49 protein-coding genes and 1 pseudogene (1 of these 50 running past the window's edge) are annotated in these 57,671 nt (G+C 46.2%); 11 read left to right on the top strand and 39 right to left on the bottom strand.

Going from position 1 to position 57,671, the window contains the following annotated elements; all coding sequences use genetic code 11:
• Positions 1-272: 272 nt before the first annotated feature.
• The gene (locus MKX59_RS07985) at positions 273-425 is read left to right on the top strand and encodes a DUF1540 domain-containing protein (RefSeq protein ID WP_023989813.1); all 153 of its coding nucleotides are present in this window, start codon (positions 273-275) and stop codon (positions 423-425) included.
• Between the two features lie 153 nt (positions 426-578).
• On the opposite strand, the gene MKX59_RS07980 is transcribed toward MKX59_RS07985, so the two are convergent.
• Both MKX59_RS07980 and MKX59_RS07975 read right to left on the bottom strand, forming a co-directional pair.
• Positions 579-818 (bottom strand): hypothetical protein, encoded by a 240-nt coding sequence (locus MKX59_RS07980; protein WP_076265306.1) that lies wholly within the window; start codon positions 816-818, stop codon positions 579-581.
• Positions 819-911: 93 nt separating this feature from the next.
• On the bottom strand, positions 912-1,283 hold the full coding sequence (locus MKX59_RS07975) for a DUF4190 domain-containing protein (RefSeq protein ID WP_025720792.1): 372 nt from the start codon (positions 1,281-1,283) through the stop codon (positions 912-914).
• 223 nt (positions 1,284-1,506) lie between these two features.
• Between MKX59_RS07975 and MKX59_RS07970 the strand changes: the two genes are divergently transcribed.
• Positions 1,507-2,094, top strand: a complete 588-nt coding sequence (locus tag MKX59_RS07970) for a hypothetical protein (protein WP_076265307.1) — start codon at positions 1,507-1,509, stop codon at positions 2,092-2,094.
• Positions 2,095-2,106: 12 nt separating this feature from the next.
• On the opposite strand, the gene lpdD is transcribed toward MKX59_RS07970, so the two are convergent.
• The 5 genes from lpdD to MKX59_RS07945 form a co-directional block, all read right to left on the bottom strand.
• A complete protein-coding gene (gene lpdD, locus MKX59_RS07965; RefSeq protein ID WP_023989817.1) occupies positions 2,107-2,454 on the bottom strand; it encodes a prenylated flavin chaperone LpdD in 348 nt (115 codons plus the stop codon).
• A gap of 305 nt (positions 2,455-2,759) precedes the next feature.
• Positions 2,760-8,258, bottom strand: a complete 5,499-nt coding sequence (locus tag MKX59_RS07960; protein WP_340858075.1) for a S8 family serine peptidase — start codon at positions 8,256-8,258, stop codon at positions 2,760-2,762.
• Between the two features lie 565 nt (positions 8,259-8,823).
• Positions 8,824-10,449 carry a S8 family serine peptidase gene (locus MKX59_RS07955; protein WP_076295847.1) on the bottom strand — a complete coding sequence of 542 codons (1,626 nt, stop codon included), beginning with the start codon at positions 10,447-10,449 and terminating at the stop codon, positions 8,824-8,826.
• 518 nt (positions 10,450-10,967) lie between these two features.
• A complete protein-coding gene (locus tag MKX59_RS07950) occupies positions 10,968-12,749 on the bottom strand; it encodes a SulP family inorganic anion transporter (protein WP_023989820.1) in 1,782 nt (593 codons plus the stop codon).
• Positions 12,750-12,778: 29 nt separating this feature from the next.
• A complete protein-coding gene (locus MKX59_RS07945; protein WP_013311437.1) occupies positions 12,779-13,108 on the bottom strand; it encodes an ArsR/SmtB family transcription factor in 330 nt (109 codons plus the stop codon).
• A 546-nt stretch (positions 13,109-13,654) separates the two neighbouring features.
• Here MKX59_RS07945 and MKX59_RS07940 point away from each other — a divergent pair.
• The 3 genes from MKX59_RS07940 (at position 13,655) to MKX59_RS07930 (ending at position 17,810) form a co-directional block, all read left to right on the top strand.
• Positions 13,655-15,112 (top strand): RtcB family protein, encoded by a 1,458-nt coding sequence (locus MKX59_RS07940; RefSeq protein WP_075154612.1) that lies wholly within the window; start codon positions 13,655-13,657, stop codon positions 15,110-15,112.
• A gap of 1 nt (position 15,113) precedes the next feature.
• A complete protein-coding gene (locus MKX59_RS07935; RefSeq protein ID WP_023989822.1) occupies positions 15,114-16,394 on the top strand; it encodes an AAA family ATPase in 1,281 nt (426 codons plus the stop codon).
• A gap of 261 nt (positions 16,395-16,655) precedes the next feature.
• The gene (locus MKX59_RS07930) at positions 16,656-17,810 is read left to right on the top strand and encodes an MFS transporter (RefSeq protein WP_069080317.1); all 1,155 of its coding nucleotides are present in this window, start codon (positions 16,656-16,658) and stop codon (positions 17,808-17,810) included.
• A gap of 119 nt (positions 17,811-17,929) precedes the next feature.
• Here the strand turns inward: MKX59_RS07930 and MKX59_RS07925 are convergent, their stop codons facing one another.
• The 3 genes from MKX59_RS07925 to MKX59_RS07915 all read right to left on the bottom strand — a co-directional run bounded on the left by MKX59_RS07925 (position 17,930) and on the right by MKX59_RS07915 (position 20,290).
• Positions 17,930-18,682: an amino acid ABC transporter ATP-binding protein gene (locus MKX59_RS07925; RefSeq protein ID WP_023989824.1), complete on the bottom strand. Its 753-nt coding sequence runs from the start codon at positions 18,680-18,682 to the stop codon at positions 17,930-17,932.
• Between the two features lie 14 nt (positions 18,683-18,696).
• Positions 18,697-19,365: an amino acid ABC transporter permease gene (locus MKX59_RS07920; RefSeq protein ID WP_023989825.1), complete on the bottom strand. Its 669-nt coding sequence runs from the start codon at positions 19,363-19,365 to the stop codon at positions 18,697-18,699.
• Between the two features lie 73 nt (positions 19,366-19,438).
• Positions 19,439-20,290 (bottom strand): amino acid ABC transporter substrate-binding protein, encoded by an 852-nt coding sequence (locus MKX59_RS07915; protein WP_023989826.1) that lies wholly within the window; start codon positions 20,288-20,290, stop codon positions 19,439-19,441.
• A gap of 278 nt (positions 20,291-20,568) precedes the next feature.
• Between MKX59_RS07915 and MKX59_RS07910 the strand changes: the two genes are divergently transcribed.
• Positions 20,569-21,870 (top strand): MFS transporter, encoded by a 1,302-nt coding sequence (locus MKX59_RS07910; protein WP_053325926.1) that lies wholly within the window; start codon positions 20,569-20,571, stop codon positions 21,868-21,870.
• A gap of 129 nt (positions 21,871-21,999) precedes the next feature.
• On the opposite strand, the gene MKX59_RS07905 is transcribed toward MKX59_RS07910, so the two are convergent.
• Positions 22,000-22,257, bottom strand: a complete 258-nt coding sequence (locus MKX59_RS07905) for a GlsB/YeaQ/YmgE family stress response membrane protein (RefSeq protein WP_023989828.1) — start codon at positions 22,255-22,257, stop codon at positions 22,000-22,002.
• Positions 22,258-22,553: 296 nt separating this feature from the next.
• Here MKX59_RS07905 and MKX59_RS07900 point away from each other — a divergent pair, with 296 nt between their 5' ends.
• Positions 22,554-22,817, top strand: coding sequence for a YkgJ family cysteine cluster protein (locus tag MKX59_RS07900; protein ID WP_013311446.1), 264 nt, complete (start codon positions 22,554-22,556; stop codon positions 22,815-22,817).
• 36 nt (positions 22,818-22,853) lie between these two features.
• Positions 22,854-23,804: an acetylxylan esterase gene (locus MKX59_RS07895; RefSeq protein ID WP_053325927.1), complete on the top strand. Its 951-nt coding sequence runs from the start codon at positions 22,854-22,856 to the stop codon at positions 23,802-23,804.
• Between the two features lie 128 nt (positions 23,805-23,932).
• Here MKX59_RS07895 and MKX59_RS07890 read toward each other — a convergent pair whose 3' ends face one another.
• Entirely contained in the window at positions 23,933-24,256 is a 324-nt protein-coding gene (locus MKX59_RS07890; protein WP_340858063.1) for a DUF3817 domain-containing protein, read from the bottom strand.
• A 152-nt stretch (positions 24,257-24,408) separates the two neighbouring features.
• On the opposite strand from MKX59_RS07890, the gene MKX59_RS07885 reads away from it, so the two are divergent.
• Positions 24,409-25,413: an LLM class flavin-dependent oxidoreductase gene (locus MKX59_RS07885; RefSeq protein WP_340858061.1), complete on the top strand. Its 1,005-nt coding sequence runs from the start codon at positions 24,409-24,411 to the stop codon at positions 25,411-25,413.
• Between the two features lie 321 nt (positions 25,414-25,734).
• Here the strand turns inward: MKX59_RS07885 and MKX59_RS07880 are convergent, their stop codons facing one another.
• The 4 genes from MKX59_RS07880 to MKX59_RS07865 form a co-directional block, all read right to left on the bottom strand.
• Positions 25,735-27,351: a cellulase family glycosylhydrolase gene (locus MKX59_RS07880; RefSeq protein WP_209943299.1), complete on the bottom strand. Its 1,617-nt coding sequence runs from the start codon at positions 27,349-27,351 to the stop codon at positions 25,735-25,737.
• Positions 27,352-27,757: 406 nt separating this feature from the next.
• On the bottom strand, positions 27,758-28,009 hold the full coding sequence (locus tag MKX59_RS07875; RefSeq protein WP_023989833.1) for a hypothetical protein: 252 nt from the start codon (positions 28,007-28,009) through the stop codon (positions 27,758-27,760).
• 223 nt (positions 28,010-28,232) lie between these two features.
• Positions 28,233-29,993 (bottom strand): dihydroxyacetone kinase subunit DhaK, encoded by a 1,761-nt coding sequence (gene dhaK / locus MKX59_RS07870; protein ID WP_068942057.1) that lies wholly within the window; start codon positions 29,991-29,993, stop codon positions 28,233-28,235.
• Position 29,994: 1 nt separating this feature from the next.
• Positions 29,995-31,128 carry a glycerol dehydrogenase gene (locus MKX59_RS07865; protein ID WP_069080320.1) on the bottom strand — a complete coding sequence of 378 codons (1,134 nt, stop codon included), beginning with the start codon at positions 31,126-31,128 and terminating at the stop codon, positions 29,995-29,997.
• A 189-nt stretch (positions 31,129-31,317) separates the two neighbouring features.
• Between MKX59_RS07865 and MKX59_RS07860 the strand changes: the two genes are divergently transcribed.
• Positions 31,318-32,349 carry a PocR ligand-binding domain-containing protein gene (locus MKX59_RS07860; protein WP_340858057.1) on the top strand — a complete coding sequence of 344 codons (1,032 nt, stop codon included), beginning with the start codon at positions 31,318-31,320 and terminating at the stop codon, positions 32,347-32,349.
• Positions 32,350-32,523: 174 nt separating this feature from the next.
• Here the strand turns inward: MKX59_RS07860 and MKX59_RS07855 are convergent.
• The 23 genes and pseudogenes from MKX59_RS07855 to MKX59_RS07745 form a co-directional block, all read right to left on the bottom strand.
• A pseudogene (locus tag MKX59_RS07855) lies at positions 32,524-33,138 on the bottom strand (DUF2167 domain-containing protein); the annotation flags it as partial.
• 375 nt (positions 33,139-33,513) lie between these two features.
• On the bottom strand, positions 33,514-33,957 hold the full coding sequence (locus tag MKX59_RS07850) for an SUKH-3 domain-containing protein (protein WP_053325931.1): 444 nt from the start codon (positions 33,955-33,957) through the stop codon (positions 33,514-33,516).
• A 193-nt stretch (positions 33,958-34,150) separates the two neighbouring features.
• Positions 34,151-34,474, bottom strand: a complete 324-nt coding sequence (locus MKX59_RS07845; RefSeq protein WP_233903760.1) for a hypothetical protein — start codon at positions 34,472-34,474, stop codon at positions 34,151-34,153.
• A 1,359-nt stretch (positions 34,475-35,833) separates the two neighbouring features.
• A complete protein-coding gene (locus tag MKX59_RS07840; protein ID WP_053325932.1) occupies positions 35,834-36,310 on the bottom strand; it encodes an antitoxin YezG family protein in 477 nt (158 codons plus the stop codon).
• 7 nt (positions 36,311-36,317) lie between these two features.
• On the bottom strand, positions 36,318-39,092 hold the full coding sequence (locus tag MKX59_RS07835; protein ID WP_340858051.1) for a DNA/RNA non-specific endonuclease: 2,775 nt from the start codon (positions 39,090-39,092) through the stop codon (positions 36,318-36,320).
• A gap of 21 nt (positions 39,093-39,113) precedes the next feature.
• Entirely contained in the window at positions 39,114-39,506 is a 393-nt protein-coding gene (locus tag MKX59_RS07830; protein WP_071558385.1) for a DUF4280 domain-containing protein, read from the bottom strand.
• Positions 39,507-39,521: 15 nt separating this feature from the next.
• On the bottom strand, positions 39,522-40,046 hold the full coding sequence (locus MKX59_RS07825; RefSeq protein ID WP_028542476.1) for a hypothetical protein: 525 nt from the start codon (positions 40,044-40,046) through the stop codon (positions 39,522-39,524).
• Positions 40,028-40,675 carry a hypothetical protein gene (locus MKX59_RS07820; RefSeq protein WP_023989846.1) on the bottom strand — a complete coding sequence of 216 codons (648 nt, stop codon included), beginning with the start codon at positions 40,673-40,675 and terminating at the stop codon, positions 40,028-40,030. The genes MKX59_RS07825 and MKX59_RS07820 overlap by 19 nt, the downstream gene beginning before the upstream one ends.
• Positions 40,672-42,084 carry a hypothetical protein gene (locus MKX59_RS07815; RefSeq protein ID WP_023989847.1) on the bottom strand — a complete coding sequence of 471 codons (1,413 nt, stop codon included), beginning with the start codon at positions 42,082-42,084 and terminating at the stop codon, positions 40,672-40,674. Before MKX59_RS07815 ends, MKX59_RS07820 begins: the two co-directional genes overlap by 4 nt.
• A complete protein-coding gene (locus MKX59_RS07810) occupies positions 42,081-42,680 on the bottom strand; it encodes a hypothetical protein (RefSeq protein ID WP_071558384.1) in 600 nt (199 codons plus the stop codon). The genes MKX59_RS07815 and MKX59_RS07810 overlap by 4 nt, the downstream gene beginning before the upstream one ends.
• A gap of 25 nt (positions 42,681-42,705) precedes the next feature.
• Positions 42,706-43,482 (bottom strand): hypothetical protein, encoded by a 777-nt coding sequence (locus MKX59_RS07805; RefSeq protein ID WP_023989849.1) that lies wholly within the window; start codon positions 43,480-43,482, stop codon positions 42,706-42,708.
• A gap of 18 nt (positions 43,483-43,500) precedes the next feature.
• Positions 43,501-43,653, bottom strand: coding sequence for a hypothetical protein (locus MKX59_RS07800; RefSeq protein ID WP_023989850.1), 153 nt, complete (start codon positions 43,651-43,653; stop codon positions 43,501-43,503).
• A 60-nt stretch (positions 43,654-43,713) separates the two neighbouring features.
• Entirely contained in the window at positions 43,714-44,226 is a 513-nt protein-coding gene (locus MKX59_RS07795) for an RDD family protein (protein WP_076295853.1), read from the bottom strand.
• A gap of 37 nt (positions 44,227-44,263) precedes the next feature.
• Positions 44,264-46,915, bottom strand: a complete 2,652-nt coding sequence (locus MKX59_RS07790; RefSeq protein ID WP_053325936.1) for a molecular chaperone — start codon at positions 46,913-46,915, stop codon at positions 44,264-44,266.
• 31 nt (positions 46,916-46,946) lie between these two features.
• Positions 46,947-47,636: a hypothetical protein gene (locus MKX59_RS07785; protein ID WP_025720815.1), complete on the bottom strand. Its 690-nt coding sequence runs from the start codon at positions 47,634-47,636 to the stop codon at positions 46,947-46,949.
• Positions 47,633-48,952 carry a normocyte-binding protein gene (locus tag MKX59_RS07780; RefSeq protein WP_340858034.1) on the bottom strand — a complete coding sequence of 440 codons (1,320 nt, stop codon included), beginning with the start codon at positions 48,950-48,952 and terminating at the stop codon, positions 47,633-47,635. The genes MKX59_RS07785 and MKX59_RS07780 overlap by 4 nt, the downstream gene beginning before the upstream one ends.
• A 46-nt stretch (positions 48,953-48,998) precedes the next feature.
• Positions 48,999-50,876: a serine/threonine protein phosphatase gene (locus MKX59_RS07775; RefSeq protein ID WP_340858031.1), complete on the bottom strand. Its 1,878-nt coding sequence runs from the start codon at positions 50,874-50,876 to the stop codon at positions 48,999-49,001.
• Between the two features lie 22 nt (positions 50,877-50,898).
• The gene (locus MKX59_RS07770; RefSeq protein WP_023989856.1) at positions 50,899-51,729 is read right to left on the bottom strand and encodes a PP2C family protein-serine/threonine phosphatase; all 831 of its coding nucleotides are present in this window, start codon (positions 51,727-51,729) and stop codon (positions 50,899-50,901) included.
• Between the two features lie 35 nt (positions 51,730-51,764).
• A complete protein-coding gene (locus MKX59_RS07765; RefSeq protein WP_023989857.1) occupies positions 51,765-52,295 on the bottom strand; it encodes an FHA domain-containing protein in 531 nt (176 codons plus the stop codon).
• A gap of 67 nt (positions 52,296-52,362) precedes the next feature.
• Entirely contained in the window at positions 52,363-52,911 is a 549-nt protein-coding gene (locus tag MKX59_RS07760) for an FHA domain-containing protein (protein ID WP_264454669.1), read from the bottom strand.
• A 32-nt stretch (positions 52,912-52,943) separates the two neighbouring features.
• Positions 52,944-53,393 carry a J domain-containing protein gene (locus MKX59_RS07755; RefSeq protein ID WP_025720823.1) on the bottom strand — a complete coding sequence of 150 codons (450 nt, stop codon included), beginning with the start codon at positions 53,391-53,393 and terminating at the stop codon, positions 52,944-52,946.
• Between the two features lie 130 nt (positions 53,394-53,523).
• On the bottom strand, positions 53,524-53,949 hold the full coding sequence (locus tag MKX59_RS07750; RefSeq protein WP_013311475.1) for a hypothetical protein: 426 nt from the start codon (positions 53,947-53,949) through the stop codon (positions 53,524-53,526).
• 119 nt (positions 53,950-54,068) lie between these two features.
• Positions 54,069-56,237 carry a hypothetical protein gene (locus tag MKX59_RS07745; RefSeq protein ID WP_023989860.1) on the bottom strand — a complete coding sequence of 723 codons (2,169 nt, stop codon included), beginning with the start codon at positions 56,235-56,237 and terminating at the stop codon, positions 54,069-54,071.
• Between the two features lie 638 nt (positions 56,238-56,875).
• Between MKX59_RS07745 and MKX59_RS07740 the strand changes: the two genes are divergently transcribed.
• Positions 56,876-57,671, top strand: partial view of a vWA domain-containing protein gene (locus tag MKX59_RS07740; RefSeq protein ID WP_340858021.1) — the 5' end (the start) only. It continues 1,292 nt past the right edge of the window; only the first 796 of its 2,088 coding nucleotides appear in the window; its start codon is at positions 56,876-56,878; the stop codon falls past the right edge of the window.

Below are 57,671 nucleotides of genomic sequence, written 5' to 3'. Positions count from 1 at the left end.
AAAAACAACAAAAGCTGTTCTCCAGCAGAGAAACATTTCGTTCTGCATGGAGGACAGCTTTTGTTTTTTAATTAAAAGAGACACTTGTGTCCGCTTCGAACTGCAAAATGAAGCAAACATTGCAATTTTAAAATTCATTTGATATTGTACAAGTAGGCATAGCAAAGTCCCTCTTCCTAACAAGAGGGTAAACACAGTTGGACAAGTCCTACCTTGACTGACCGTGATTATATTTGCTCAGCCCACCACATCCATATAAGGAGGTGTACAACATGGCAAAAGACGTTCTGTGTGAAGTCAATTCATGTACGCACTGGGCCCAAGAGAATAAATGCAGCGCTAGCTCCATTTACATCGTAAGCAACAGACCTGAAGACACTCACAAGTCTGAAGAAACAGACTGCAAAACCTTCGAAGCCAAGTAAATCTTTGATTTCAAGCCTAGTTTTATAATGAAGGAGCCCATGCCCGGGTTCCTTCTTTCTTATGATATTCTAACAAGAATGATAATTATTATCAAGTCCTTTTTCGGTACAGAAAAACGCTATTCGCTTGTATACAATCATTTCTCTGCTACTTTATAAATCCAAGCCGAAAAGGACACTGCTGTTCTCTCTAAAGACAAAAAAAGAAGCGTCGCTCTGAACGATTCGCTTCTTGTGCTTGATCTTCTGTAATTGTTCTTGCTTGGTCGGCTTCTTTCGTATGTGCTGTGAAATCTCGCCATAATGGTCATTCGTTTTGCGGCTTTGTGCCGCGCAATAGATTCCAGCGCGTTTTGCCTTGCTCAACGCTTTTTGTGTTTGAGTACGTGCCATATGGCTTCACTCTCCTTCATTGGACTCCTTTTATCATAGCATCCAATCGTCAAATCGTGAATGGTTTGTCTGACTCAAGCATTCTTCAATTGATTAAATGTCTGAAAAAATATCCGGATCGCCACTGGAGGCCGCTACAATAAAAACAATAACTATAAAAATGATGATCAGTGTATAAATCAGTGTACCGATAATACTACATACCAATCCAGCAATGGCCATACCTCTGCCTTGCTCGCCATGACGGTTAATTTCCTTCAAGGAAAGACTGGACAAAATAATACCCACAATTCCGATAATCAACCCGATATAGGGAATGACAACAGATAAAATCCCGAGCACCATCGAGGCAACAGCTTTACTATTCGTAGGTGGAACTACTGGGGGCGGGTTAAATGGGGCGTTATAATCGTTCGTCTCCTGAAAAGGATCGGAAGATCGAGGCTCCTTGTACAAATCACTCATCTGTTAAATTCAACTCCAATACGAAAAATAGCAATTATATAAGTTCTAGGGTACCACAATCTTACAAATCAGGACAGTACTTATTTCGAATTTTTAAATTAGAACGTTAAAAAGAAGAAACCTAGCGATATTAGCACTTTTTGAGGTAACCGGGCATACAGTATTGTACCTGTTACAGATCAATTGCGCTCCATGAGAGCATCCTACCAAGGAGGTCGGAGCTATGCTATATCGTGCAACATCCCGCAGAAAGGGCTCGCCTCACAAACGTTTAAATGCAAATACACTTAGGAAAATATCCGCTGCCATGCTACCCTTTTACAAAGCTATTGCAACCCGACGTGCTTTTGCCGTCCAATGGTCACGAGCTGTCGTTCAAGGCAATTTGGATCGGATGAAATCCCTTCTCTGCTCAGTAGCGCCATTTGCCGCCAAACAAGGCTTAGGCACGAATGGCATCGGCTACTTTATTTCCTTTTTAGCTCAGCCACCGATGCTCTATTATACGAATGGAACGACGATTCCACCGGGGACTGTGCAGTTTACGTTTGAGCCGAGAGTTCATCGCGCCATTGCAAAAGCCGTTTTTCCACTGTATCGCGAATTGGCACGCAATCCATGTTTTGCTTCTGCCTTAGCCAAAGCGATCAACAGACAAGACCAGCGTGCAGTTCATGTCATGATCCGTAGTTTGATTCCATCCTCTGCGCTGAAATCCGTACAAATTGAGGATGATGGCTTTGCATTGCTATTTAAGTATCCCTTTAGTAAGTACCCATATCGCAATCTGCTCTTTCGGGAGTTCACTTAAAAAGGTATGCTACTAGCGTGCTTGCTTGAGTTCTCCAATGAGCTCTTTCCCCAGTTGTATAGCCATATCTGTCAGCACTCGGATTTCGTCCTTGGTTGCATGATCTAAATGTGCCCCGCAGCAAATGGCAAAATTGCCTGCAAACTCTTTTCGCAAGCGAACTGCAATTTCTTCGGTAATATAAAACTCCTTGTGATTTTGCAATTGCACAGTTTGAATCGGCTCGAGTCTGGCCCCTGCTGTAATCGTTCCCAAATGAGGCTGATCACCGCCTGAAATGAGTACAATGATATCTTCCCCCATAAAATAGGCATCCAGCACAAGACGGATACGTCCGCTTTCTTTTTGCAAATGAATCAATAGGATCCTCTCCTGCTAAAAAATATTATTCAGGATTTTGCAAAATTCGATTCCAGTCGCTCCAAAGTGCAATATATAGACAAACTAGACCATTTCGATCTATATATTGTTTATTGAAAATCGCTTATTAGATTTTTGCAAAATCCTCTATTGTGAAACGATTCACTTTATAGAGTTCTACTCATTGTACCGCTTCTTGAACGGTTCGACAATTTAAAAATGGCCCACAGCAGCCTCTATAAACCGTGGCTTGCTGTGGGCCTTCATTGTTATTCTAAAAGAAGCATTTCCTTTCCTACTGGCTGTTAACGGATCGTGATCGTATGCACAGTCTTACCACTTGCGCCGTCATTATCCGTTACCGTTAGCTCTACGGTATACGTTCCAGCTGTGGTGAATTTATGCTTCACCTTGGAACCGACCGCCGTATCGCCATCGCCAAAATTCCAGCTGTAACTAACGATCTCACCGTCTACATCACGGGAAGCTTTGGCGTTAAATTGTACATTTTTGTTCTTCTTAGCTGATTCATTAGCCTGAATAATGGCTACCGGCTTCTCATTGGATGGATTCGGATCAGGGTTCTGTCCTCCACCATTGGTTACATACAATCTTCCCGGTGCCTCCGTCTCCACTTCATTTCCCGCTGCATCCCTTACCCGGATCACGATGACTCCGCCCTCCAGGTTCAGAGAAGATGAAGTGAAATAAGTACCTTCATAGTGGCCTGACGAAGTTTCATTTAATGGAATATCGTTGCGGCCCAAAGTGGACAGGTTGAAAGGCAGCTCCACATGGAAGGACGCCTCCAAACCGGATGCACTGTCAAAGGATACTCGTACCGGCTGCCCTGGAGTAATACGCACATCCTCAGCAGGGCTGATGTTTTCAAGCTTCGGCAGAGCTGTATCGACATACACCGAGCGCGTAACACTTGTTTCGTTTTCGGCAAGATCCTTGGCCGTCACCGTAATTTGATTTTCACCTTCGTTGATAAGCAACCGCTTGTTAAAGCTGCCGTCACTTCCAAATTCAGCGGGCTCACCATTAATCGTCAATTCGGTGAGGAACTCGTCATACACGGTACCGACTACACTGACTACACCCGCGTTTGTACGGGCCCCTTCATCAGGTGAAGTCAGGATCAGACCCGGTTTAGTCTGATCGAGTGTCACAACCACCGTTTCGGAACGATCCGTTAATTTGCCGTATACCGCTGCTTGAACACTTAGCGGATTAGCTCCTGGTTGAAGATCAACCGACAAACTGAAGTGGCGATCCTTCACTTTCGTTGTGCCAGCCAGCTCCTTACCGTTAAAGAGCTGAATATCGGCTCCTTCTGCCGGGGAAGTTCCTGTTACGGTAATCGACTCTTCCTGCGTATACGTAGCCTTCGTAGGAGTCGTAATCGTTGGAGCATTCACCGGATATCTGACGATAGCCCGGATCATGTAATTCCCTTCCTCCTCAGGTGATTGGCTCCATGCGCCACTTACACCTTGCCAGCTGCGAAGTGCATTCGGGCCACTCTCATCTGTAGCAAGACCCGGCGACTGTGTGCCCACAGCAGACTGTGTATATACGATGTAGAAGTCACCTTGAACCGTCACCGGTTCTGGAAGCTGCACTGTCGTCCATTGTGACTCATCCCGCACGGCAGTCCCGTCGAATGGACCAGCCAATAATCGTCCAGGCGCTCCTGCCGCACCAGAGGCGTCATAAACAGCATATTGGAATGCCGTTCCTCCCGGATTCGGGAAGGCAGAGTTCCAGAACAAAAGCGATGCTCCTGTCACTTGAGCCACTTCCGACTCAGGCGTCATTCTGACTGCCCATGAATTGCCTGCCGCATTAAAGGCTCTGGCATTTTCTCCTGTCCCGTCATCGTAAGCAATGCCTCCCTGGAACCCGATGAAAGGTTTCAACGTGACATTCGCTTCCACACTACCGTTCGGAGGAGCAATAACAGATACACTGTCGCTATAATAATTCTCAGCTGAAATAGACAATGTGTATGTTCCTTCCAGCACGTCCAGCGTAAATTCTCCAGCCTCATTCGTCTCTACCGGAGCAATACGTGCATCCTCCAGCACCAACACTTTCGCTTTTTGGATCGGTTCACCGGATTGCTTGTCGATAATGACCCCGTGAATCGTACCGTGAGGTATGGCCTGAAGGCTAAAGTTTGCTCTAATGACTTTGTTATTCTCAATCGTGACTGCTTTCGTTTGAGGCACGTAACCATAGGCTTCAGCCTTCAGCGTATAGTCGCCCGCTACATGGGTGAAGCTGTATTTGCCCGTGGTCGGATCCGTTTTCACCGAACGTCCGGTTTCCAATACCGTAACCGTAGCGCTGGCTGGAAGACTGTCGAGCCCGACACGTCCACTATCCACCGTTGTTTCTGCCGGCTTCACTTTCTCCTGGAATTCACTCTTTTCAGTGCTTGTAATTTTGTACAGCGGGAACTGTTCTTCCGCTTTTTCCAGCTTGATATTCGACTCAGGTACGATGTCCTTGGTCACTGTCGCAGCTGGAATACCCAACACACGGAAATCGTCAATGTACCAGCCGTTCTTGTTCACACTGTTATCCGATTTCAAACGGAAGCGAATTTGGATCTCATTGCCGGTGTAGCTATCCAGATTGTAATAAACCGGAGTCCACTTTTTCCCATTCGTATTGTGAGAGAACTTGCCCAGCTCGCTCCACGTGTCGCCATTGTTTTTGGACACTTCCACATAACCGTAATCATAGCCGGCCTCAATTTCAAACCAGTGATTGAAGGTCAGTGTTGCATTGCGTACAGCCTGCAAATTAATTTTTGGAGAAACCAGCGAAAATTCAGCTCCGTTCTCATAATTGCTATCAAGATCGGTTGCCCACACATTTGGTCTGGACACTGCGCTTTCTGGTCCTACTTCCTTCGGAATGCCACGTTCCCACTCATCCTTGGTACCGGAATGAGTCCAGCCATTATCCGAGCTGCCGTCAAAATGATCGCTATACAGCGTATCCGGCACGTCTACTCTCAGAGAAGCCTCATTCGACTTGATTCCTTCATTGCCACTATAATCCTCAGCCGCCACTGCATAATGATAGGTCGCTCCACCGACCGTGATGGTATCTGTGAGTGTCAGTGCTGAGGTTGTACCGATGGAAGTATAATTTTTGCCTGATTGGGTAGAACGATACACCTTGTACTGCTTCACATCTTCATCGGAGGAAGCATTCCAGGCCAGTGTGACGTTGCCCACAGTATCGGCTTCAGCAGTCAAATTGCTCGGCGCAGCAGGTGCAACGGTGTCTGGCTCCTGAATCGACAGATCGTCAATATACCAGCCATCTTTCACAACCGTATTGTCACTAGTAAAGTTGAACAGGAGGTATACTTTTTGACCCGCGAATGCCCGCAAATCAAGATATTGTGTTTTCCAGCCATTGCTGGTGCCAGTAAACGATAATACCTGCTCAAACGCATTCTGATTGTTTGTGGTTGCTACGTACACTTTGCCGAAATCAGAATTGTTTTCAAGATCGTACCAATGCTTGAAGCTGACCAGCGCCCCTTTTGAGCTCTCGGTCAGATCAATCGGAGGGGCCATAAAATAACTGTTGGAGTTGGCCTGATATTGGCCTTCGAGATTAGTCGCGATGACCTTTGTACCCGAATGTGCGCTTTTAGGGCCGCTTGTCGGAGTTCCCCATTTCCAAACACTGCCCTGTCCACCGATATTAATACCGGCAATGTCTTTTTCAAAGTCTTGTGTGTAGCCTGGTTTTACGCCTTTGGAGATTTTAACCTTGTATACTTCAGTTTCAAATCCGTTATTACCGTAATCATTTACACGAATATAGTATTCCAGACCAGCGCTGTCCACCAAAAAAGTCGGGATGGACGCTTGATATGTACCATCTTTGCTGTCGCCGGAGGTCCGTTCCAACGGAATATATACATAGTTTGACGTACCTGCTGTTTTGGCAAATGCCTCAACGGCCGTCACGCCGACATCATCCGTTACATGAGCAGTCAGAGGTATATCAATACCCTCGAATGCCGCTGCGGGCGGTGTATGCTCGAGAACAGGTGCTTCCAGATCGTCGCCACCCGTTACAACTTTACCAGACACGGAGCCCAGACCTTGCATGACCGAACCGACTGCATCCAGCGCATTAATGACACCATGTCCGTAGCCATTGTTTGGCGAAGTAGGATATGTGCTGTCCGTGCGCGGTGTAGCTGTGTTCATCAAAATTTCCTCAAGCTGGTCTACGGTAAGAGAATGATTCGCTTGCAGCAACAGAGCTGCAAGGGCCGCAACATGAGGTCCCGCCATGGAAGTACCGTTATACCCGCCTTTATAGCCGCCACCAGCCACAGATGACCGGATATTTACACCCGGCGCGGAAACTTCGGGCTTCACCTCACCATAGGGTGATGGTCCTAACAAGGAGAAGCTGGCTAGATTATCATTGATATCCGTGGCTCCAGTAGCGAAGGATTCCGGATAGTTCGCCGGATTGGCTACCGAGGCAGGTCCGCCCGGATTGGAAAGAGAGGTATTACCTGCGGAGAATTCGGGGAAGATTTGAGCATCCCGCCATGCCTGAACCACAGGCCGGAACCATTCATCAAGACCCGGTCCGCCTCCCCACGAGTTGTTCACTACGTCTGGAGCAAGCTCGGGATGAAGATTCCCTTGGGCATCTTTTGGCGCAAGCAGCCATTGACCGCCATCCAGTATAATCGCATCCGTCGTTTCCGGATTAAAAATCCGAACCGCAATCCACTTCGCACCAGGTGCAACGCCAACTCGGTTCGTTCCGTTTTCCTCAGAGCCGACCATCGTGCCCATCGTATGTGTACCATGGGAATCGTCTTCCTGATCGACCGGAAGCGTTGCATGACTATGCGGATCGTACCAGCTCAGCTCAGGATTCACGACATTGCCTGCCGCGTCCAGACCCCGCCATTTGCGATGAAGGGCCGGATGTGTATAATCTACACCTGTATCCAGATTGGCGACCACGATTCCGGTTCCGTCGATTCCTTTTTCCCACACTTGTGGTGCGTTAATATGGGATATGTTCCATTCCACCGTAGATGGGTCTACAGCGTTCTTACCTGCATTGCCAGGCTTAGCCGATGTTTTGCCATCGTCCTTCTCCAGCTCTACAGCTTTCTCTACCGTTGCAGACTTCGCCGTTGCTGCTGTCGCTGTTTCAGCTGTTTTGGCATTTGCTCCCTCTGCTTGCTTGTCAACCGTCACCTTTTGCAGATAACGCGTTTCATTCGGCAAGACTTTATCGACCTCAGGCAGCTGCGAAATATGATCCAGCACCTCCTTGGTGCTTGTTACAGCCAATGCATTGACAATAAAAAAGCTTTTATATTCCTTCACTCCGCCGCTCTCTGATTGCTTATCCAAATAATTTTCAAGCCCATATTGGGTTCTTGAAGCCGTTTCACGCAGAGAACTGATCACATGGCTGCGTGCAGCCATTTTGGCAGCGGAAGGTGTTATTTTCTCAAGTGAGGCCTTTTGAAGAGCATTTTTGGAAACCTTGTTGGTGTCTACCTGTTCTTTTAATTTGACCAGATAGGTAACATAGTTATTCTCCTCAAACTGTTTGGTCAGTTTCGGGGATACCTTCGCGGTCGTGACCTTGTGCGAGGCGGATTTTAGCTCCAGCTTGGAGCCATCTGGTGTGTTATTCGCCAAAGCGGGTTGAACAAAGGAAAAGGCCATTAGCAAAGATAGTCCGATAGATAGTGGTTTCTTGAATCGTTTAGGTTTAATCAATTACTTCTCCACTCCTTTTACTAGGTTTAATGTTTCTGGAATAACCTGTACAGAGTAAGACCTCATACCTTACACATCAAACACACGGGTTGCGCAACACGATGTGGTTGGCGACCACCTCCTTCATAGAATATAGAGGCACAAAAATATTTGGCTGTTCATAGGTAGCAGTACTTCATAGGTGAGTTTGCAATCCCAATAGAAAAGCGATGAATTCAGTAGAAACCAAGGAGAAAAAGCAGGAGAAATTCGAAGAAAACATGTTATATCATTACATTTTATATTAAAAATTGATATATAATCATATATTATGGAATAGTATAAAGTTATCAAAACAGATATACAAGTCATTTTTTTGCATTTTTCTTGAAATTCTATGACTTTTATATTCTTTTATGTACGAAAACCCCTTTTTGCGGCTACGTAATAGTGCATTACACGGTTAATAGGTGTATGCAATCTCTGTACGAGCCGCTCAAAGGGATTTTCGGGGGTCTTTCTTAATCCTATCTTTCGCTCTATATCTTGTTCATTGGAAGTCGCTTATAGGATTTTTGCAAAATCCTCACTTAAGTACGGAGTTCACCGCAGCAAGCGCGTCGATCAGACCATATCCGAAACCATTGTTCGGTGAAGTCCGATACTGGCTATCTGTCAGCGGAGTCGCTGTTTTTGAAATAACATCCTCCAGTTGATCCACAGTCAAAGATGGTTTGGCCTGAAGCAGTAATGCTGCTAATCCAGCAGTATGCGGGCCTGCCATAGAAGTACCGTTCCATCCCCCCTCATACACTCCGCCCGGTACAGAAGAACGGATGTTCACACCAGGAGCCGAAATTTCAGGCTTCACTTCGCCATAAGGAGAAGGACCGCGCAGCGAGAAGCTGGCCAGCTTGTTGTTAACGTCCGTGGCTCCTGTCGCATAAGCTTCCGGTAGATTCGCCGGATTGGCTACAGACCCAGGTCCGCCCGGATTGGACAGTGTTGTGTTGCCTGCGGAGAACTCAGGGAAAATCTGAGCCGCTCTCCACGCCTTGGTGACTGGACGATACCATTCATCCAGGCCAGGTCCACCGCCCCAAGAGTTATTCACCACATCCGGTGCAAGCTCAGGGTGCTTTTTACCGTTTTTATCTACAGGAGCAAGAATCCACTGTCCACCGTCCAGTAAGATGGAGTCGGTGGTATCTGGATTGAATACTCGAACCGCAATCCATTTGGCGCCGGGAGCAACACCGATTTCATTCGTACCGTTGCTGTCCGAGCCAACGCTCGTCCCCATCGTATGTGTACCATGTCCATTTGAATCAGTTGGCAGCGATGCTCCATTAACCGCATCATACCAGCTCAGTTCTGGATTAACGACCTGGCCGGAAGCGTTCAGACCACGCCATTTTCTTTTCAGTGCCGGGTGAGTATATTCAACGCCTGTATCCAGATTGGCGACAACAATGCCTTTGCCGTCAATGCCTTTGGCCCAAACCTGTGGTGCTTTGATTTTAGAAATATTCCACTCGACACGGCTCGGCGTTACAGCATCCTTATACACGGATTCTTCCACCGATTTTTGCGCATTCTCTTCCGTCACAGCCGTATCTACAGCGGCTTGATCTGCAACCGCTTGGTCAGCTGTAGATTCCTCAACTACGGGCTGGGCATCCTTATCTATTTCTACCTTTTGCAGTTCCCGCTTTTCATCCGGTAAAATTTTGTCGATCTCAGGAAGTGTGGCGAGATTATCCATGACCTCTTTGGTGCTGGTTACCGCAAATGCGTTCACGATAAAGTAACTCTTGTATTTTTTGACGTTTCCGTTATTGACTTCCTTCTTTAAGTATTCTTCCACGGATTGTTGCGTTTTTTCTGCTGTATCCATGAGAGAGTTCACAACCGTTGTACGTACAGAAAGCTTAGCAGCAGCGGGTGAAATTTGCTCTGCAGAGGCCTTTTGGAAAGCATGCTTGGCAACTGACTCCGTATCCACCTGATCCTTCAATTTAACCAGATAGGTGACATACTCACTGGCACTGAATTGTTGGTTCAGCTTGGCTGAAACCTTGGCGGAAATGGTTGATCCTCCTGCTGAGGTGGTTGTGCTGGAATCTCCATATACCGGAGAAATTAGAGAAAAAGCAAGAAGAGCGGTAAAACTGACCGACAGCGTCTTTTTGATATTTTTCGACTTAATCAATACTTTCCATCTCCCTTTACTTGGTTTTTTAATTCTCAAGGACAGCCTTCCGAGTAGCTACGTCAAAAGCTCACAAAATAGCCTCTGGTACTCACCTCCTTTAAAAAATATAGATTCCGCTGGGGTGAAATCCATAGGTCATCATTCTGAGGTGAATAACCCTTGGTGCAGACCGCAAAGAACGAGCATCGGGTAGGAACAGGTGGACAAGTTTGAAAATAGTAAGTGAAAAAAATGAAGAAAAAGGTAGGGTAAGAAACTAGAAGTGATCGAGGAGGTTGATAAGCAAATATTAAAATACAATTTAAAACAAAAGAATGAAACATATGGTATCTTTTGAATCTAGTATAGTGTCATAAAATCAGATATTCAAGCATTTTTTTGAATTTTATTCCTTTTTTTCTTTAAGAAGAGAAAAATCTCTTCCATTTTCGAAGCAAATGCAAGTCTTCATTGTGCACTTGGTTTCGGAGATTAGAAGAGATTTTTCGGCATTCAGCAACAAATTTAAAAGAGTGTTATCTGCCGCTATTTACTGGTAAGGGAACCGAAATGGCTCCGTCTGGAAAGGAAGATTTGGTTTGCTGCGATCTGCGGCACAGACTCGTACATTCTCGGAAAGCCATTTGCCTGCATCCACAGCAATGATCCTGATTCACCAGCGCAAGGGCAGCCGTAAGGGCCTCTCCTGTATGTTCGAAAAAATGCTTTTGTCCAATCATGTCGTAGCATCCGGTCTTCTGTAGTAATGCCAGCGGTTGAGGCTGGAGTCCGGAAACAAGCACCGTCCCGCCAGACTTCCGGTATTTCTGAATTAATGCGGTAAAGTTACCTTCTCCCGTCATATCCATAAAAGGGACCTTTCCCATACGCAACAACAAAATCCCTTGTAGGTGGTCAGTCTGACCTCCCACACCTGAGTTTTCCAATACCGAGGCTGCACCGAAAAATAGAGGGCCTTCCACATTGTAAATAGCCACCTGCGGGCAATCATGCTGATCTGTGACCATATGCGCGCCTACTTTTTCATGTTTTACAGAAGGATCAGGAAGTACCTTGTCTACTGAAAGTGTATTGCTCATACGTTTAACAAACAATACAACCGCCAGAATTAAACCCACCTCCACAGCCGTTGTCAGCGTCGTAAAAACCGTCAGCAAAAAGGTGACAACCAGCACAATAGAATCCGCTGTCCGCGTTTTGAGAATGTGCGCAAAATGCTTGCGCTCACTCATATTCCACGCTACTACCATCAACACCGGAGCCATACTGGCCAACGGAATGTTAGATGCGTAAGGTGCAAAAAGCACCAGAATGAGGAGCACCACGAACCCATGTACGATGCCTGACATAGGAGAAACAGCACCGTTACGGATATTTGTGGCGGTGCGGGCAATTGCACCTGTCGCAGGAATACCGCCGAACAGCGGTGTCAGCAAATTAGCAATCCCTTGTCCAACCAGTTCACGATTGCTGTTATGCCGAGCTCCCGTCATACCGTCAGCTACCACCGCTGAAAGCAGAGATTCAATAGCTCCCAGCATTGCAATAACAAGTGCTGGCGGCAAGAGTTTCACGATCAAGTCCCACGTCATCACAGGAATATGTAGCTCAGGTAAAGATGCTGGAATTGCGCCGTACGCAGATCCAATGGTAGCCACCTGCCCTGGAAAAAGTAAAGCTGCCACCAGCGTTGACAAGAGTAGGCCAACCAGTGAGCCGGGTATCTTGGGCCATTTTTTAGGCACCAAAATAAGCGCGGCAAGACAGATACAAGCCGTCAGGATACTATATACATTCAGTGAAGGAAGTCGATGGATGAGCTCTGCCATGGAAGGCAGAAAAGTTTCATGCCGCTCTACCCCGCGCAAGCCGAGAAAGTTAGCAATCTGACCGCTGAATATCGTCACGGCAATTCCGGCCGTAAAGCCAATTGTTACTGGCTTGGGAATAAACTTAATCAGTGCCCCCAGCCTTAGCACACCCATTAAAATGAGCATAATGCCCGCCATAAAACCGGCTATGAGTAAGTTCTCATAACCGTATTGCATGACAATAGCCAGCAAAATCGGAATAAACGCGCCTGTAGGTCCTCCGATCTGGAATTTGGACCCTCCCAGCAGCGAAACCAAAATTCCCGCAACAATGGTCGTATACAGCCCATATTCCGGCTTTACTCCTGATGCAATGGCAAACGCCATACCGAGCGGAATCGCCACAATCGCTACAATACTTCCGGAAATTAGATCCTTTCGCAAAGCCCCTGCGTTATAGCCTTCGAACCTTCCTATCCACTTCATTCCTATAACCCTTCTTTTCTGTAATAGCATTACTTCTCGTTACGTATACCTTCCAGCAACGAGATAGCTTCGACCAAATGATTGTCAAAAATCCGCCGCGCCACCGCAAGCAGCTCCGTCAAAAGCGGATCACGTAGTGAATATACAACCGATGTACCTTCCTTGAAGCTGTTCACCAAATTTTTGGCCCGTAAAACGGCCAATTGCTGCGATACGGCAGAACCTTCGGAACCGAGCGCAGTCTGCAGCTCGTTCACATTCCGTTCCCCTTCACTCAGCACCTCCAAAATGCGGATGCGCAGAGGGTGAGCCAATGCTTTGAAAAAGTCGGCCTTAAATTTCTGGAGATCTCCTTCCATGCCTGCTCCGTCCCCCTCACAGAATTGTCCTATAAACGATCAACAATATCTGAATATTTGAATATTCAGTACAATAACAGCTTTAGGCCAATTGAACTATGATGTTACTCACACTTCACCATGAGTAAAGTCACATTCTCCCACACTTCTACCTTTCAGGGGTTGACAGCTTCCACAGGTTTCCATTAACATAGCAATTAACTTTAAGAAAAGGGGGCCGACAGACATGACCGAGCTTTATATGATAACGACAGACAGGCAGCACGATACAACCACATATTTGAGTTTTTGTCTCATCGGCCCCGTTCGGGCGACATGATGGGCGATATCACGCTGTCTGACGGCGTGATTAGCCAGGCTTTTTTATTTTCTTATGCTATTGGAAGAACAAGTTATTTTACGTATTTATGATGTGTTGATCATAAAATGTAATGACACTTTCGGTGCAGGAAGCCGTAGACGACAAGTCTGCGGTTTTTTTTGTTTTTTAAATCTTTTTATGCAAGTATTTATGAATTTACATGAAGAAGGGAACTACCCATTTATATGAATATACAACATACAACCAACTCGTCCTTGCATGAAGGACCATACAGCCATCTGATGAAGCTTCCAGCAGGTGATCTAACCGTATATGCTTCTCAGCAACTTTTCTCCTCACTAGATTACAAGGTGTTCGAGATGGCTAATAACAATTTACAAATTCCAGGTATCCGCTATATGGGATACACACCAGATGTACATGTAGGCGTCGGAACCTGCATCGGTACGACTGCTGTATGGGGAATGGAGGACGGCTATGTATCTCCCTCCATCGTTGGCAGTGATATTGGCTGCGGCATGCGCGTACACCTGACCAATCTGCACAAGGATGCTTTGAAGGAAACCAAGCTACGCCGCAAGCTGGTCAAAACCATCGACAAATACTTGCCCATGGAAGCCCACCAGCGCGGGCATTATTCGGATATCCGACTGGAGCATATTGTACGCAAGGGTCTACACGGCTTACCCAACAAATATATTCCGGACAGCTACACTCCTAAGAAATCCACCTCACTCACCCATGTAGAGCACAGTAAGTTCTCCTTTGACGAGGAGGTGCTGAATCTTGTCGAAGACCGTACATGGCATCGGGCTCACCGACAGCTCGGCACACTGGGTGGAGGCAATCATTTCGTCGAAATTCAGGCGATTGAAATCGCGGAGGAAAACCGCGAAACAGCTGAAGCGTGGGGTATGTTCGACGGTCAGGTGGCTGTGATGATTCATTCTGGATCGCGGGCTTGGGGTGGAGCAGTCAGCCAGGCAAGTTCATCTGCTATTGCCAAGACGATGAGCCGTCTCGGACTCGGTACCTCCGATCCAAGACTGGTATTCGCACCGCTGGACCATCCCGAGGCTGCACATTATGTCGATATGATGTATTCGGCGCTAAATTATGCCGTGGTGAACCGACATCTCATCGCATACTCGGTGCGTGAAGCCTTCCGCGATGTCTTTGGTACAAAGTGCGAGTTGCGTACTTTATACGATCTAATGCACAATTATGCTTGGGAGGAATCCCATCCGGATCACGGCAGCATGTTTGTGCATCGTAAAGGTGCTACGCGTGCTCTTCCAGCAGGACACCCCGACAATCCGCGGCCTTATCAGGCGACAGGGCATCCGGCCCTGATCCCCGGCTCTATGGGGACAGCCTCTTATATTATGGTAGGTTTACCGGGCGGTCAGGATAACTTCCACTCCATTTGTCATGGAGCAGGCCGTATTCGTTCGCGTTCTGCGACCAAACGACTCGTCAGTGTGGACGATTTTGCAGGGGCCCTGGGTGTAGGGACAGACGACGAAATTGTGGTCAATCAGGCATCACTGGAAAGCATTATCGACGAATCTCCGCAAGCCTACAAAAATGTAGATGATATTATCGAAAGTGTCACCGGGGCAGGACTCGCAGCAGTTGTAGCCAAATGCAAGCCGCTAGCCGCCCTGAAAGGAGCCAAATAATTTGAGTATAGACATCCCAGCTATTTACGAATTTGATGAACGTACAGATGGGCGCATTACCGGTTATGCCGCTTATGCCCGTCTGATCGACGGTATCAGTGAAGCACTCTATAACCGCTACGGCGTAAAATACGTGCTGTATGCCAGCGATGATCCCAATATTGAGTATTGGGATTTACTGGAGGAGGACATTCGTGCAGGCAGTCCCGATCTGGAGCATGTAGCACGGGTCTTCGATCGTCTGGAGGAACGCACCATCCAGTATGACGATGACGGGCCGACTCCTGAATATGGCGTGCATCTGTCGATGCGTAATAATGTATTCGCCTATCCCAAGTGGGGCATCGCGCTGGCGCGAGTTCCCTTTTTCCGTGAGAATGGCGTGTACAATGAAGATTACGTATTTGCGATAGGCGACCAAGAGCTGCAAGGCTTCCTCGCGGGAGTACGCGGTCGTGAACGTAAGCAGAATATGAAGCGTGTCACCGTTTTTACCGACACAAGCCGTGGACTTTCTCGGCAGGCAGAGCCGATAACCCGCGCAATTACGCGGGATGACGTGATTTTGAAAGCGGAAATAAAACGGGATATTTTCCGATCACTCGATCAGTTTTTTGAAGCGGATCGTACCTTCTATCAGACTTATAACATTCCTTACAAGCGTGGTATTCTGCTATACGGCCATCCGGGCAACGGTAAAACAACACTTGTAAAATCAATTGCCAGCAGTGTACCGGGTCCGGCAGCCTACTGGCAAATTACGGAGTATACAACCAGTGAATCGGTCAAAGAGGTGTTCGAGGCGGCTACTCGCCTGGCTCCGATGGTACTGGTTATTGAGGACATTGATTCCATGCCTCAGGAGGTGCGTTCTTTTTTCCTGAATACCCTCGACGGTGCTACATCCAAGGAGGGCATCTTCCTGATCGGAACGACCAATTATCCCGAAAAAATCGACCCAGGTCTGATGAACCGGGCAGGGCGTTTCGACCGGGCTTATGAAATCAGTTTGCCTGACGAAGCGCTGCGACTGGCGTATCTCAAGCTGCGCAACTTCCTTGTTTTTGCAGGGGAAACAGGTACACAGAAGGCGGCAGCCATGACTGACGGGTTTTCGCTGGCACAGCTCGGAGAACTGTATGTCAGCACTGCTCTGGAGTGGCATGAGCAGGGAAAAGCCGATATTGAACTGATTATCAAAGGTATGCGAGGCGAGCTCGATAAGAGCCGTAAGCAGGACTGGTTAAAAAATGTGGCCGAAGGACGAGTCGGGTTCTTCTGAGTTATCCTTTCATTGCCTTATCAAGAAATTTATGTTACGTTTATAAATAATAAAGTATCGAAAGGGTGACCTTAAGCCAATGATCTACTAATCCTATTCCACCGAAGAAAAAAATCGTAATCTTACGAATTTTCTGGATAGGATTAGTGTAGGCTTTGGGTATTCACGATAAGAGCATTGCTTCTTTGACGGGAGCAGTGTATCTTCTTGTTCGCACGTCTACCTCCTATCCAGAAACCAATGGATAAGGAGGTTTTTTGCATGAAAAGAATACTTGGAATCCTAATGATTAATATCTTCATCGTTATGGTGGGCGTTGGTTTAATTACCCCCATCCTGCCAGAACTGATCATTGAGTTTGGAGCCAGTGGACGGGCGATCGGTTTATTGGTAGCAGCCTATGGCATGACACAATTCCTGCTCTCTCCCCTGACTGGACAGCTGTCTGATCGATATGGGAGAAAGGCATTCATCGTCGTAGGTGTCATTGTTTTTGCTGTGGCTAAATTTATCTTTGCTATTGGAGATGAGCTGTGGATGCTGTATACCTCAAGACTTCTGGAAGGAATGGCAGCAGCCCTGATTGTTCCACCCATGATGGCATATGTAGCGGATATTACAACAACCGAAGAACGCGCCAAAGGAAATAGCCTGCTAGCCGCAGCCATGTCATTCGGATTTGTTATTGGACCTGGACTGGGTGGTCTTCTTGCAGGATATGGAACGAGAGTGCCGCTTTACGCAGCGACAGGTGCTGCTATGGTTGCAATTATTTTTTCAGTGTTTTGTTTGCCTGAAAGTTTATCGAAAGAGCAAATGAAAGCAGCACGGGCAAGAATGATTCAGAAGGAATCTATTTACAAACAATACGCGAGATCGTTGAAGTCAAAATATACGATGCTCTTTGTACTTGTCCTGGTGATGACCTTTGGACTCGCTAATTTTGAATCTGTTCTTGGTTTATATGTAACGAACCGCTTCCAATTCTCACCTCAAAATATTGCTGTCATTCTGACCGCAGGTGCTGTGATCGGAGTCGGTATGCAAGCATTAGTTGTTGCTAAAATAATCAATAAGTTTGGTGAACAAAGGGTGATCAAAGGATCGCTTCTTTTCACCTCAGTTGCTTATATTTTATTTCTCTTAGCCAAAGATTTTTGGAGTATCTTCCTTGTCACTTCCCTTATTTTCTTTGCCACAGCTATGCTTCGTCCAGCTCTTAATACACAATTATCGAAGATGGCCGGGAATGAGCAAGGATATGTAGCGGGTATGAATAATGCCTATATGAGTGTCGGGAATATTTTAGGCCCTACTCTAGCGGGATTTTTATTTGATGCAAATCTGTTCGCTCCATTCATAGCAGGCTGTTGTATTCTGTTGATTACTTTTTTGCTTACATTAAAATTGAAATAAAAGAGGACAACTGATGAGCAAAAGGCAGCTACGGGTGCGAGGCTTATTTTTCAATGCCCGGCTGTAGCTGCCTTTTTATTCAGTCTAAACGCTTATTTTAATAAATACTGTAATTCCCTTTATTCCGCTTCCCCGCTCAGACGATTCAAAAACTGAATAGCCCGTGGACTGGTGGGCTGCTCCAGAACCTCATGCGGCGTACCCTGCTCAACGATTACACCCTGATCCATCAAAATCACATGGTCCGCGACCTCAGCTGCAAATTTCATTTCATGGGTGACAATGACCATGGTCATCCCTTCGGCGGCCAATTGCTTCATGACCTTAAGCACCTCGCCTACCAACTCGGGGTCAAGCGCAGAGGTCGGCTCGTCAAACAATAGTACCTCAGGTTCGACCGCCATTGCCCGGGCAATACCGACCCGTTGCTGCTGTCCTCCCGATAACTGATGCGGATAGGATTCCGCTTTATCAGCCAACCCCACTTTTTTAAGCAACTCCAATGCACGTTTGCGCGCCTCATCCTTGCTCTTTTTCTGAACCGTGACTTGGCCCTCCATCACATTTTGTACTGCTGTCATATGCGGGAAGAGATTGTAGGATTGAAATACCATCCCTGTCCGCTTGCGCAGCGCCAAAATGTTTTCTTGCCGGAGCTTCGTTCCTTTCGCAAAATTCAGTACAATATCCCCTACTTGGATCTCTCCTTGGTCAGGAATTTCCAGCAAATTCAAGCAGCGTAAAAGCGTTGTTTTACCAGAACCTGAAGGACCGATGATAACAAGCACTTTCCCCTTACCCAACGTCACGTCAACACCCTTAAGCACTTCCAGCGAGCCGAACGATTTGTGTATATTCCGAATTTGGATCACCGGTACAATCTCCTTTATCTGACGGAAAAACGGCCTAGTCGCTTCTCCAGGTAATTTTGCAGCACAGTCAAAATAGTGCTAAACAGCAGGTAAATAACCCCAGCCTCGGTATACACCAATAGCGGTTCGTATGTGGTAGCTACAATCTGGTTAGCCGTTCTGAACATTTCCACATAAGTGATGGTCGCAGCCAGTGAGGTATCCTTCACTAAGCTGATGAATGAATTAGCCAACGGAGGTACGGACACACGGGATGCTTGCGGAAGCACGATACGCCGCAATACTTGCCAGCGCGTCATACCCAGAGAGTATCCCGCCTCCCATTGGCCTTCCTGAATGGATATGATAGCCGCACGCATAATTTCAGAGCTATAAGCCCCTACGCTGAGGGTAAAGCCGATCACTGAAGCAATAAACGGGTCCAGTGTAATACCCACGGAAGGTAAACCATAGAAAATAATATACAATTGCACCAGCAAAGGAGTTCCTCGAATCACCCATACATAGAAGCCGAAAATCAGCTTGAGTATTCTCCATTTGGACAGCCGGGCCAACGCTGTAATCAGCGCCAGCACGAGTCCCAGAGCAAAGGAGATAAGCGTGAGTGGAATCGTAAAAGAAACCCCTGCTTTTAGCAGAGGCAATAATGAATCGATAATGATTTGTATTTGACGATCATCCATTGTACAGACATCCTTTGAAAAGATAGGTTTGAGAAGATTCAGTTCGACTTGGCGAACGTTTGGTCTTCATTTATTATTTGGATACGTCAGCTCCAAAATATTTCTCGGAAATTTTCAGGTACGTACCATCAGCCTTCATATCAGCCAGCGCTTTGTTTACTTCCTTGATCAAATCTTCGCTGCCTTTATTGAATACAGCTGCGCTGTGTGAAGCATCTGGAGATTCGTCCACCTTTTTGATGGGTGCGTCAGGCTTTTGCTTTTTCAGATCGAGATAGGATAATCCATCATTGACGGTCGCATCCACCCGTTTGGAAGTGAGGAGGTCGATGGCTTGGTTGAATCCCTCTGTTGCCACAATTTCCGCACCGTTGCTTTTCGCGATTTGAGTCAGGTTACTGGTCAGGGACTGCCCAGCCTTTTTTCCTTTTAGATCAGCAAATTTCTGGATGTCTGTATTGTCTTCGCTTACGATCAGAACTGCCTTGGAGACAATGTACGGATCGGAAAAATCATATTTTTGCTTGCGTTCATCTGTAATGGATACTTCATTGAACACCGTGTCAAACCGCTTGGAGTTCAATCCTGCGAATATGCCGTCCCATTGCGTCTCGATAAACTCCGGTTGTACCCCCAGGCGTTTACTCACTTCAGTCGCAATATCGACATCGAAGCCTGTCAGCTTACCAGCAGCATCATGGTAGGTAAACGGAGCATAGGTACCTTCCGTGCCAATTCTTAGCTTGCCGCTTGCTTTTACAGATTCAAGAGTAGCTGTAGCAGTAGTATCTGCTTTTCCATTATTAGATCCGTTATCTCCGGTAGATGCATTATTGGTACTGGCGCCTTTATCGTTGTTACCGCAGGCCGAAACCAGCAATGCCATCACGATGAGTACAATCGGCAAAAAACTAAATTTTTTCATGGTATCCACACTCTTTCCCTTTTTCTTGATAACCTAGCACGCGGCTGGTCATTGAATAGTACATCATTCATTTTCACGCGTCAATGCTTTTATCCAATAATCCCTATGCAAAAGGTAAGTTATATATCTTTGCAGCCTAAAGTTATTCTAGGTTGACTCTTTCATTGGCAGGCTATTCATTACAACTCCCCTCACAGCAACTTTTTCTGTACCCTTACGTTAGAGATTTCGTATAATAGGTTTTAATATGCAGTTTAGAAATATACCGGAGTGTGATCATGGATACCCAAAATTCAACCTTATCCTCTACATCACCTGAAGGAAGTCACTCGGCCTGGGCTACCTTCACTTCACCTTTAAAACAATCCAAAGCGTTCACCTTGTTGTGGCTTGGACATTGGATCGCAATGTTGGGGAGCTCAGTCACCACAGTCATTTTGCCACTGGTTATCTATTCCCTAACAGGCTCGACTACTATCATGGGACTGGCGATGACTGTTTATATGCTGCCTAACGTACTTATTCTGCCTTTCGCAGGAATGATCGTGGACAGAATTGACCGAATTCGTCTCCTTCTGTTTACGAATATCGCCCGGTTTGGACTGATGTTCATTGCGGCAGTGCTGATGTTTACAGGCGGGATGAAATTGCCGGTTCTATTCGTTGGCCTAGCGTTGTACGGATTGATGGACGGTATCTTTAATCCTGCTTATTCTGCCTTACGCGCACAGGTGTTCACACCGGACATACGTAATGCAGCTAACGCGCTTAGTCAGATCAGTATACAAGCCGTCCGTCTACTTGGCCCTCCGTTAGGAGGCTTCATTGTATCTTTTTCCTCACCGGGTGTCGGCTTTGGACTGGATTCCATCGCTTATCTGATATCTTTTGCCTGTTTTTGGATGCTGAGCGCTCATTTGGCCTCCATCATCGGCAAAGGTCAGGTAGATCCAGAACAGCAAGATCAGGGTGGACAGCATTTTCTCAAGGATTTTATCGCAGGCTTTATCATTCTCAAAAGCCACCCCTGGCTATGGATTACGATTCTTGCCTTTTCCTTCATTAATATTTGTTATTCAGGCATTATCGCTGTACTCATTCCGTGGCTGTTCAAGGTTCATCATGGCTACAATCCAGTCGTATACGGCATTGCGATGGCAAGTAGCGGCATTGGCGCCATGCTGGGGGCCTTTGTGTATGGATCACGCAAACATTGGAAGCATCGCGGTCTGCTCGCATACTTAGGAGCTTTTGTCAGCGGCCTTGCTTTACTACTGTTGTCTGTAGTCACTTGGATGCCAGGACTGATTATGAGCATGATGCTCGAAGGATTTGGCATTATGATATTTGCGATTATCTGGGAGACAAGCCTTCAGGAATTAGTCCCAGCCGAGTCTTTTGGACGTGTAGCTAGTCTGGATCTAATGTTTTCCTTTGCCCTGCTCCCTGTCGGCTATCTGGCCGTAGGTGCTGTAGCGGATAAGCTTGGTGGTATGTTCACAATTGGCATGTTTGCAACCATCGGCATGTGTATCGTGCTCGGCGTTCTAAGTGTTCCTCATATCAGGCGTTTTCAATAGGAAAAATTCGTCACTTTTCCTCAAAAAAAGCTGCTCCCACAGGTTCTTTTTCGAACCTTGCGGAAGCAGCTTCTTTCCATTTTTAGCCTTGTGCCCCATAGGGGCTAGTCTATTCATTGATTCGTAAAGTTAGCCTCTACTTCGTCCAACGGAACGGAAGATCAAGCTTACAATCACGACCAGCACAATCGCACCAATTAATGCAGGAACGATGTAGAACGATCCGATTTCAGGACCCCAGTTTCCCAGAATCAAGCTACCCAACCATGCGCCGATAAAACCAGCGATGATGTTACCTATCACGCCACCCGGAACATCACGACCTGCAATAATTCCTGCCAACCAACCAATAATACCACCAACAATCAATGCCCATAACCAACTCATTTTGCGTCACCTCGTTTAAGTTTTTATCGTTGTGTTCTATTATTAACCACTCGAACTCCTTTTGAACACACAAAAGACGATTGGTTAATATTACCACAGAACGGAACACTGATTTAGGGACTTGATACCATCTTACGTGCCTCTACGACTATTTATACCCCTTGTGTGAAAAGTGTGTCTAATATGCGTTCATCCTTGTATTCCTGCTTTTTTTGTGCCATCCTCACATTATGGCTTCATTAATGTCACTTCATGCATAAGTTACAAAAATAACAGATTTTAAGGAGTGACCCCAACTGGAGTGTCGAGTAGGATGTGCCGCGTGCTGTATTGCCATTACGATTTCTTCCCCTATTCCCGGCATGCCAGATGGAAAACCAGCTGGTGTTCCTTGCCCTCAGCTCACTTCCGATTACCGTTGCCGATTGTTTGGCAAACCTGAGCGCCCAGTTGTATGCAGTGGATTCCATGCTGATGAGGATACGTGTGGAAGCACTAATGAAAGAGCATTTGAACTGCTGAGAGAGCTGGAGGAGTCAACTTTACCGGGTAAAGCTTAAGGAGAAGTTCATTCTATATGAAGGAGAATTTTAATTATGAATGTTATTGAAAAAAGAATTGCCGAATTAAAGCAATATCGGCCCGATCTTACCGCCCCGAAGGATATCGATTTATTCTGGGCCAAAACATTGGAAGAAGTACACACCAAACCTGTACGTGCGTTCAAAGCTCCCGTAGAAACACCTTATCCTCATATCCTTGCCTACCGGGTTACTTTTGAGGGTGTCGATGATACGCCTCTGCATGCCTGGTATGTACGCCCCCGATTTGCCGGAGATCAAAAGCTGCCGTGTATCGTTCTGTTTCATGGCTATACAGGCGGAAAAGGCTATCCTGAAGATTATTCCTCTTGGCTCATGCTTGGCTTTGCTGTATTGGCAGTAGATGTACGTGGTCAGGGAGGAGAAACGGGAGACCGTCTGGGTGATCCTCACGGTACGGTTAAAGGCTGGGTAACGAAAGGAATATTGGACAAGGATACCTGCTACTACAAAACGATTACAACCGATGCCCTTAGAGCCGTAGATTGGGTAGCGGAGCAGTCGGATGTTGATTCGGCTAAAATCGCAATCAGTGGCGCCAGCCAGGGCGGCGGACTTTCATTAATGGTGGCTGCGCTCAGCGATAAAGCTGCCATTACGGTCGCGGATATCCCCAATATGTGTCATATGGATTTTGGTATGATGAATTCTACCAGTTCACTGACGGAAGCAGCTGAATTCGTCAACCGATTTCCGGAGCATTTGGAGCAGGTACTACATACATTAAGTTATTTTGACGTGATGAATCTTGCTCATCGCATTCGTACCCCGATCATGGTATCGGTAGGGTTCAAGGATACTGTGTGTATGCCAGAGACGATTTTCGCCGCTTATAACCGTATTGAATCACCGAAAACGATTGAAATTTATCCGTTTACCGGACATTGGGTTGAAGGCTTTCAAAGACGCAAAACGGCAGAATTTTTAGTTCAGCATTTTTCATAATTCCTCCGGTGCACAAAAAAAGAACACCACGCATCAAACTGCGTAATGTTCTTTTCTACTGTATCGGGGCCAGTTCCGCTTACGCTAGACAAACTCCTCGACACTTCACACTAAAAAATCTTCTAAGATTACGATGCAGCTCGCTGTTCTGCTGCCGAATCCCCTGTCCATTTTCGCACCCAAACAAAATCCATAATCATCAGACCAAACGGGATGAAGGAGGCAAACATAATAAAAAGAGGCCGCCGTATAGACCAGTGCAGTGCTGTTTTTCCATAGATTAAAGCAACGAGGAGCAACAAAAAGCTCACCCGGTATATGTTACCAATCACCATAACCGCCTGGGTCATGCCCGCAGCTTGCAGGGGCTGGTGGGTGAATAGTATCGCCAAATAAGCTATAGCTTGAATCCAGAGCATGATTCGGACACGCCCCAAAGGTGTTCTTAACACAAATTTAATCCCCTCTCCATAAGCAAGGATGTTCTCTCATCCTTTACACATCCTTTATTATAACGAAAAGGTCCCCAAACTCCAACCTATCCATTTTTGAATTTTGACCTAATGAGTTGTGTCTGATACAGTTGTGTAAGAGGTGATTATAAATGCTTAAACTGGGTATACTGGACCAGTCTCATATTCCTGAAGGCGGTACTGCTCAGGATGCATTATCCAATACAACAGATTTAGCGCGTGAAGCTGATCAACTGGGATATAGCCGTTATTGGGTATCCGAACATCATGCGTCCAAAACACTAGCGCACTCCAGCCCTGAGGTGCTGATTGCGCATTTGGCTGCTCACACATCACGCATTCGTGTAGGTTCAGGCGGTATTATGCTGCCACACTACAGCGCGTATAAAGTCGCCGAAAACTTCCGCTTGCTGGAGGCACTCCATCCAGGACGCATCGACCTGGGAATAGGGCGTGCTCCCGGTGGTTTACCGCTGGCTACTCGTGCTCTGCAGGAAGGCAAGTACCAATCTGTCGAACAATATCCACAGCAGATTCTCGATTTAATCGACTACTTCCATGATTCGGTGCCTGACAATCATCGATTTGCCGGTCTTCATGCCTCCCCGATGATATCGACCGTCCCTGAATTATGGTTGCTCGGCTCCAGTGGAGAAAGCGCTAGATTGGCTGCGATGATGGGTGCCTCCTATGCCTTTGCCCAATTTTTCGGGACTCCAGGTGGTGTAGAAGCTACCGCACGTTACCACGAGCAATTCCAGCCTTCGATCCTGGGTGATAAGCCCCATTCCATGGCGGCAGTTACGGTGGCCTGCGCGGAAACCGAAGAAGAAGCTGAACAACTGGCGTCCAGTGCTAGTTTGTATTTCCTTTTGCTTATGCAAGGTAAAGAAATGAGTTCTCTTCCGTCGGTGAAAACAGCAATGTCCTATCCGTACACGGAGTTGGATCGTGAGCGGCTGCGTCAATCCACAGCATGGCGTGTTGTTGGTACCCCTGAACAGTGTAAGGAACAGCTGCTAAGACTGGCTGAGCAGTATCGTACCGATGAGTTGCTGATCGTTTCATCCATACATGACTTTGATAAACGTGTTCAGTCCTACCGTCTGCTGGCCAAAGCTTTTGATTTGGTATAGACACAGTTGAACGGAGGCTGAGCTTCAGAAACATAAAAACCCCCGCCTGCCTATAATGGCAACAGCGGGGGTTTGTCGTAGAGAGGGGTTCATTGGAACCACCCACTCTGCACTATGGAAGTAATTCAAGCACCACAAAAGTCGAACATCATCTGGTACTTTGGTAGTATATATACCGAAACTAAAGTGTCAGTCGTTACCTTCTAAAGTTCCAGTCCTCATATACCAAAGGCGCATATTCTATACTCCAAACCTTGGAAATCTTCCACCCAAAAGTCCCATATCTTTACTCGTTCCGATAAAGTTAGTAACGATTAAATTCTAAGGCTCTATCCCCCAAACCAGCTTACCCTGCTGATATACAGTGCCATGGTCCCAGTCTGCGAATGCTGTTTGGGTAGCACCATAGGAGTAATCGTTGGTCTCATCAAAATTGCTCCAATTTGCAGCATGAATCCGGGGTTGAATTTCTCCGCTTTCCCCTCCGGGCTGAATCGTTCCCGCTCCATCTGTGAAAGAGATCTCCATATATTTATCAGCCTTAGCCTTTGGATTCGGCAATGTTACAAATGTTACTTTTACCTTTTCATTGCCAATCCTGGCCCAGTCTACAAAAAACTGCTGAGCTTGTTTGCTTTCATCTGTGTAATAGTAGCGAATTTTTAGATCACTCAACTTCACAGCTGTTTTCCCTGTATTTTTGATATTAAATTCAGGACGGATTGCGTTATCCTTGGCGTTCGTGTCACCGGTGCGATACTGAAGCACAATCCCTTGATCGTTACTGCCTGGTGTACTTCCTCCGTTACCGTTATCGCCGCCGTTGTTGCCACCACCGTTATTACCGCCAGTGTTGCCGCCATCTCCGCCGTTATTCCCACCGTTGTTTCCGCCTCCACCATTGTTGCTGGAGCCTTCCAGAATCGCCTGTTTTACGAATTTGCCGGAAGCGGACAATTGTGAATCAGGCCATCCTCCCTTACGGTCAGCACCAGGCAACAGCGCAGCAGAGGTCTCATTTTTATCTGCCAGCGACCAGTTAGCCCAACTGATTCCACGGCTTGCCAGAAAATCAGTCCATACTTTGGATTCATTCAGGAACGGACCACCGTTACCCGAAGCATCGCTTGTACCCCACTCGGTAGCAAATATGCCCACGCCTTTGTTCAGCGCATAATCGACCCGATCGCGCAAGTACTGTCCATGCGTACCCGCATAGAAATGTACGGTATACATTGTATTCTTGTCTGGAAGTGGATGGTCTGCTGCATCATGTACATCCTGACTCCATGTGCCTGTTCCTACAATAATAATATTGTCCGGGTCCTTAGCACGAATAACCTGAGATACCTCAGACGCATAAGGTCGGATTTGATTGTTCCAGTTCACATTCCCATTCGGCTCATTGGCAAGCTCATAGATTACATTAGGCAAATGGCCGTACTGAGTCGAAAATTCATTAAAGAAAGCTTTGGCTTCATTTTTATGAATGTTCGGATCGCCATCTGAGAGAATGTGCCAGTCAATAATGACGTACAAGCCCAGTTTCTGTGCTGCCTCAATCGCTTCCTTCACTTTATTTTTCAAAGAAGGATTGGCGATATAACCATCTTCTTCAGTGTACAGTGCAACCCGGAATACGGAAATGCCCCAATCGTCCCGTAGCCATTTCATAGAGTCCTGATTTACCAGATCCCCAAACCATTGGACGCCGTGAGAGCTAATACCTTTGAGTTGTACAGGTTTACCGTTTTTATCCACCAGTTTACCATTCTTTACTGAAAGTTGTCCGTAACGTTCCACAGGGGTCGTCCCAGCAGCCTCTGCTGTTTGCGTATTCCAGTTGAATCCGTTCGTTAACGTTAACAGTAATACTGCTGTTAGCATCACCGCTACTCTTTTTGCGATCCTTGGCAGGATCCATTGCCCATTCATCATTTACACATTCCTTCCTTTTTATAAAGTAGATGAGACTTATCAGTACGTTGTTCTCCGCTCTTTTGCCCCCTCCTTCATACAACAAGAGGATCAGGTCCAAACATAGATGTCACTTACCTGTATATGGATGATACTACTATTATAGTTAGTTTCATGTTACATTTCGACTTTATGATAGAAAATGAACAGGAAGTCACGGTTTTGGGATGTGTTCTGCTTAGTTGGCTACTATAGAGTACTAAAGGGACAAAAGACTCATTTACCAATTGCAAAATTTGGAGAATTTTAGTTGTTTAATAAAAAAAGACTGCTTCCCGATGCCTTGGCTCGGTATAGCAGTCTTATAAATGATCTTATATGTGATCGAATAATGTTACAAATTTCGTCTTAACGTAGGATCTCCCTATTACCCCTGAGCAGTTGCTTGAGGTTCTTTGGTCGTCTGATCTTCCTTCATATCGCCGCCATCCGTCGCTTGATCTGTCAGTAAAGTCTCAGATGAGTTACCTATTACCTTGTCTATAAGTTGCAGCCAAGGTTCTTCACTACCTCCACAGCTCTCAATATCACCGAGCAGGGACTCTAGCGTGGTTCCTTCTTCTGGCAAATCAATAACTAAACTGTCTTCGTCAACTTGGATGGTGCAGCAGGTTTTCATTGTAAATCCCTCGCTTAATTCATATTTGAGCATGCAGTAAGCTAGCTCAGATGGGATGAACTCCCATGGATTCCGGGATAAGCCCTTTGAATCCGTCTGAAATTATAAACCTAATGCACATCAATTGCAATGAACAAACCTTGAATTTTTAAGAATTAGCGAGTGTTACAGAATGGATATCTAAACGAAATGTTCGCTACAGTAATTTTGGATATATAGAGAATCATTTCAAACACTCAGCGAGCTCCGTAAATATCACCCCAAGCGCATAAGCCCCCGCATCTGGATAACCGAGGCTTCTCTCTCCGACCGTTCCGGCACGACCCATGCGCGCCACGATGTCTTCCGTCTTTTTGGCCCCTGATACAGCGGCTTGAGCACCACTTACAAAGGCTGCCTTCACATCAAAATCTAATTTTACGCTCTCCAACCAGCTATCCGCACATGGCACTAATGCATCTATAAGCGTTTTATCGCCAACGACGGCTCCTCTGCCGAAAGAACGTTCGCCTGTTGATTGTATGCCTTGCACCGCAGCCTGCATCATATCCGCGAATTCGGAAACGGTGAGTTCGGTTCGTTCGCCCGCAGATCGTGCCGCTGCGCGAAATGCTGAACCCCAGATCGGACCCGAAGCGCCACCGCAATATTCCATGATGACGAGCGAGCATGAATGAAGAAAGGCTCCCATCGTCAAAGAATCTTGATTCAGGATGTCTCTCCATTCTCGTTTCAGCTGACGAAATCCCTTAGCAACGCTCATGCCAAAGTCGCCGTCGCCTGCATGAGAGTCAAGATCGCAGAAAGGTACCTCATTCTTGATGATAACCTCGCTCATCTTATCGACTAAATAGATAAGATTGTTCAACGTAACTTTGTTGTTCTCAATAACCGCGAAGGCAGGGTCCGTTTCCACCTCAAAGGATACTTGCCGCTTTTCGTCTGCTACAGTTGAAATATCCGTGAATACGACATGATCAACAGGTCCAGCCACCTTGAACGCAGGTGCGTTGCTTTCATGGGAAAGGAGCGTTTTCAGTTCGTTGTCCAGCTTCATGATGGAAACCGAGATGCCTGCCATATCGATACTCGTCATATAATTGTTGACAAAAGTGCGATCGATCGTGATCCCCTTCGCTGCTAGTTCGCGAGTGACCGAATGATTGAAGAGGTACAGTTCTTGCAGAGGGGTGCCGCCGAAACCATTGATCAACAGGGCGATTTCTCCGCCGAATCCAGTTTCAATCTGCATGTCTCTAAGGAGATCGGTTACCATTCTGCCTGCCAACGTATCCGCATCCGTCAGCTTCTCACGGCTGGTCCCAGGCTCGCCGTGAATGCCGACGCCGTACTCGATTTCATCATGCCCGAGCTCTAATGTTGGCGTACCCTTCGCCGGCACGGTACACGAAGTCAATGCGAATCCGATACTGCGTACATTCGCAGCGGCTTTCTCGGCCACTGCTTTAACTTCCGCCAGACTCCGGCCCTCTTCCGCCGCTGCACCCGCAATCTTATGGACGAGTACCGTTCCCGCCACCCCGCGCCGTCCGACCGTATATAGGCTGTCTTCTACAGCGATGTCGTCTTCAACCTTTACATAGTCCACTTCCAGACCGTCTTCAGTGGCCAGATGGGCGCCGTTTCTAAAGTTCATAATATCGCCGCTGTAATTTTTAATAATCAGCAACGCACCTTTTTTCCCGGTTGTCGCTCGGATGGCCTGATATACTTGAATTTGTGAGGGAGAGGCGAAGACGTCACCGCAGACCGCGGCATCGAGCATCCCTTTGCCAACAAAGCCGGCGTGGGCGGGCTCATGACCACTGCCACCGCCGCTGATGAGCGTTACTTTCTCCGCGTTCAATTCCTTTTTTTTGAGCACTTTGTATTTTGGCAGAAATTCCAGCTCGGGATGCGCGAGCGCAATACCGCTGCACATCTCAAGGACCAAATTTTCCGCACGGTTGATGACCTTTTTCATGCTACTTTACCTCCGCTTTGTACTGGCTCCCGATACGGTCGGCCGCAGCGATTGCCGCTGCAACCTGCTCCACTGTGACCGGAAACGGCATGGAATGAATCGATTCCTCCAGAATGCAGGCCTTTGCAGCTACTTCCATGAGTTCTTCCTGGCTGATATGATCGACGCCGATATCAGCCAAGCAGACCGGTAAACCGACGGCTAAACAGAAATCAAGTACCTGATGTAATTCTTCCGTCGGTGCGTTTTCGAGCACCAGCTGTGCGATCGTGCCGAATGCAACTTTCTCTCCATGATAATAATGATGCGTGCCTTCCAAAATCGTGAGTCCATCATGAATCGCATGGGCCGCCGCAAGTCCGCCGCTCTCGAAGCCGAGGCCTGAGAGTAAAATATTAGTTTCAATGATATTTTCGAGTGCTTGCGTAACTTGGTTTTCATCACATGCCGCTTTTGCTTTGGTACCGTCTTTCAACAGCATTTCATAACATAGCGTTGCAAGTGCAATCGCCGCATTTGTACCTACTGTTGGCGCACACTGTCCTTCGCGTACTCCGTTAGGCAGTCCGGCATTGACCCTGGAGTAAGAACGGGAGGTCGCACGGGCTTCAAAGTAAGTCGACAGTGCATCACCCATGCCTGATACGAGGAATCGGGTTGGTGCATTGGCAATTACGGTGGTGTCGACTAATACGACACTCGGACTTTGCTTAAAATAGGCGTAATCGTCGAAAGCGCCTTCCGGGGTGTAAAGAACGGCCGAGTGACTTGTCGGTGCATCCGTCGCAGCAATCGTCGGACAGATGATAAGCGCTTCCCCTTGGGCCACGCATTTCGCCGCGTCGATCGCTTTCCCACCGCCGAGACCTACGATACAATCGCATCCATTCGCAGTAGCAATTTCCTGAAGTCTAGACACTTCCTGTCTGGAACACTCACCCATAAAACCGCTTTCAATAAAGGTCACGTTATATTTATCCAAAGTGGAATCAAGCTTATCTTTTACCCGCGCCACATCGGCAGGATGCGCAATCAGTAAAGCGGATTTGCCGAAGGTGCTCACATAGTAACCCAAATTCAACAATTCGTTTTCACCTTGTACATATTTGCTTGGGCTGATAAAAGCTTTTCTCATCTATAATTCCTCCTTATGATTGTGTTGGCTTCGTTCTGATTAAAACTATAACCGAACCATGTAAACTTTACATTGGAGGAATCAAGGAATATATTATAATCTACAATCGTATTTTTTTGCACTGAAGATCACAAATTGTACTTTTTTGTTATCGCTTACAGGATAATTTACCATTAAGGGATGAGAATCTTGATACGTGAACATTTGAGCATCCAGAAAATCTTTGATTTGAAAAAGTGGGAGCAGTTGCAGGATTCATTAGCATCCGTTACCAAATTAGCCATTCTCACCGTCGATTATAAAGGGAATCCCGTAACTAGCCACAGCCAATGCCAATCGTTCTGCAAGAAGGTTCGCCAGGATGAGAGTCTCCTTCCCTACTGCCAAAAATGTGACTCTCGCGGTGGACTTGAAGCGGTGCGTTCCAACAAACCTTATATTTATCTCTGTCATTATGACATCGTCGACATCGCGGTACCGATCATTATTGACGATAAGTACATCGGCGCCGTCATGGCAGGTCAGGTCCGCTTAGCCGATCCTTCGAGCGCCTTACAGCTGGAGCAAATCCTCACGTCAAAAAATGAAAAACTGTACAGTTCCAAATGGGAGGAACTTAAGAACGACTACGCCGATCTGCCATCCATGACCTATCAGGAAATTCAGACGATCTCCAACATGTTATCCTTATTGTGTAATTATATTGTTGAAGAAGCCATGAACAAAAATCTTCTCGCAGAAATGTTCGAGAAGGCGTCGGCCACACAGTCCACTCCGCAGTTGTCCGAGATCCTTCCTGGCTACTCGCTGGAGCATATCGAAAGCCTTAAGAAAGAAATGAATAATTTCTTAGCAGATGCCTATCTGAATTCCTCAGGAGATGTGGATATTCCGTGTGGAAATCCCGTACTAAAACCCGCCTTTGAATATATTTTTCAGCACAAGGGTGAAACTTTTTCTCTCAAAGCCATGGCTGACTTGTGCCACATTAGCCCAAGCTATTTTAGTCGGGTGTTTGCCAAGGAAACGGGGGAGAACTTTTCCAGCTATCTTTCCCGCCTGAAGATTAAATGGGCGAAGCAATTGCTCGAAGCTACAGATATTCCTGTATCTCAGATCAGTAGCGAGCTCGGCTTCAATGAGCCGGGATATTTCATTAAAATATTCAAAAAATATGAAGGCACAACGCCCGCGGTGTACCGAAAGTATTACAAGGGATAAAATAAACGAAAAACAGATGATTCACGGGTCTATCGTCTCCATGATCATCTGTTCATGTAAATTAGTTCTGCTCAAGTTACGTATCCAAGTGTGCTTCCAGGCTGCCTGAGATTGTGTTTTGCGCTCAATCATCATCCCCTATTTATCAGCAATTTTATAGAGTGTTTTTTATCTTTACTGTAGTGTTTCTGACTGATCCTGAACGTTCGTTTCATTGTGCACGGATTCCGATTTTTTCTTGCGAAATAATTTGGCGAAAAACTTGCCTATTACACCAAACATACCTGCACAAGCAGCACCAATAAGTATGATAACCTTAATTCCCGCGCCCTTAAAAAAAGCAATGAGTAATGCCAACAAGCCTACCTTTTTAGCTACTGCCAAGCCTGCTCCTCCCAAAATCAATCCGGTCAGGCCGTATTCGGAAATTTTGTCCGTTGAAGCATTAAAATCCTCGTACCGCTCACCTGATTTGACTGTCAGCTTGGGTAATATGTTCTCATTCAAAAACTTCTTATCTGCGTCCAAATGCGCAGGATCGGACACTAATATGGCAGAGATATAACCCTGACGAGTGAGCAAGCGAACATTATAATTGATCAGCTTTTCCTTGTTCCCATCCTCCGCCAGCATAGACCAGGTTAAATTATAGGTCGCTTCATTATAAAAAGGCTCCACATCCCAACCCGTAACATACAGGCGATCACTTTCCGCTTTTTCCTTGTTACTCTCTTCCGTACCCTCTTTATAATTATCTAGAATGGCTTCCGCATCGATGTCTTCTTTTTCATAGTAATCCCCATAAGTTTCCTCTGTAATTGTATGAAATGAGTCTTTAGCTCCATTAAGTCGATTAAAGCTATACTTTATCCCTCCAAATTCCCTTAAAAAGTTAGCCGCACAAGGGAAAAGTCGGTAAATTTAACCATATGTTTATTGTAAATCGTTAATGAAATCTAAAAAGGTCTGCTGTCCAGCTACTTGAGATTGAGCACAATTACTTCTACTATCGCCATTTCTTCTCCATGTAGTTGCTCTCCACTTTTATTTTGGGCATACAGAAAAAAAGCTTATTCCTTCATTGATTCATAACGGAATAAGCTTTAAAAGTTTATTAAAACTGAAGTTATTTGTTGCTTAGTTGACTTTGTTAAACACTTAGCTTTATTCCTCACTAATTACCTTTAGCTCTTTACTCTCACATAAATTATTCATAGCTTCATATATATTATTGCCAAATTTCCAAATATAATAATCGTCCATGATACCGTATACTTTCCCAGTCTTAGACATAAACATAGTTGCATTATCGTCATATGCCAATCCGATCACAACTAGCTCTTCTCCAATTATCGTTTCATACCTGCTATAGTGTTTCCTTTCAATTCCTTCCCTTAAAAATTCAGGACCTATCTGAAAGTCATCTGATTCGTCACTAGGCACTGAATACTCTAGTCCTCTGAAATGTTCAAATGCCTCTTTAGCAGGATTAAATACTTCAAATCCTTTTTTTTCTAAAAAGTTTATTGTTGAGCTGATCTCTACTTTTCTTTCGGGATACCAACCAGCATCCTTTAAAATATCAATAGTTCTTTGTGAAAAAGTCATATGTTAACCTCACTCAGTTTATTGTTTTTAGGCAAAGTAAGCAATAAATCTTCCTTCGTCTGGGTAATCACCATCCCACCCACATGGAAAACCACCAGCCTTATAGATTCTAAAAACTTGTTCATAAAAATTTTCAATCTCACCATTTATTGCACGATTTATTGCGCAGTTTCTCAAATCAACTACAACACTTTCAAAAAAAATCACTATAAGAGTCCGTTATTTGACTGCTAAGACCATCAGCTAGCAATCCAGTTAATTCATCCAAACCACTAGGTTTTTGGGAAGAATCTAATTTATATAACTTTCCCTTAACTTTTCCCATTTTAAGTTGTCTTATATCAGACCAAGTATATTCATCTTCACCGAAAACTTCAGTAATAGCTAGCCTTTTTGCCTCTTCATATTGATTAATTGTAACAATATTTTGAGGTCTCTCTGTTTTTGGAAAATCTATCATAGAATTTGAGAACTGAATAACCTCTTCAACTAAATTACTGTGTATTCCGTACTTCATAACTTATCAAACCACCTTTCCCACAAATCTATTATTGCGCCGCCTCTGTTCCAAACATGCTCACGACTTAGAAACAAAGATAAAGTTAATTTCGGATTGTATTAGAGGGTAAGGGTGCTAACCTAAAACTTATCCTTTTACCTGTATCGGTTGACCGGTCGTCACCAAATGGTTTTCTCACACAATAATCCCTGCTACGCGTAGTTAAACTGCGATTAAAGTAACTTTCTTTGTCTACCTTCTTTACTATAGTTGTTGTACTATCCTTGTTAAAAGATGCAATTTATGTCCGCCGTCAGTGCATCAATCACTGAATCGAATACTTGATACCCCATTGCTTCTAAAAACTTTGCTGTTGCGGTTAATATTTGATTTCCATCCTGCTTGTATCAGTATTTCTCTCCGCATCATATGATAAGTTATCCATAAGCATCCTCCTATTTATTCAAAAATACTATTCATGAAAGTCATTAATAAAATCGAAAAGTGCCTTTTTACATTTTTTACATGGCGGTCGTATTTCTCTTCACCTTTAAAGGTACTTATAAGTATATTTTCTATTTTTTATCCTGGCTATAAAAGCTGATTGACCGCCTGGATCTCCTGCACGAGCCGCCCCACTTTTGAAGTAAACTTAGTCAAGTCCGTTAGCACTACACATAGATACTTGTTATTAAACTGCGGCGGATATTGAACCATTGAAGCAAGTGACAGATTCGTTTATGAAACTCATTGAAAAAGTTCCAATAGATATCTGTAAAGTCAATGATAATGCGGTCAATGGATACAGTGATTTTTTTCATGTGCGCCCTTACCGATTTTTTTCATGAATTTCGGGCTTAATTAGAGGGTAGGTGGGTAGCCTTTAAACGTTACCCTGCCTGTTGTATGTCAACTGGTCGTCACCAGATTATCCTTACAAAATAAAAATCTTAACTACTTCAAAATTCGTTGCGTGCTTCCTTGTAGACATTATTCAGAAACAGCCTAACAATATAGTAGTTGGACTATCCTGCAATTTAGGTGCAACGTCTCTAACACTATATCCATCAGGACAGCGTACTCTACAGTTGGGAAGAATGCCAAAAAATCAGGGAGAAAACAAAAATAACAAAAAACAGGTCAATCATGGTGGGTTCTGACCATAATCAACCTGTTCGAAGCAACAGAACAGTATTATTAAGAATATAAAATTAAAGCATTGATGTGCGTATAAAAATAATGGGAAAATATTTTTACGGATATTACATAGGTTATATGTGTGTTTGGCTGAAAGAGGGGTTCATTCGGCACTGGGTAGCCCCATGTCGCGAAATTCTCCCTATAGTTTGTCATAGTCAGGTTAGTTCTACAGAGCTATTAATCTTGACTATTTAAATAATTCTCTACAAACAGTTTATTCTTTTCATTCTCAGGAAGTAAACCTAAATATCGATACTCAAAAATCATTTGTCTTTGAGTTGAGGTTAGTGTCGAAGCTATTATATCTTCATAATCATAATGAATCTTCAACTTACCAGGAAACTTCAAAGTTAAGGTTAAATTTGTCCACGCGTCTTGATCGTTGTCTATAAATATTTGTCTTAATTCTTTAAATTTTGTTTGCAATTCTAATAGTAATTTGTCGTAAATTTTTTCATTCACACTATATTTTTCAGGAATATCATGGGAGTATATAAAAGCCTCATTCTCAGAAGTATTGAAATAAAAATATACCTCTCTAGATCCATCCAGTATTTCGGCATATAAGTAAATCTCGTTCCAGTTGTCGTCAGGTATCATACTTAAAACATGCTCTGCTATTAAGGGGTAAAGCTGATCCATCTGTTGCTCCATGATTCTATCAACCTCCAATTTGATTCTCTATTGTGATTTTCTTTGTCCTACCGCTATCAATCGAATACTCTACTATAAAGCTATCAGGTCTAGCAGAATTACCAGTGTATTGGGGGTTTATTTTTACTTTGACGCTTTCTTTTCTTTCTAACGCTGATGCCCATTCTTGTTCCATCTGATGCCATTTTCCACCAGCTTCGTTAATTTGGGAATTCATTGGAAGTAAGTTATCAATATCCCCAGAACCTTTAAATTGACTACCAATTAAATGACCACCATCATCTCTATCTGGATAATCACCTCGAATTCTGTCTGTTTCTCCCACATTACTTTGAGCGTATTGATTTCTTGTTCCTTTGCCGAGTTGTAAATCAGCCTCGACACTTTCAATACGACCAAATTCATTTGTTTCATAATTATATCCTTCTGGTGTTGTGTACTTTGCATTCGGTTTTAATATTTTTTTGTTACCGACTTTTTCAATTTGTTTTCCATAAGGGATTACAGTCTTACTAACTTCACCAGTCCCATCAACCTTTTTCGCCGCGCTCTCTTCCATTTCCTTCATGACCTTGTTGTAATTCTTCTGCACATCCGTCTGTGGAAGTGGTCCGCTGTCCATCTTATTAACGTGCGGAACTGGCGCTCCGTTGGCTGTGGCCAACTTCCCGGGGCTGAGGCCGTCTGCCATTTTACTTAGTTGCTCATTGAACTTCTGACCCAGTTTACTGCCGGACTGCTCCAGCTTGGTTAGAGCTTTGCCAAAGCCTGCCCCGACTGCATCTACACCTTTGCTAATCCATTGCGGTGTAACCTTGCTGCCTACCTTTTCCGCGAATCCGCCGATGGCCTTGCCTACTTTGGAATCCAGTACGCCTACGGTGACAAAACCTAGTCCTGCGTCTTTTGCTACTGAGCCCCAGTTGATCTTTTCACCACTTAGCACCTGACTCGCCAAATTTTCCGCGGCATTTGTTACACCGCCGATCGCTGCTTTTCTTAGCAACGTTCCTCCTACACCGAGTGGACCAAAGATCGCTCCAGACACTGCCCCGATCCCCGCTTCTTTTAAGCCGGTCAGGGCATAGTCACTAAAGTCGCTCACTTCCCCTCGGGCGATATCCGATGCCGCCAAACTCGCTACGCCCAAGCCGCCTGCAAGCAGTGCTCCTCCGGCTACCGCCGCAATGACCACCGTACCCGCTCCAAGCGTCGCTACCGTAATGGCTGCTACCACGGCTACGGCTGCGACAACCGCCAAACCGCCCAAAATATTCATCCCCAGCTTGCCCCAGTTAAACGGTTCAGGGGGTGGCGGCGGTGGAGGTGGCTGCCCTTCCTTCGGCTCATCGTCGAACGGCGGGTACGCGGTTCGGTCGCTACCGTCCGCCCATACATTTCCTCCCAACACGTGGTATTCGTTCTCTACCGAAAGTCCCGTGCTTCCTCCCGTCTGGTACGCCATGACCTGACTGGTTCCGTCAATAATGATTTTCTTCGGCGTATTCAGAATGATTTTCTGCTCTGCTTCTAGTGTTAGCTTTTTGGGACTAGTTATTTCAATCCCAGTAGCATCGTCCAGACTCATCTGCAATGTCCCACCCGGATCACCCATGATATGGATGCGACCCGGTGCCATTTTCAGCTCACTTCCATGCTCCGTACCAAAATATCGATCATTGGGATTACTCGTTTTCGCGCAACCGTCTCCATTTGTACGAACCGCACCCAAAATCATTGCTCTGGAACCAGACGCATCTGGAAAATACAGGCTTGCCTGTGTTCCCACCTTCGGCATACTGTACATCGCACTTCCCGTTGGGGGAGCGAATGGATACCAATGCGGCTCGGATACCCCATCATCCTTATCAATCGTCAGCCGCAGCTTCACTTCCTCTCCCCGAACCGCGAGAACCTCTCCTTCCAGTGAAATCCCGATTGTTTTGGGATTGGGGATGAAATCACTGCGAATGCCCTCCGCGCGGGCCAACACATAACTGAATAGCAAATGCCCCTTTTCCATGCGGCTTCGCAATTCAGTTACAATCATTGTTTTCTGGCGAAATTGCACCTCGTCTCCAAGAGCATACCGTTCTCCGCTTTCGATCTCGTATTTGAAAAAGTCGGTATCATGTAGCCCGGCTGACGTTCCGCCTGCCCACTGATAGCCCTTTAAATCTTTACTTGCCGTATAAGGCGTATCCTTCCGAATCGTTCGTTGGGTGCCAGCAGGCATGCCGAAATACAGCTTCGGCGCTGCGGACTCCCATATGTCGCTGACCACCACTGTATGTAAACGGCTCGCCATCCGTTTCATAAGCTCCCAGTCGGTTTCATCATATTGTAAAATGGCTTCGCCTACCGACTGCTCTCCGGTCTGGAACAAGACATCACTTTGCTCATAGCCTTGAGCAAGCTTGTGCACTAACTGTCTATATGTTTGTTTTTCCTCAGGAAAAGACCGCTTTCTTTTGACAATATCCAGCTCAAATGAGCCACTGATTCCTTCCAGTGTAAGTGTATATACTCCATTATGGTTCTCAACTTCCACCGTATGGACGACACCCTTAAACAAGCTGATTTCTTCTTGTCCATTCTGCGCATACACATGTAGCTGATCCTCTGAGGTCGCATCTAGCGCAGCCGTGGCATGACTCGACTCCTTACAAATGCCTGTGAGTGTAATACGCCCATGCTCACTCGGCTTCCACTCGATCTGAACATCCTTTAAGACCTGAATGGGGTAGGGGGAATCTATTCGAATCTGATCATATCCTATCATGTTTTCAAACCTCCCTTCCAGCTACTCCTCCTGCTGGCCATTCGTATGAAATTCGATAAATCCATGATATAAACAAGTCTGAAATGAAGAGGTCGTCAAGGCTGGCTGGCCTTCCACCTTTGTCTGTTCTTTTGTGTTTTTCCACTTATCCATCAGCATCGGCAGGCATGGTTTCCCTGAGATTGTGGAGCCATCTTCAGCGATCAGATATATAGTCTCGGCACTCGGCTGTTCCGGACTGTTACAAATTCCAAAATGAGGGACATTTTCAGGAGAATAATCTCCTTCATTCATCATGGGTTTACCATTAACAAAAGCCCCGTGGCTGTTCGGCAAATTGATCTTTCGAGGATGGGTCCCGCAAGTGCAACGCATACAGGCCCCCCGTACGACATAATACTCATTGTCTGACATGTGCCCTTTCCCTCCCTATTTCACCTCGACTTGCTCCAAAGCGATCCCTGTGTAATCACGCCGCAATATACTTTCCGCCACGTCTAAACGGACGATGATCATCGGGATAGCACTCTCCTGGATTGTAAATATCTTGTGGCTCCGAATAGCATCTGCTTGTAATACCAGCTTTCGAAACACACTTTGATCCAAATTCCATTCACTTTCCGGATGTACAGCTGTGAGCCGCTCCACAAAAGGAATATAGTAATTCTTCTGTATCCTCTGTTCGATCTGAGTAAGTATCGTTAATTTCATAGGCATCTCCGGCACATAGGCCTGGACAAGACGCTTTAAAGCATCTGAAATAAGAGGAATGGGACCTTCTAGATAATCAATAAAAATACTTTCTGCATCTGCCTTCACGTGAAACATCAATGGCTTGACAATATCCTCCGGCTGCAAATCATACAGCTTCCACGGATCAATCGTTTCCATCACCTTTTGTAGCGTAGGAACATTGGTATACCGCACATCCTGCTTTAAGAGGAAATAATCCATGAAGATTCCCCCTCTCGTGTCTCGGCTCCCTCACTATGCGTAAAACGGCACAATATTTCGCTATCATCTCGATACTCTCCGGCAAATATCGTGCATATGTCAGCTTTCGGCAACCTTTCTAGTGAAGGGGAAGCAACGAAGGCGGGCATCTGACTTTTCAGAAACTCAACGGTGAGCAGATGGTATTTAACCGCTTCAATTTGTTGAATTTGCTCAATATCCATCGTCGTAATCTTACGGGCATAATCGGACTTGAGCTTTTCCAGCTTAGCCATGCGATTGAACAGAGGCTCGAAAACAAAGTTTGCCGACCATTCCACAGCGCATTCAGCCTCATCCAGAAACCAATTCTCATCATAGGCGTCTATACGATAAACCGCTCTATTTTTCATAACACGGGTTCTGAGCAAGGAGATATAAATATATCGAATATCCCCCTTGCGACCTTGCTCGTGCTGAAGGGTAGCGAGCTGGCATAGCGACTCTAAAGCTGCTAAAAGCTCCTCTTCAATGGCTTGCTGCCGTGCCAGAAAGTTGTTTTCAATAAGTGCCAAATCATGTAGCCATTCCGTAAATACGTGCTTTTCCAGCAAATCCTGCAACGCAGCATCCCGATCCATGAGCTTCATTCAATGTTCACCTTACCCCCGGTTAATCTCACATCGTCCATGATGTCGAGTTTGGCTCCGGATTGAATAAAACTTACGCCTTCTTTCCCCTCCATAATAATTTTCGCTCCCCCTGTAATTTGGATATCTTCCTGAGCAGACAGGGTTATTTTTTTGTTACTATTAATTTCAATCCCGCCTTCATCCGTGAGACGCATGAGCATTTGCCCACTGTTGATAATTTCTACTGCACCAGGCTTGAAAACGACTTGTTTGCCGTACTTGGTGCTGATACTTTTGACCGCAGGATCACTCCTTTTAACCGGATCAGAGGAGGCAAGATCGACAGAACTGGCGGCAAAAGCATGCTGCTCCCGTTCATCCGGAAAGTACAGACGAATTTGATCCCCTGCTTCTGGCATAACATACCAGCCGCTGCCATCAGGAGAAGAATAAACCGTAGAATAGGGAAACCACATAGCCCCGGATGCAGTCGAGTCTTGATCAATTTCCAGCTTGATTTTCACTTTTTCTTTGGAAATATCAATCACCTTGCCAAACAGAGAGGCTCCTGACAGATCATAGGCATAGACGGTTGGGCATTTTAACCCATGTGCATCTCGTAAAATGTAACGATTCACGATCAGATTTCCTTCTGTGGTCGTTTCCGCCTTGGCTATGTAAAGAGTTCTTTTATGAAAAATGACGGAACTACCGAGTTCTAGCACTTTGTTGCTGGTCACTTCATAGCTCAAGCTGTTAGACTCGCCATATTCCGGCAGTCCGTTGCGGGACATGAGCTTGTGCTCCTTCAAGTCTTTTTTTATGGAATAGTTATGTTCGTTCAGCGGTTGAGGGGCACTAGAATGGGGGACACCAATCACATATTTCAGTCCTTGTTGCATCGTAATTGGAATTAAAGCAGCATGTAGCCGAGAAGCAATTCTTTTGACAAAAGCCCAGTCCGTTTCATTGTATTGCACTAATAATTCACCGATAGCTGCGCCATGAGAAGCCTCATCAATCACTTCTGCATCAGTATATGAACTTGTAACATGCGAAAACAGTTTGTTATACGACTCTCCTGTTTTTTGGAATGAACGACGTTTAGGGCGAATGTCCATCATTAAGGTTTCACTGCTAGCCTCAATCGTAAGCTCGCGTACTCCGTTTACAGCTTTTACAGCAATATTCGTGACAATTCCCTGAAAAAACCGGATCTCCTTGCCTTCACTCTTTAAAAAGACTTCGATGTGCTCATCTTCATCCGCTTTTTCTACGTATTGATCCAGCTTGTCCTCCGAAACAATTCCACGTATGCAGAAGCTCACATGTTCGTTTAACTGTTTAATGAGATGGATACTTAATACACGCTGAAACTGATAAGGGGCCACCTGAACATCTGCTGTGGTGTAAATGGGGTTACTCATTCATATCCCTCCTTTTCTGCCTCGTCAACCGTTTGAATGGTACGAATCATCTGTAGGGCGACATCCCGCCATTCAGCATACTGCTTATACGGACAACAAAATGTTCCCATGACCGTCTTTCCTTCCAGCTCAAAGTAGAACATATTGTGGTAGATGGGCTGGTCCAGCGCAGGACTTTTAAAGTCAAAATAGCCAATCTGCTTACCATGTATCTCTTCTATTTTTTCTTCATAAAATACGTGGGCAGGATTCATATTTTTCATCATAGCCTTCATGCCAGAAGTGAGCTGCTCCACCCATTCATCTTGTAACGTCTGGTCCACCCGATTCAGGGTAACATCCACACTGCCCAAATCATTCGTCAAAATCATTTCTGGACGTTGCTCATGAGGATATTTGATCTTTTGTAAATGCTTGGGCATTGGAGTAAAGATAGAGGGGACATGCATTTTCAGCCGATCCTCAAAAAAAGATCGCTCTTCAAACACATAGGATTGACCGTTAATGATTATGGGTCCTGCTAAAATATTGTTAGACCTCTTCAGCTTCTCCATCTCACGGAGCCGAGCCAAAATCTTTTCATCCTCATATTTCATAATGCACACTCCTCTACCTGATTTTCTAATCCACAATCATCCGTCCTGCTCCGCCGCCCTGCCAACGGCCTGCTGTTCGTTTTCCACGTCCGGCGCCTTCTAGAATAAGAACTAGCTGTCTATGCAACTGAGCATGAGAATAATCTCTGTATTCCGCACCATTTCGGTTTGCAATGTAATGCTGGATAGATTCTCTGTCCACGGCTTCCAGGTTCAGGCACATAAGCGCAAACATACAATCCATCGGATCTGTGGCACCACTTTTAAGCAGTTCGGATGCGAAGTAGCGCATCGTTTCCGGGCGCAATGTACTCTGCTTCAAACCCGCAAAAGGAGCATAAATATCGCTCCATGTATTGAATTCGGTAGCCATGTCAGCAAAATCCTGATAATCCGAGCGAAGCACGGCTCCATCTTTGAGCTTGAATCGGCCCAGCTCCATCTCATCCAGACCGATCTCTGCCTCATCCTCCAGCACGATATCTGCATGATGGGCTGTGAAATCCGGGCGATCTGTTTGTTCCAAAAAGAGCAGCTTCAACACCGACAGCCGCCCCGTGGCCGCATACGGCACTTCCTGCTCCTGCTCCAGCAGGTATAGTCTGTCCTTGTGCTTCACGATGCCTCTACCAATGGTCAGCGTGTACTCCCCTACAGTTACGTTCATTCCGGTAATAATGCCATCCGAAAAATCCTGATACCGGATATCCAGAAAACTGCGAGGGTAGTCTCGCAGGTTCTCTAGCATCTCGGTTTTAAGAATACGGCCCTTCTCAAACTTCGGAACGATATGCGTTAACATGGTGCTCCCCTCCTTTCCCTATTCTTCTTTATTTAGGGGAACAGATAGCCGATTCACACCGGGTGCAGGAGGCGGAACAGGAACTGCATCATCGATGGGTTGAGCTTTACTTACTCCAAGTAGTCCAGTAAATAGGCGAATATTCTTTTCTAAAAATCTGCGTATATCCATCGTGCTCCCCCTGATTGAAAACTACGGTTCATAATAATCTTAGAATCTATTTATCCACCTTTACATCCCGGCTCCCCGTTGAGCCTGCTCACGAAGGATATAGTCCAGCTCGCGTTTGTCCACAACATAGGTACGGGCAATTAGATCGTGGAGGGCCTGTTTTCTCGCCGTAAAGGCTGCCATGATAAAGCCGACGAACAAAATGATGACCGATATAAGCTTACTCCAGTAGCGGGCACTTGCACGTCCAAAGCTGAGCTTGTGATTAAACTCATCTACCACAACGATGCCGAGAGCCAGCTTGCCCACCGTGGCTTTGCATTTGGATGATTCCATAAGCGCATAATATAGCCATATAGCCCCCCAATTCAGCAAGGTCTGTCCTATTGTTTTCATTGTAAAAATATAAGGCGATCCGTCTGAGAGCAAAGAGCTTTCTGCTGGAGAGGGTACCCAATCCCCTAAGGCCCGAATTACAATCCAGATCAATCCAATTATTAAAAATACAAACCATAGAATAAGACTATCGATGATATAAGCTAAGGTGCGTTTCCAAAAACCCGCATACAGCATGCTGTCCCCTCCAAATGTGTTTACTTTTCTTATTCAATTATTTCGTGCCGTCAAAGAAATCCAGCTCGGAGAGATCATTTTCGAAGGCAAAAAAGCGTTTGGGACCCAGATGCAACAATTCATCTCGGCGGGTAATCGGGACTACATAAAAGCCCCAGCGGCTATCCCCGACAAAAACAAAATATTTCGTTTCCTCATTGCGGATGGAGTCCGTATCATCTTGCGGGATATCCCGCCCATACAACACGGCAATTTCCTCATACGGCATGGGTTCAAAAGCTTCTGGCCGACTACGATACACATGGCGCTGACGCAGCTTGCCACCGTCGGCCGTCAGGAAGAACTCCACCTCAGCCGCATGAGACGGCCGGGAAATAGAACCGCGTACCCGGTTGCTCTCCAAACTCGCAATCAGCTCCTTCTCGCGTCCCGTATGTGTCCATGCGCTGACCGTATACGGAATAGCCGGAATATGATTGGTAATGACAGGCTCAATCGTGCCCATTTTTTTAGCGTTCAGGTAACGGATAGCCCCGCGCAGACAGGCCATTTTCAACTCAGGTACCCGGCTGAGGTCCTCTGCCTTTTGACGAAACTCAATACTGCGCCCTGGTACAAATTCCTTGAGTGCTTCGCGAAATACGTCAATCCGGCAGGACTGCCCGGTTAGCTTGATAATCGAATAATCCTGCAAGCGCCCCTCCAGATAAAAATCATCCAGAAACTTGCGCACAATATTGTAGATGTCTGCCTTAAGAAGTTGCTGTATCTCCCGAATGTTAAACACCACATCAGGCAAACCATATTCATCACGAAACCGTCCGTTCTCGATGACTGAAACCAGCCAACGATCCATCACTGCAATGTTCAGGTCGCTTTCAGCAGATAATACCTGCTCGGATTCGAAGCGGCTGCGCAAGATCCCCGTACGTAGAAAAAATTCCTTTTTCATATTTTCTGCCGCGCTCCACAACAGATGAAAATTACTCAGTACCCGCTGATATTCATCCCGTGTAGCATGCTCATACTGTTTGAACGCGGTAGGCAAGATGGCCTCTGCCTCACGGTAGCGTTCCTCCAGTCCCGCATATACAGCATCTACACCAAACTCATCCACATGACGGTACAAATCTCCCGAAGGAATACCGATCAGGGCATCAATATCGGTGTCAGGCAAACGAGTCTCCGCAGCATAATAACCTGCAAATACAATTTTCATAAACTGCATAATCCGATACGTCAGATTGTTTCCGCCAAAATTGGTATCCCCATTTTCATACGTTGTGTGAATATCCAGCTTGTAAGCAATACGTCCGTCCTCAATTCGGAATCGGCAGGAAGACAAATCTGTCGTGCCTCCACCACAATCAATGACAAGTGCCTGGTACTCCTCACCGTCCGCAAAAGTCCCTCGTTCCATCTGGTCTGCCAGCGTGTTGTACAGCACCGCCAGCCCTTCGTCCAACGCATCCTCCGCTTCAATCCGGTAATCAGGCAAAATATCGCTAAACATCTCTATAAATTGGGGCTGCAGCTTGACCGGAGCAGAAAAGTGCAGATTGCGGAACCGACACTTAAATTGCTGCTCGGCTGTAGCAATCACATAACGGATAAAAGCAGCTAAAATATCGCTGCGGGAGGCAGTTGCTGTATTCCCCTCGGAATCCATTAATTCCTCGATTCGCTTGTAGTCGTTGACCCACCGCTTGATTCCCCGTAATACTGTCGCACGGCTGCCTGCCACGTCAGATCCACGTAATGCATCCTCCCCAAATACATAAAGGATATGTTCCGGATTGGAGCAGTCTGCGACGCGAATAGCAGTCGGCAATACTTCGATCCAGTCGCCTTCTGCCCCTTCTGGGCCGGGGAATGACACATAATTGATGGCGTTCAGCCTTACTGTGCTGCTCATACCTGTATCAGGGGCCGTAACGTAGGAACTATCCAAATAAGCACCTGCTGTGGTGTTAGAGGTGCCAAAATCAATCGCAAGTACCGCATCTGTAGTTTCCGTGCCTCGAATGATCAGCTCTGCCACCGGAACCCGGTGACCTTGAAGCTTCAGCGGCAGCATCGGCTTATCTCCATAGTAGAGGTTATAAAAATATTCTGATTCCTGTCTTCGCAGAAATAGCAGGCTATAACTATGATTGGACGTCTCTCGCAGTTCAGCGTCGCGATGACGAGAAAGATAATATACGCCTGTTCGTCCCTCATCCTTCACCAAATTCAAAACACCGCACAGTTCTCCTGTCGTATTCACCAGCAGCACATTAGATGAGCTCAGCCAGGGCAAATCGGATTCGATCCGGTAGTTGTCCATGCGACCTGTGCGTACACCCTGATACAGCGTGATTTTAGCGGGAACCCGGATACCGCTGCTCTCCTGCCGACGGTCGTTCCAGTTTCGCTGTAGAGCCGATTCCATGCGTTCAAAACCGCCAGGGTTCGGCCTTGTGATGAGTAAATGCTCTTCCGCGCTCCGAAAACGCAAAATCACGCGAATCAATTCTTCACGTGCCAGGCGATTGGCAAAGCCCTCGACCAGTCGTTCCTTATCGCATATTCCGCGTAACTGAAAGGTCGTCATTTGTTCCAATTCCGCCCGCGTGTATTTCGCCGTGAAGCGTATGCTTTTTCGATCGGTGAGCGGGTCTAGCAACCTGTATGTATAGGGTCCGTTCATCGTTCACATGTCCTTTCTTAGCCATTTAGCCTTAATAGAGGGCGATAGCGTCTATTTTCATCGTAGGATCTTCCTCTAAAATGCCGAAATGACTTGTCCAATACAATTCCGTCGTAAAACGTGCCGGAAGAAACAAATCCAGAATCAAATCCACTTTAATCCGTGACAACGGCGTCTCCTCTTGGCCGATATAGATGAGCAGTTCGTCTTTTTCCTCACAATTGGTGTAAATGATTGAGCGATGAAAGACGCGCCGCATCGTTTCTTTTAGCAGATGTACGGCTTCTCCCGTCTCATACAGCCGCAGCAGTCCTTCAGCAATCGCGTCCTGATCCTCACGGTTTAATTGTCCAAAGCCTTCCTTTACCTTCGGGCCAAAAATGCCCTCTGCAATATCACACCGAACAAACCGGATATGGTACTCCCGCCGATTCATCCCTTGATACAAGTCCATTTCCGCCAGAAAATGCATCATAATATCAAATAGCGATTCTCTCAGCTCCAGATACTCTTCAGCATCCGGTGGAAACAGATCCCGAAAAATAGAATAAAAGCGGTAGTACGGATTTATTTCCACTACCTGCTCCAAATGGGAAGTATTCAACTCTGCCAGACTAAGCTCCATATACGGAGAGTAGCTGACAGCGGGTACGAAGCGGAATTTATCTACATCCAGCCCCTGTTCCCTCGCGCGCATGAGCAAATCCCAGACGTAATTCACACCCATTCTCCTTCACACTTGTACTCCGGAAAATACATCTGCACTTCCGATACCAGAAAGCTCATTAAATCGGATAAAATATAAGCAGGCGTGGTGGGCAAAACATCGTCAGAACCACGTCTGAACCCCAAACGCATGATCTGCTTGCCTTCCTCTGTCCGTACGTTATCGCTGACAAACGGATTTAATGGATACGTCTGGGTTTTGGTTAACAGGTTGCTTACATCATTTCTCCCTGCACCTCCCCAGATGTCCACACGTTCCAGCTCCAGCCCCTGCGCTGCTTCAAACGAGTTTACGATGCGCATGATTTCCGCTTTGGCACGGACAATCACGGCCTGTTTTCCTGCATAGCGGCCCAAAAAGCTGTCCTGTCGCCGATTGGACAATAACGGATAAGTCTGACGACTAAGTCTCGTTGTAACAGGCTTCGTAACCTTCAACACATTCCATTCGCCAGACTTATCACGTGGTGTGACAATCGTCAGTTCCTCTTCTGTACGCTTGATATACCGGATATCACCTTCAGTCCCGTCAATCAAATAACCATGCTCAGGACCTGTTTTTCGCAAAGGCAGCACATGCTCATAGTTCACACGATCCATAGCGGGTATAGGGAATCCGCTGTTCTTTAGAGATAGCCTTTCAATGTTCCAAAGCGGAAAAACGTCGCCCCTTTTAAAAACGTCGAATTCCTCCAATGAAATTGTAATTTCATGAATTTCTTCATGGGCGGCCGGCTCTCCGTCTCCACCAATCAATACACAGTCCACAAACTTATAAGCGTATGGGTGATTAATTGTTTTCCACGGCATGCCATTTTGCATAAACGTGTGATATAACTGCTCAATCTCCAAAATATAAGAACGGTTATGCTCCAAACGAAAACGAATCGGATAATTGTCGGTTTCCGTGACCAACATTCCTGAGAAAATTCGCTTGCTGCGCACCAGCGCTGAGATTCGTTCGGTCTCCATCTCAAGAAAAAGCGTAAACAGCGGCATCGCACCGCCTTCGCGTACCACCTCTGCCACACGGCTGATGTCCATCTGCTTTTCCTCCGTATCAGACGGTAACACAGGATATAAAAATTCATGAATCGGGTCATAGTCCTCACGCGATGTCAATGACACGTACACATCAATCTTTTCTTCCGTATTCTCAATTTCCTCAAATACCCGCCGTTCTAGCTGGCGGGTCATTTCTTCCTGATATTCGACGAGGTTCATAAATACCCCCGCCATCATATTTTTCAGTAAACGTCTCTGCTCTAAATCGTCCATCTTACTCAAACGGTCCTGTACCAGCTCTTTCACGACGTCTCACTCCTTTCCGGCTCCAGCTTCATTGAACATGAAAAACTTAACTTCCGTTCGCAGCAGCCCGATCTTGGTTCTCTGAATCAGACGCCCCTGCTGCTTTAGAAGCGGAATCAGCAGTTCCTTGCTCTTTGTTGGTATCCACCTTGGCCGAAGGGGCAGTTCCATCGCCTGTACCCATGCTCTTTGCAGCCGAAGTGGCTTCCTTCTTCGCGGGTGTAGTTCCCGCTGAAGCCGTTGGCGCAGCCTTCGTTTGCGATTCTGCAGCAGGGGTTGCAGCAGCGGAAGATGAAGCTCCACCCGCTGTGTCCCCTGCGTCCGTGTCGTTCAACGCTCCGTCAGACAATCCCAATCCAGCAGGAAGCTGACCATTTTTCTGCTGTTCCGCGCTCTGCTTTTCCTCCGCCTTGGCAATGCTCCGCTCCAATGCCAGAACACTTTCGAGCTTATCAATCTCCTGATAAATTTCCTGTGCCCCGCTATAGGCATCAATGGCCCCTTCATAATCGAGATCCTTCATCATCCGATCCCCTTTGGCTTGAAGTTTGCCAGCTTGAATCTCCTTGAGCTGCTGCTGAATAGCTGTCAATTTATCGTTGGCCTCGGTAATTTTCTTCTCCAGTTCTTTTTGCGCGGACGTATAACCGGATTCCATCGCAGCCTTGTTTGCTTTCTTGTATAGCTTAAGCGCATTCGTGTAATCGCCGCCCTGAAATTTTAAATCTCCGTCCTTCATCCAGCTCGCTGTCTCGGCATAGCTGTCCAATTGATCGATTTTATGCTCAATATCCTTCACATTAAACGGTGGATATAGCCCGGCGCTTTTCCGTGCTTTCTCGTAACTGGCTTCAGCTTTGGTAAAGTCCGCCTTTTCCACGTAGCCGTCTCCGTCCACCAGCAATTGAGATAGTTTCTGTTCGGCTGTATACAGTCGCTTATGAATCTTATCGTTAATTTTAACCGCCGCGTTTTTCGCTTCGCTGTAGGACTTAAGCGCCTTCGCATAATCTCCTGTCCTTGCATAATCGTCTGCGGCTTGGGCTGATTCGATCATCGTTTCCAGTGCAGCTGCCTTATTCGCAGCCATACGAGCCAGCGTAATCCATGCTCCCCCGCCCACAACAATAAAGACAAGCAACGCAATCAAAATCCGTTTGATCAGCTTACGGCGGTTTTTAGGCTTTTCCTGAAAAACTTTATTTACATAAATGGCCGCTGCCGTGTAATTATTCACCGTCCGGTGCTGTTTGCTTAGCAGAACCTCTTCCAAGGTGTCCGTCAGCATGACCGGGTCCTTCGCTTCCTCTAGCGCCCCCAGCATTTCCGCCAACTCGACGTCCTCCCACATCCCTGACGTAGCGAGCAGGATTACATCTCCATCTGCAAGCTGCGTCTTTTTGGCGTAATGGGCATGAACTCCATTCGGATTTCCCAAGTATTCCAGCAGATTGCCTCGTTCCTCATGTGTGCTGGTCGCTTCGTCTGGAATGCGTCCATCATCTGCCAATGACTGAGCCAGGCTATGATCCTTACTGCGAAAATTAAGCCTTCCATTGCGAAAATGATATAGCCGCACATTACCGCACGAAACATACACCATTTTGTTGTAGTTGGTCACTACCATCAGCAGACTGGCTTTGAGCCGAACACGACGGCTTTCAAATTGTAGCCATTCCTGCGCTTCACGCAGATCTCTCATCAAGCGCCGTTTGGACATGGAAGGCTTCTCCATGAAGTTTTCCAGTACCGTTTTGACAACCATTTCTGCGCTGCGCAGCTCCTGATCCGAATCCAGACCGTCTGCGAGGACATAACAGGCCATGTCGTCCGTCTCCATGAATGCAAAATAGTCCCGGTTGTCTATGTAAGAGCCCGCTTCCGACACAAAGGCGGTACTAAAATCGCTGTTGTCCTTGCGCATCGCTACCCCCGTCTTTCTTGTTTCATCCTATCGCCAAAATAAGTACTGTCGCATTATCCTGACTTTTAAAGCCTTTATCATTAATGGCGTCGATCATGGCATCCGCTGTTTCCTGCGGTGTTCCACCCTTGCGCATAATCTCTTCCAATTCAATCTCCGTCAGCGCCTCCTGAATGCCATCGCTGCACAGCAGTACATGATCGCCCGAATACAGACGAATCGGTGCACTACCCAGTTCCATGCTCTCAAAGCCCTCATAGCCCAAGTAGTTGACCAGTTGATTACGCACTGGACTCGTTTTGGCTTCCTCCGAGGTCATTTGTCCAGCAAGCACTCGTTCCTCCAGCAGTGTTTCCGCTGTATGCTTGGAATTGACTGTTTGGAAATGACCATTGCGGTAAATCGTAATCAGGCTGTCGCCCACCGCTCCGTAATACAGCTGATAGCCGCACACAATGACCGCAGCCAGCGTCGTTCCTCCGCCCTGTCCATTCAAATTTTGCAAAATGCCGCGATTGCTTTGAGTTGCCGCCTCTGCAAAATATCCGTTCAAATTCGTTGCATCTTCCAGCTTGGCAAACGCCTTCGTAAAAGTCGTCACAGCCAAGGTACTGGACATACGTCCATTGGCCAGTCCGCTAATACCGTCTGCGACAACAGCCAGCGTACCGACAGGTGTCGTCATACTGGAGAAATAATCATCCTGCTCGCTCCGGCTCCCGATCGTTTGACCATTTCCGATCTCAATTCCACTCACGGTACGGCTGCCGGAAATTCGCGTCAGTCGTATACGGATCATGAGCAGAACAGCGAATAGTACCGCAGCTCCACTTACAACAAAATAAGGCTGCATATCGTTACCTCCCTGCACCATTGCCCAATTCCGTCCTAGTTTTCGTTATCCCACTCAAAATGGGCGCCACACAGCGGGATAAAGATAAATTTGCTGTGTCCCAGCTGAATCACGTCATAGGCAGCCAGCTCTGCTGGTGAATATACCGCTTCGTTATTGTGGTACGCCAAACCTGATGAATCGCCTGGCAGCAAGTAAAAGTTACGTTTCTTCGGATCATACACAATGACCGCATGATTTCTACGGGAAATCGTGTTGTCCCCGATAATGCGGACATGCATTTCCTCTGCGCGCCCGATAAAGTTTTTCTCCGCCATAATGCGATAATCTTGACCCACCTGTGCTCCTTCGATGCATACCAGCCATCCAGTTACTGGATGAATGCCTACTGTCTCACCCAAATACGGCATTGTTTTGTCGTTATCTCCTGCGACGTTTGTTTTCGCTGCTGCTGGCTCTACGCTCTTGGGTGCAGCTACATTTACTACCGTGTTGCAATATGGACACGTATTTCCGTGCTTTCGTGTACTGAACATGTGTCCGTTCGGGCATCTTGTCAAACTCATAGTCGGTTCCTTCCCCCATTGTCATGATTGTCTTTTCAGCGATCTAAGGATTTTGCAGCATCCTCATCTATTTAACGAGCAGTCTCGTATTGGCAATATATAATAAGTCACCTGAGTAAATCCGGTATGGCTCACCGCTTTCCAACTTCTTGGTTGCACTTTCGTTGGCAGACCGCAAGCCTGTACCATTACCGGAATCCACATCCTCCACAAACCAGTCGCTGTTCACCCGGTTGAGTACCGCATGCTCCACACTTACCAGGGAGGCATAGTCTGTACCTACCAAATCAATATCCGCCTCTGAACGTGACGTTGTTTTACCGATTAAGAGCGACGTTTCGCCTTCGATATACCATTCTTTAATGGACTCGCCCTCTTCATCAATCAACACCAACTTGGCAATCCGATGACGTTGTGCCTTTGGCTTGGCCACGGGTACAACGGACACCAGATTGCGCAATATGTATACAAGCACGCCGATTCCAATACCTATCGCGACCACGGTTTTCAAACCGCTGTAGCCTGTACGATTAAACACATAAAAGGCGATCGCCAGCATCAGCCCGAACATGGCAACATCTATGATGAAAACCCATCTGTTCTGCGCCGTTTTCACTGCTTGCTTCCCCCATTTCTATCCTGAAATCATCACTTTTTACGAATACCGAAAAATTGGTTAAACATCGCTGAGGTATCCGTCGGATCACCGGGTTTTTTCGTTTTTTTCCCTGGTGAGCCCTCCTTCGTTTTCGGATGAAAACCAAAAAATTGCTCAAAATCAGTACCTATATCAGCCGGATTGAATCCTTTGGCAGCCGTACGCGCACCGCCGGAGGATGCAGCCCCTCTGCCTCTCTCTCGCTGTTCCCCGCCAGCTCCCTCAGTTTTTCGGATGAGCTCGGCATCGTATGCCTGCCGCAATGCTTCGTCACGCAAGGTATTATAAGCCTCGTGAATTAGCTTGAACTTGCGCGTTGCTTCCTCGCTTCCCTGGTTGGTATCAGGATGATACTTTTTGGCCAGTTTACGGTAAGCCTGCTTAATCTCTGCCTCCGAAGCATCCCGGCTGACACCGAGCAGCTCATAGTAGTTGGTCATTGTGTGATGTTCCCCTCTCCGAAAAAAATAAATATTAAGAGACCCGTAGGCCTCTTAATATTTATCCACCTTGCACTTGTGTGCCAGGTGAGTGTGTGTTTAAGCTGCACTTAACGTGAAGACGTTAAGCTTAAACCGGATATCCGCCGTCGATTGTAGCCAGCTCGGTTTTGTCTTTCTTTTGTTTGATGTAGAGTGTAAATGCACCTACACCTTCTGTGTCGCCGAAGTGCTCGTTGTAGTCTACAACGAAAGCATTCGGGAAGTGGATTTTACGCACAACTTGATCAGCTGCGATAACTTCCAGTGTTACTTTACGGTAGCTGTCTGCTTTTTCAGCAGGAACCAGAGACCACAGAGCCAGTTTCAGCGTGTCATCCGCGCTGTCACCATCTACTGCTGTGATGATTTTGCCGCTGATGCGCAGCGTGGAGCCTACGTCAGTGGAGCGTGCATTGGAATCGTCCGGTGTATCGGTGTCATAAATAACCGTTTGGATGTTATCCAAGCCCAGCTCGATTGTTTCTTGTCCTTCTACTTTCAATCTGAATCCCATGTGTGTTGCCTCCTTGAAATTAGGTAATATGATGGCGGGAGATGCAGAGCTTCTCCGCGATTTATGTATAAAGGCGGTTCTGGATAGAAACGCCTCTAACATCTTTCGTAGTGCTCGGATCATGATTTGACCGAGCTGGTTCCCTTAGTGATCATGACTTCCAGGTTCTTCACATTACCGTTGAAGACCAGATCGATATGGCACATATTGCTTTTCTCATCAATAATGAAGCTCATATCGTCTCCGTCCTGAATGATCGAGTTAACAGATCCTCTGCTGCTCAGCCACTTGCTCTTCTGACTGCTCGGATTGTTACTGAAGAAGCGGACGATATTTTCGTGTTTGAAGTCCCCTGTCTGGTAGCGCAAAATACGTTCAATGTACGTGCTGACCAGCGTCTTGTAGATGGAGTCAAAACCGTCCTCGGACATCGCCATGCTTCTCGCCTTGTAGACGGTAATCCGGCGGATATCCTTATCCTGAATCTGAGCATTCTCCGACGAGAATACAAAGCCGAAGTTTTTACGGTTGATGGCATCCTTGATCGTGTTGGTGAAACCGGTGATTTCCTTGGCCATCGTCGTCACCGTGCGCAGACTGTTGTCTCCCGCTTCAATGTCGAAGCGTACGCCAGGGAAGTTCTTATTGACCGTTTTGAACGTCTCACGCAGGTATTCAGGACACTGATAGGAAGCGACCAAGCCGGCGGCAACATAGGCTGCACCCACATAAACGCCCTCGATCCACAGCTTGAGAATATCCTCTTTCTCCTTAGAGAGCTGTACACCGTCTTCGGTCTGTAGCATTTTGCTGTCGATAATGACACCCGATTTGTCCTTCGGAATAATCGTAAAGTTCGGTACACAAGGAATGGCAAATTCGCTATATTCTCTGCGAACGAGACTGGCACATTTATCGACATATTTGTCGATACCTGCTGTCGCCATACTGTTGAAAGTCGTTTCTTCACCGGATTCAAAGTTAAAGAACATTTGAATTTTGTAATCCTTCACGACTTGCAGCAGCATCGAGAGCGATTCCATAGAATTCCCGCCCTGCTTAACGACCTTCTCGTTACCCTTGAAGCGTTCACGTGAAACCTTTACCTTACCGGCTGCTTCCAGCTCGACGGATGGAACGATACCGAACCAGATCGTGTCGCTGAATTCATTCTTAGCATTCACAGTGTTCAGGTACGTTTCCAAGCGCGGGATATTGCTGCTTTTCACCAGCATGTCCAGCTTGTTGTTCGCCACCAGCATTGTCGGCAGCATGCCTTTGCTCTTCGTTGCATATTGATCGAAGAACATTTTGACACCGAGGATTTTCTCCACAAGCGGCTTAACCGCCTTTACGAAATCGTCCTTGGCATTTTTATAGAACTCCAGATACGTGTTGTAGTTTTGAACTTCAACCGCTGTATCCACCTTCGTCTGAACAGCTGGCAGTGGCACAAATGTGCGAACCACCAAATCCTTCACATAGTCAGAAGGCGTATCTGTGATGGAGTTATAATCCTCTTCGAATACTTGGGAGAGATCGCCAGTGCTGTTCTCATCCAATAACATCAGCTCAGTACTGTCGCTCTTCGGCGCTTCAATAATTTTCAGTTCGCCGCTTTCCCCAATGGAGAGCATACCCACCTGAATCAGCTCGCCGGAGTTTTCCTCTTGGGCGCCACCGAGCAGAAGGCGGGTTTTGATGTCCTCAATTGCCAGTGGGAGCATAGCCATAACATTGTTATAGTTCTGACTCGCTTCCTCGAACATTCCATTCAGCTTGTCACCCATGTCGAGTTTCTTTGGATCGCCATCATCCAGCTTGTCGTATTCACCATACATATAGTGAATCTCTTTGCGGACTTGACGAATATCATCCATGACCTTTTTCGGTGAAATCATATCCAGCAGATTTTCAAATTTGAAATCTACATTTGTAATTCCTTGACTGCGCTTGGTATCGATGAGCGTAAACAACATTTTCAGAAAGTCATTACTTTGATTTACACGAATTTCAGAAATGCTATCCTCATCAATTCCCTCTGGCTTTTTAAGGGTGTAGACGACTTTTTGATTGGCCGCGTTAAAAAACGAATACACGGTTGGTGAAAACTTATCCAAAAATTCGTCAAAGCTGCGCACCAGAAGGTGCTGATTAATTTCCTTGATCTTTTCATCGCTCAAGCTGTCAATACCCTTCACATCACCTACAATGGTGATCAGGTCCAGCTTTTCCGGGTTAATCTCTTCAAAAAGCATTGTACGGTTGGTTTGATAAATGATTTCCATCGCTGTCGGCAAATGAATAAAGTATGAGTTATAGGTCCATTGCTCCATATACGGACACGGGATGTCCAATTTGAAACGGACGAATACTCATTTTTAGTTCTTTTGCCTCCTCCCCCCTACTTAACATTTAAATTCGTCAAAGGATTGAGCTTATACCACATTTACGGTACAGGCATGTAACCTCGAAAATCGGTCCGAAGCGTTATTCGGCTTTTAACGGCAAAGTATACAAATGAGATGTTTTTCAAATTCAAAAGTCAGATAACACAGAAATTTTAAATTTATGATTTCGTATTCCTAACTTCAATCCCAATTTTTGCCGTTGATACGAGAGCTATCATACAAAGTACCCTTCAGTTTTGTCAATTTCTGTAGTCTCAGATTGAAACAGGGCATTTTGACTCATTTTATGCGTGAATACGTAATTTTCATGATATGTTAGACCTGTTTCTTCAGGGAAATATTCACAAATGGAACCCAATTACCGATAGAAGTCCATTGGATATTTCTGATAAGCGTAAAAGAATCAAATTCATGGCTAATGTGAGGTTTATCAGCTGTTTTGATCCTTTATCCCTTATATCCCAAGGATTAGGAGAGTTGATCCCCCCATGTTGGTCTCGACGATGGAGGAGCTTATGTTCAGAATAAGGAAACTAGGGATTATTGTTTTCATGACTTTTGTACTATTTTTACAAATGGGCTTAAATGGGGGCATTTGCACTGTAAATCAGGCTAATGCAGCATCTTTGGGTGCTGTCCCGATCGAGGGTTATGATGCCGTTTTTGTATTGGATACCAGTTATTCCATGAGGGATACTGATCCTGAGGGCATTGCTGCCGAAGTCATCAATATGTTTATGGATTTGAGTGATGCAGACCGCACACGCGTAGGATTCGTTGCCTACAATCACAACGTGGTCGCCTCGAAACCACTGACTACGATTGCCGTGGCAGCGCAAAAATCCCAAATCCAGCAGGATATCAGAACGCTAAACCGTTCCGGTTATACGGATTTGGGACTTGGGTTGCGCAAAGGCTCGGAGCTGCTAGCGGCAGGAGCATCCCAAGGGCGTCAGCCTTTTATGATTCTATTGTCAGATGGAGAGACTGATTTTGGTGCCTCCTCTGGTTCCCGATCTAAAGGTGACTCCAATAACGATGTGTCCTCTGTCATCAAATCTGCACAGACCAAGGGATATCCGGTGTACACGATTGGTCTGAACCATGATGGCACAGTGAACCGACAAGAACTCGAACGGATCGCTTCTCAAACGGGTGGAGCTTCTTTTATTACGAGTAGTGCCGAGGATCTGCCGGAAATTCTGAACCGTATTTTCGCCAGTCAAATTCGCTCCAAGCTCGTTCCAATTGCTGCAATTACGACCACTGGCGAGATGCAAGAATTAACTGTAACTCTACCTGATTCTAGTA

The organism is Paenibacillus sp. FSL R7-0340 (assembly GCF_038002205.1).
In the GTDB taxonomy this organism is placed as follows: Bacteria; Bacillota; Bacilli; order Paenibacillales; family Paenibacillaceae; genus Paenibacillus; species Paenibacillus polymyxa_B.
Note: the sequence above shows the minus strand (reverse complement) of the source record. Positions and strands in the feature narration are given on the sequence as shown.

What these genes read in the sequence shown, in the direction of transcription:
- MKX59_RS07765 (WP_023989857.1), bottom strand. Translation starts at nt 52,295, where the DNA reads ATGAGTTTGACAAGATGCCCGAACGGACACATGTTCAGTACACGAAAG.
- MKX59_RS07945 (WP_013311437.1), bottom strand. Translation starts at nt 13,108, where the DNA reads ATGGAAGGAGATCTCCAGAAATTTAAGGCCGACTTTTTCAAAGCATTG.
- MKX59_RS07930 (WP_069080317.1), top strand. Translation starts at nt 16,656, where the DNA reads ATGAAAAGAATACTTGGAATCCTAATGATTAATATCTTCATCGTTATG.
- MKX59_RS07770 (WP_023989856.1), bottom strand. Translation starts at nt 51,729, where the DNA reads ATGCAGCCTTATTTTGTTGTAAGTGGAGCTGCGGTACTATTCGCTGTT.
- MKX59_RS07820 (WP_023989846.1), bottom strand. Translation starts at nt 40,675, where the DNA reads ATGAAGCTCATGGATCGGGATGCTGCGTTGCAGGATTTGCTGGAAAAG.
- MKX59_RS07775 (WP_340858031.1), bottom strand. Translation starts at nt 50,876, where the DNA reads ATGCGCAAGGACAACAGCGATTTTAGTACCGCCTTTGTGTCGGAAGCG.
- MKX59_RS07975 (WP_025720792.1), bottom strand. Translation starts at nt 1,283, where the DNA reads ATGAGTGATTTGTACAAGGAGCCTCGATCTTCCGATCCTTTTCAGGAG.
- MKX59_RS07845 (WP_233903760.1), bottom strand. Translation starts at nt 34,474, where the DNA reads ATGAAGTACGGAATACACAGTAATTTAGTTGAAGAGGTTATTCAGTTC.
- MKX59_RS07750 (WP_013311475.1), bottom strand. Translation starts at nt 53,949, where the DNA reads ATGGGATTCAGATTGAAAGTAGAAGGACAAGAAACAATCGAGCTGGGC.
- MKX59_RS07745 (WP_023989860.1), bottom strand. Translation starts at nt 56,237, where the DNA reads ATGGAAATCATTTATCAAACCAACCGTACAATGCTTTTTGAAGAGATT.
- MKX59_RS07865 (WP_069080320.1), bottom strand. Translation starts at nt 31,128, where the DNA reads ATGAGAAAAGCTTTTATCAGCCCAAGCAAATATGTACAAGGTGAAAAC.
- MKX59_RS07980 (WP_076265306.1), bottom strand. Translation starts at nt 818, where the DNA reads ATGGCACGTACTCAAACACAAAAAGCGTTGAGCAAGGCAAAACGCGCT.
- MKX59_RS07800 (WP_023989850.1), bottom strand. Translation starts at nt 43,653, where the DNA reads ATGGATATACGCAGATTTTTAGAAAAGAATATTCGCCTATTTACTGGA.
- MKX59_RS07875 (WP_023989833.1), bottom strand. Translation starts at nt 28,009, where the DNA reads ATGAAAACCTGCTGCACCATCCAAGTTGACGAAGACAGTTTAGTTATT.
- MKX59_RS07830 (WP_071558385.1), bottom strand. Translation starts at nt 39,506, where the DNA reads ATGTCAGACAATGAGTATTATGTCGTACGGGGGGCCTGTATGCGTTGC.
- MKX59_RS07885 (WP_340858061.1), top strand. Translation starts at nt 24,409, where the DNA reads ATGCTTAAACTGGGTATACTGGACCAGTCTCATATTCCTGAAGGCGGT.
- MKX59_RS07815 (WP_023989847.1), bottom strand. Translation starts at nt 42,084, where the DNA reads ATGAGTAACCCCATTTACACCACAGCAGATGTTCAGGTGGCCCCTTAT.
- MKX59_RS07915 (WP_023989826.1), bottom strand. Translation starts at nt 20,290, where the DNA reads ATGAAAAAATTTAGTTTTTTGCCGATTGTACTCATCGTGATGGCATTG.
- MKX59_RS07880 (WP_209943299.1), bottom strand. Translation starts at nt 27,351, where the DNA reads ATGATGAATGGGCAATGGATCCTGCCAAGGATCGCAAAAAGAGTAGCG.
- MKX59_RS07950 (WP_023989820.1), bottom strand. Translation starts at nt 12,749, where the DNA reads ATGAAGTGGATAGGAAGGTTCGAAGGCTATAACGCAGGGGCTTTGCGA.
- MKX59_RS07810 (WP_071558384.1), bottom strand. Translation starts at nt 42,680, where the DNA reads ATGAAATATGAGGATGAAAAGATTTTGGCTCGGCTCCGTGAGATGGAG.
- MKX59_RS07940 (WP_075154612.1), top strand. Translation starts at nt 13,655, where the DNA reads ATGAATATACAACATACAACCAACTCGTCCTTGCATGAAGGACCATAC.
- MKX59_RS07835 (WP_340858051.1), bottom strand. Translation starts at nt 39,092, where the DNA reads ATGATAGGATATGATCAGATTCGAATAGATTCCCCCTACCCCATTCAG.
- MKX59_RS07895 (WP_053325927.1), top strand. Translation starts at nt 22,854, where the DNA reads ATGAATGTTATTGAAAAAAGAATTGCCGAATTAAAGCAATATCGGCCC.
- MKX59_RS07910 (WP_053325926.1), top strand. Translation starts at nt 20,569, where the DNA reads ATGGATACCCAAAATTCAACCTTATCCTCTACATCACCTGAAGGAAGT.
- MKX59_RS07825 (WP_028542476.1), bottom strand. Translation starts at nt 40,046, where the DNA reads ATGGATTATTTCCTCTTAAAGCAGGATGTGCGGTATACCAATGTTCCT.
- dhaK (WP_068942057.1), bottom strand. Translation starts at nt 29,993, where the DNA reads ATGAAAAAGGTCATCAACCGTGCGGAAAATTTGGTCCTTGAGATGTGC.
- MKX59_RS07790 (WP_053325936.1), bottom strand. Translation starts at nt 46,915, where the DNA reads ATGAACGGACCCTATACATACAGGTTGCTAGACCCGCTCACCGATCGA.
- MKX59_RS07755 (WP_025720823.1), bottom strand. Translation starts at nt 53,393, where the DNA reads ATGACCAACTACTATGAGCTGCTCGGTGTCAGCCGGGATGCTTCGGAG.
- MKX59_RS07905 (WP_023989828.1), bottom strand. Translation starts at nt 22,257, where the DNA reads ATGAGTTGGTTATGGGCATTGATTGTTGGTGGTATTATTGGTTGGTTG.
- MKX59_RS07850 (WP_053325931.1), bottom strand. Translation starts at nt 33,957, where the DNA reads ATGACTTTTTCACAAAGAACTATTGATATTTTAAAGGATGCTGGTTGG.
- MKX59_RS07970 (WP_076265307.1), top strand. Translation starts at nt 1,507, where the DNA reads ATGCTATATCGTGCAACATCCCGCAGAAAGGGCTCGCCTCACAAACGT.
- MKX59_RS07805 (WP_023989849.1), bottom strand. Translation starts at nt 43,482, where the DNA reads ATGTTAACGCATATCGTTCCGAAGTTTGAGAAGGGCCGTATTCTTAAA.
- MKX59_RS07795 (WP_076295853.1), bottom strand. Translation starts at nt 44,226, where the DNA reads ATGCTGTATGCGGGTTTTTGGAAACGCACCTTAGCTTATATCATCGAT.
- MKX59_RS07985 (WP_023989813.1), top strand. Translation starts at nt 273, where the DNA reads ATGGCAAAAGACGTTCTGTGTGAAGTCAATTCATGTACGCACTGGGCC.
- MKX59_RS07920 (WP_023989825.1), bottom strand. Translation starts at nt 19,365, where the DNA reads ATGGATGATCGTCAAATACAAATCATTATCGATTCATTATTGCCTCTG.
- MKX59_RS07840 (WP_053325932.1), bottom strand. Translation starts at nt 36,310, where the DNA reads ATGGAGCAACAGATGGATCAGCTTTACCCCTTAATAGCAGAGCATGTT.